Here is a 52127-nt window from a genome sequence, read left to right on the forward strand (position 1 = left end):
GTCGAGCGGTGGTGTACTTCACGTCCCAGACGGTCTTATGGGGGCCTGCGTGAAAAAAGGGATTCGGTTGCACTCAATCTTGGACATGCTAACCGCCCTCCATCAGCGCGTTTCTGTAGGCATCGCCGATCGAGCAATCTGGCGGCGCGATGCCTTCCATGGCCAGATGCTCGGGTGGCCGCATTGCGATGCACTAACTGTCCGCGCCGCTGTGACTGATCACGACGACCCGGTGTTCGCGCGGGAGGGCTGCCAAGTCGTGTTCGCAGGAAGGCTGCCAAGTCGCCATCCGTACCGAGGTCATTAGCAGCTCGGTATCCTTGTGCGAACCGCCTTGCCGCGCGCACCCTGGACAGCCCCAGCGCACGCATCGCCCGGTCTACCGCCCCGGCGCTCGCGTCGAGGTTGCGGGTGCGGCGCAACGGGGCGGTCTTCTTCCGGCGCCGTACCCTATTGGGACGTCAGGCGGGGCCCCCGTCGGGTCCGGTGGCCGAGGCGGCATCGCGGACAGTGATCTGGATTGAGCGTCGGTGGTGGTGGGGGCAGCCAGCGGTCGCGATGGTGACCTCGACTTCCGGTAGGTCCGGGTAGCGACGTGATACCCCTACTTCCGCAGTACGCGGAAGATCGACTCGACCGCACGGCCGTGGGCCGCTTGGGCGAGTGGCAATGCCATGGTCCACGGTTGGGGGAGCCGACTCTCCGGCGAAGGAGACCGTGGCCGCCGTGAGGATCTGGTTGCCCCCGGACCGCCGGCTTCTTCCCACAGCCATTTGAACTCGGCGGACTCCTCCGACGCGGTCCCCGGCCGGGCGCCGTTGTCGATGTCGACCTGGGCCACCCAGCGACGCGTCGACTTCCGGGCTGGTCCAAACTGGCGGCCACCGCCAGCGCGTGATCGAGGGGTGCTGGCCGCGGTACTCATGCGCCAGCGCGCTCCAATATTCTGGGTTAGCGGTCGCAGGTTCGATCCCTGCCGCGCCCACCCCCCAGCGGTGCCGTCTCACCCGGACGGGTGCCCGCTGCTCGACCGAGGTCGCGGTCGGGCCGATGCGATGGCATGCCGCTCCGACCGTCGTCCTCGCGCAGACCGCCACGACGAGGCGTGCCCCTGTGGGCCTACCTCGTGGCCCTGGTGCTGGTCCCGTTGCTGGGCGTCGTCGCACTGACCGGTGCGATCGTGCGCTCCGCGGTGTCTGAGTCGGCCACCGCCGAGCGCGCCGAGGCCGCAGTGCAGGCGGTGGCGCAGCTGGACGCCGCCCGTAGCGGGGTGGAGCACGAGGTCGTCCCGGTGCTGTCCGCGACGGTCCTGCTCGACCCGGCCCTGAGCGCGATGACCGGGCTCCCCCCGGTCATGGTGCAGACCCAGCTGGCGCAGGCCGAGCAGGCCGTCGTCCAGGCGCAGCGGGTCACCGACCGGGCGCTGGCCTCGGTGCCCGCTGGCTCCGTGGGCGCCTGGGCCGCGGAACGGGCCCTCGCCCGGCTCGCCGACGTCCGCGCCGGCTCGCAGACCCGGAGCCTCTCGCTGGTGGAGACCTACCGCGGGTACCTGGCCGTCTCCGGTCTGCTCCTGGAGGCCCAGCAGAAAGCGGCCGCGGAGGCGAGTGCCCAGGAGGTGACCGGCGGGACCTACCGGGCCGCCCGGGACGTCGAGCTGCTCGCCGAGCTGACCCAGACCTCCAGCCGTGTGGTCCCGCTGTTCCTCGGCTCCCAGCTCCGTCTCGACGGTACCGAGGACAGCGACCTGGACTGGCGCCCTGCCTGGATCGCCTACACCGACGCCCAACGGCAGCTGGGCGACCTGTCCCAGCCGGCCCTGGCCGCGGCCTGGGACGGCGTCCGCGCGTCCGCGGCGGTGACCGCGGTGGACGACGTCCTCGCCGCGCGGGCCGAGCAGGACACCGCCGCCCCCCTCTCCATCGAGCGCATCGCCGCCCTGGTCAACGGGAGCGCCGCACGGGACGCCGCCTTCACCGAGCTGCTGGACACCGCGGTCGCCGGCGCCCAGGCGAGCGCGGCCGCCGACCGCGACGCGGCGGACGGTCGCCGGACGGCCACGCTGCTGGCCGGCCTCGGCCTGCTGCTGACCGCGGCGGTCGGCGCCGTCGTCCTGGGTCGCAGCGTGTCCCGCTCGCTCGGCGTGCTGGCCGGGCAGGCCGACCAGGTCAGCCGCGGCGAGCTCGTGGAGGTCGAGGGCGGGGGCCCGCGCGAGGTGCGCACCGTCTCCACGGCGCTGGCCGCGGCGGTGGCCAGTCTCCGGCGCATCCAGGACCAGGCGCAGGCGGTGGCCCGCGGGGACCTCGCCGACAGCGTGCTGGCCGAGCCGCTGCCCGGTCCGCTCGGTGCGGTCGTGCACGCCTCGGTGCGGCAGATCGTGAGCTCGGTGCGCCAGCGCGAGGAACTGCAGTCCGCGCTCGCCCACCAGGCCGCGCACGACCCGCTCACCGAGCTGCCCAACCGGGCGCAGGCGCTGCAGCTGACCGCCGCGGCCCTGTCCCGCGGCCGGCGCGCGGGCACCATGACCGGCCTGCTGTTCGTCGACCTGGACGGCTTCAAGTCGGTCAACGACACCCACGGGCACGCGGCCGGGGACGACGTCCTGCGGGAGGTCGCCGGCCGGCTCGCGGCGGAGGTCCGCGCCGGCGACGTCGTGTGCCGGCTGGGCGGTGACGAGTTCGTCGTCCTGGTCGAGGCGGTGGACGACGAGCGCGCGCTGGTCGAGCTCGCCGAGCGGCTGATCGCGGCGACCAGCGAGCCGATCCGGCTGGCCCACCACACGGTGCGGGTCGGCGCCAGCGTCGGCGTGGCGGTCAGCCGGGACGCCGACACCGACGCCGACGTCCTCTTCGTCGAGGCGGACACCGCCGCCTACCGGGCCAAGCGGCACGGGCGTGGCCGGGCCGAGGTCTTCGACGAGGTGCTCCGCGGGCAGCTCGCCGAGCGGGCTGCGCTGGAGGCGGCGATCCGGTCGGGTCTGGCCGACGGCGAGATGCAGCTGCACTACCAGCCCGTGGTCGACGTGACCTCGGACCGGGTGATCGGGTACGAGGCCCTGGTGCGCTGGCAGCGGCCCGGGCACGGGCTGGTGCCGCCGGACGAGTTCGTCCCCGCGGCCGAGGAGTCCCAGCTGATCTGCGAGCTGGACCGCTGGGTGCTGCACGAGGCCACCCGGCAGCTCGCCGAGTGGCGCAGCACCGCCGGGCTGGCCCAGGACGAGCCGGAGCCGACCATCGCGGTGAACGTCTCCGGCCGGCACCTCGCTGACCGCCGGGTCGTGCAGGACGTCGCCGATGCGCTGGCCGCCTCGGGGCTCCCCGCCCACCTGCTCGTGCTCGAGGTGACCGAGACCGTGCTGGTCGCCGACCCGTCGGCGATGGACAACCTGGCCACCCTGCGGGCACTGGGCGCCGCCGTCGCCATCGACGACTTCGGCACCGGCTACACCTCCATCGGCCAGCTGGGGCACATGCCGGTCGACACCCTCAAGATCGACCGCAGCTTCATCGGCTCCAGCGAGCCGGGGCACGGTGACCTGGTGGCGCTGATGATCCGGGCGGCGCACACCTTCGGGCTGACCGTGGTCGCCGAGGGGGTCGAGGAGCCCGAGCAGCTGGCGCGGCTCCGGGCCGACGCGTGCGACCAGGCGCAGGGGTGGCTGTTCCACCGGGCGCTGCCCGCGGCCGAGGCCGGCGCGCTCCTGCAGCCGGGTGTCCCTGCGCCGTCCTGAGACTGCGCCGTCCTGAGCGGGCCGCTCAGTCGTCGGTGCCGCGGACGCCGGACCGCCGGCCCGGCGTGGTCTCCCGGATCAGCCGCCGGGCGGCGTCCACCTCCCGGGCGACCGGGGCCAGGACGCCTTCGGCGTACAGCTCGGCGTCGTCGGGGGCGCGGTGCTCGCGCAGGTCCTGCTCCAGCTGCCGGAGCGCCCTGCACAGCACGCCGACCTGGGCAACGTCGGGCGCGGGCTCGCCGGCGCGCATCGCGATGACCGCCTCGGTGACCGCGTCCGACGCCCGTTCCAGCTGCACGATCACCGGCCACCAGGCCGCGGCCCGGGTGCTGATCGGCGGGGGCTCGGCCAGCCGGCGCTGCAGCTGCGTCTGCAGCTCGGTCAGCGCCCGGTAGCTGCCCCGCCGGGCCCGCCGGGTGGCCTCGGGACCCTGGGTGAACGCGGCCTCGACGAAGCGGTCCAGCGCCAGGGTCGCGTCGCGCAGCGCGTCGTCCAGCGGGGCCCGCCAGGTCTGCGGCCACAGCAGGTAGCCGAACACCAGCACGATCCCGCAGCCGATCAGCGTATCGACCAGCCGGGCACCGACCAGCCCGGCGCCGCTGGGCGTGGCCAGGTCGAGCAGCAGGATGATCAGCGGGGTCTGGAAGACCGAGAACAGGCCGAAGTTGCCGCTGCGGGCCCAGGGGAGCGCGCCGGCGGCCAGCGCCAGGGGGAGCAGCACCCAGGCGTCCCGGTGCAGGAAGGTCAGCAGCAGCGACCCGATGAGGACGCCGAGCAGCGTGCCGGCCCCGCGCTGCACCGCCCGGGTGAACACCGAGCCGTAGTCGGGCTTGAGCACGATCGCGACGGTCAGCAGCACCCAGTAGGGCCGCTCGATCGGCAGCAGCTGGCGGGCGATCTCGGCGACGGTCATGCACAGCGTGAGCCGGACGACGAAGGCGCGGGAGTCGGCGCTGCCCAGGGTCCGGTCGAACAGGTCGTGCAGCCGCACCCGCCACTCCGGGGCGGGGCGCACGACCGCCGCCGAGGCCCGCTCCTCGGGGTCGCCGACGACGTTCCACACCAGCCGCAGTCCGTGCCGGACCGCCCGGCGCGGTGCCGGGGCGTCCTCGACCGGCGGCGGTCGTTCGCCGAGCACCGGGCGGCGGCTGGTGACCGCGGTGGCCAGGGCGTGCGCGGCCCCGATGTCGCGGGAGTCGGCCGGCACGCCGCCCCGGGCACTGGCCACCGCACCCTCCACCAGCGGCGCGGCCGCGTTCAGCACCCCGGCCAGCTCGGCGAGCTCCCGGCTGCGGCCGGCCGAGCGGCTGCGCGCGTGGATGACCCGGTCGTAGCCGGCGTTCAGCGCCAGGGTGAGCTCCCGGCGGGCCTGCTCGGTGCGGTCGGTGCCGATCGCCTCGAGCAGCTCGCCGACCCGGGTGAACACCGCCCCGACGGCGGACCGGTCGGGGTCCAGCGCCTCGGTGCGCGCCTGCACCAGGACGGCGAGGGCCCCCCATGCCGCCCCGGCCAGGAAGAACCCGAGCTCGACGCCGGCCGACAGCGGGGTCTGCAGCCCGGAGGAGATCGCGGTGTAGATGAGCAGCTGCAGCGCGCCCAGGGAGAAGGCGCCGCTGATCGAGCTCAGCAGGGCGGCGACCGCGGAGACGACGACCATCAGCAGCACCGGCTGCCAGCCGCCCCCGCTGAGGCCGTGCCCGACCAGCAGGCCGACCCCGCCGAGCAGCGAGGCCGCGGCCACCCGGCGCAGCCGGACCCGCAGCGGGCCCGACTGCGGCGCCAGCGTCGCGGCCAGCGAGCCCATGGTCGCGAACACCCCGGCGCCCACCGCCGGGCCCTCCACCCCGCCGACGGCCAGGGCCAGGGCCAGCGGGGCGGGGATGACCAGGGCGAAGCGGGTGACGTCACGCCACGGCACGCTCGCCGGGCTGGTGCGCACCAGCTCCTCGAGCCAGGCCGGCGCCCGCAACCCCCGCTCCGCCACAGGGGCAGCCTCCCACCCGGGCGCGGCGCGCCGGGCCAGGACGTCGCACACTGGACGTCGTGCCGTGCCGGGGAGACCACCGCCGCACCGGCCCGGCCCGGCAGTGACGGCCACCGTCGAGCAGACCGCCGCGCCGTCGGCCGACCGGACCGACCCGGTGCCCGAGGGTGGCTGGTTCCGCCGGCTCGTCGGCTACTGCCTGCGCCACCGGAGCGACCTGATCGGCGCGTTCGGGGCGGCCCTGATCGGCTCGGTGATCGCCGCGGGGGTGCCGCTGCTGACCCGTGAGGTGGTCGACCGGGTGGTGGCCGGCGCGGAGTCGGGGCGCCCCGTCGACGTCACCCCGTTCGTCGTCGCCCTCGTACTGGCCGGCGTGCTCCGCTTCGCCGCCGGGTTCGTCCGCCGCTACCTGGCCGGCCGGCTGTCCCTGGACGTGCAGCTGGACCTGCGCAACGACGTCGCCGCGGCGCTGTCCCGGCTCGACGGGCCGGGGCAGGACCGGCTGCAGACCGGGCAGGCGGTGAGCCGGTCGATCAGCGACATCACCCTGGTGCAGGGGCTGCTCGCGTTCCTGCCCAACCTCACCGGCAACGCGCTGCTGTTCGTCGTCTCCCTCGGCGTGATGGCCTGGCTCTCCCCGCTGCTCACCCTGGTCGCGCTCGCCGTCGGCCCGGCGCTGTGGTGGCTGGCGCTGCGCTCCCGGCGGGACCTCTTCCCGGCCAACTGGGCCGCCCAGCAGCAGGCCGGGGTGGTCGCCGGGGACGTCGAGGCCGCCGTCACCGGGGTGCGGGTGGTGAAGGCCTTCGGGCAGGAGGACCGCGAGCTCGACCGGCTCGACGGCGGCGCCCGCCGGCTGTTCGGCGCGCGGATGCGGGTCGTCCGGTTCACCGCCCACTACAACCCGCTGCTGCAGGCGGTCCCGGCGCTGGGGCAGGTCGGCGTGCTGGCGCTGGGCGGGTGGCTGGCGCTGCGCGGCTCGATCACGCTGGGCACCTTCCTGGCCTTCGCCACCTACCTGGCGGTGCTCGTCTCCCCGGTGCGCCAGCTCGCCGCCCTGCTCACCATCGGCCAGCAGGCCCGGGCCGGAGTGGAGCGGGTGCTGGAGATCGTCGACGCCCGGCCGACGCTGGTGTCCGGCGCCGACCCGCTGCCCGCGGGCCCGCTGCCGGTCGAGCTGGACGAGGTGACCTTCGGGTACGAACCGGGCCGGCCGGTGCTGTCCGAGGTGTCGCTGCGGGTCGAGCCGGGGGAGACGCTGGCCCTGGTGGGCACGTCGGGGTCGGGGAAGTCCAGCGTGGTCAGCCTGCTGCCGCGCTTCTACGACGTCTCCGCCGGGGCGGTGCGGATCGGTGGCCGCGACGTCCGCGACCTGGACCTGGGCGCGCTGCGCGGGGCCCTCGGCGTCGTCTTCGAGGACAGCTTCCTGTTCTCCGACTCGGTGCGCGCCAACATCGCCTTCGGCCGCCCGGACGCCAGCGACGCCGAGGTCCGGGCCGCCGCCGTCGCCGCCCAGGCCGACGGGTTCATCAGCGAGCTGCCCGACGGCTACGACACGGTCGTCGGCGAGCAGGGGCTGACCCTCTCCGGCGGCCAGCGGCAGCGGGTCGCCCTGGCCCGCGCGCTGCTCACCGACCCGCGGGTGCTGGTGCTCGACGACGCGACCTCGGCGGTCGACGCCGCGGTCGAGGCCCGGATCCACGCCGCGCTGCGCACCGCCGTCCGGGGCCGGACGACGCTGCTGGTCGCGCACCGCCGCTCGACCCTCGCGCTGGCCGACCGGGTGGCCGTGCTGGACGCCGGCCGGGTGGTCGACATCGGCACCGCGGCGGAGCTGGAGGCGCGCTCGCCGCTGTACCGCCTGCTGCTGTCCGGCGAGTCCCCCGACCCCGACCCCGACCCTGACCCCGACCACCAAAATGGCCATTTTGGTGGCGGGGGTGGCGGCCTTGCGGTGACGGCGGGAGGCGTCACCCCGGCCGCCTGGCCGGAGCCCGAGCCGGTCGCCGAGGACGACGGCCCGGCGCAGCCCGCGGCCCCCTCCATCGGCGGGCGGGGCTCGGCGATGGCGGCCGCGGCGCCCACCCCGGCGCTGCGGCAGCTGGTCGCCCGGCTGCCCCCGACCGTCGACGGACCCGACGTGCCGGCCGACCGTGCCCGCGCCGGGGACCGGGAGTTCTCCCTGTGGCGGTTGATCCGGCCGTTCCGGTGGCCGCTGGCGGGCGCGCTGGTGCTCGTCGCGCTGGACACCGCGGCCCAGCTGGCGATCCCGGCGCTGGTGCGCACCGGGGTCGACGAGGGGATCACCGCCGGGTCGACGTCCCTGCTGCTGGGGGTCGCCGGCGTCGCGCTGGTCGTCGTCGGGGCCGGCCTCGTGGTCGCCCGGGGCGCCGCGTGGCTCACCGGGCGCACCGGTGAGCGGCTGCTCTACACGCTGCGGGTGAAGACCTTCGCCCAGCTCCAGCGGCTGGGGCTGGACTACTACGAGCGCGAGCTCGGCGGCCGCATCATGACCCGGATGACGACCGACGTCGACGCGCTGTCGACGTTCCTGCAGACCGGGCTGACCACGGCGGTGATCAGCGTGCTCACCCTGGCCGGGGTGCTGGTCGTGGTCTTCCTCTACGACGTCGTGCTGGCGCTGGTGCTCGTCGCCTCGCTGCCGGTCCTCGCGGTCACCACGGTGTGGTTCCGGGCCCGGTCGGTGCCGGCCTACACCGAGGCGCGGGAGCGGGTCAGCGCGGTCAACGCCCGGCTCCAGGAGGACGTCGCCGGGATCCGGGTGACCCAGGCCTTCGACCGGGTCGGGCACTCGACCGACGTCTTCCGCGGGTACGCCCTGGCCTACCGGGACGTGCGGCTGCGGGCCCAGCGGTACATCGCCACCTACTTCCCGTTCGTGGAGTTCCTCTCCGAGGTGGCCGCCGCCGCGGTGCTGGCCGTGGGGGCCGCGCGGCTGGCCGCCGGGGACATCACCGCCGGTGTGCTGCTGGCCTTCGTGCTGTACGTCAACACGTTCTTCTCCCCGGTGCAGCAGCTGTCCCAGGTGTTCGACAGCTACCAGCAGGCCGCGGTGGGCCTGCGGCGGCTGCGCGGCCTGCTGCGGACGCCGACCTCCACCCCGCCCGCCGCCGACCCCGCGCCGGTGGGCTGGCTGCGCGGGGAGGTGCGGCTGGCCGGCGTCACGTTCAGCTACCGCGGCGCCCCCGCCCCCGCGCTGCGTGACGTCTCGCTGACCGTGGCGCCGGGGGAGACCCTCGCCCTGGTCGGCGAGACCGGGGCGGGCAAGTCGACGGTGGTGAAGCTGGTCGCCCGCTTCTACGACCCGACGTCCGGGGCGGTCTGCGTCGACGGCGCCGACCTGCGCTCCCTGGACCTGCTGCAGTACCGGGCGCGGCTGGGCGTCGTCCCGCAGGAGGCGTTCCTGTTCGCCGGCACGGTGCGCGACGCGATCGCCTACGGCCGGCCCGACGCCTCGGACGCGGAGGTGGAGGCCGCGGCCCGCGCCGTCGGCGCGCACGAGATGGTCGCCGGGCTACCGCAGGGCTACCGGACCCGGGTGGGCGAGCGCGGGCGGTCGCTGTCGGCCGGGCAACGGCAGCTGCTGGCGCTGGCCCGCGCGGAGCTGGTCGACCCCGACGTCCTGCTGCTGGACGAGGCGACGGCGTCGCTGGACCTGGCGACCGAGGCCGCGGTCACCCGGGCGGCCGACGTCGTCGCCCGGCGGCGGACGACGCTGGTCGTGGCCCACCGGCTCACCACCGCGGCCCGCGCCGACCGGGTCGCGGTGCTGGACGGCGGCCGGGTCGTCGAGGTCGGGCCGCACGCCGAGCTGCTGGCCGCCGGCGGTGCCTACGCAGCGCTGTGGGCGGCCTACACCGCCGACGAGGACGCCGACCCGCTGATGGACTGAGCCTCAGTCCATCCGCCAGCTGATCAGCGCAGTGCCCAGCGGGGAGAGGAAGAACGCCCACCCGGCGAGGCAGGCCAACGCCACCGAGGCCAGGCCGAGGGCCACCACCGGCGTGGGGCGCCGGCGGAAGAGGCCGTCCAGGGCGGCGACCAGCACGGCCACCAGGCCGATCGGCGTCAGTGCGAGGGACAGCATGCCGGCCAGTTGGGCGAGGCCCCCGGCCGTGCCGTGCGGCCAGAGGTCCTTGGGGTCGTGCGCGCCGCCGGCCACCTCGGCCAACGGGACGGCATCGAGGTCGTTCACGTGGTACGGCACCAGGACGCCGGCCAGGTAAGGCGCCACGACGAGCGCGGTGCACACGGCGAGCAGGGCGACCCGGCGGCCGCCCACCGGCTGGGCGCCGACCTCTTCCCGGGCGGGAGCGCTCATGCCCTCGACGATGGCAGGTGCGGCCCTCCCTCACCAGGAGGGGTGCCCCGTCGCCCGGTGAACAGTTCGTGCTGTCCGCCCCGGCGCGTCGGCCCGTGTCGCCGACCGGTACTGCGCACTCGGCGCGAGCAGTTTCGGTGGAGAAGTCGGTTGATCGACGTGTCAGGGTGCCGACATGTCGACCAGTGCGCAGGTGCGCGACGCCGACGACGCGGACCTGGCCGAGCTGCCCGGCGTCGAGGCCGCGGCGGACGGGCTGTTCGTCCCGCTCGGCATCACCGACCTGCCTCCGCCGGCGACCGCGGCGGAGCGGGCCCGGGCGTGGCGGGTGCTGGTGGCCGGGCGCCCGGTGGCCGGGTTCGCCGTCCTGGAGCTGGTGGACGGCGCTGTGCACCTCGAGCAGCTGTCGGTGCACCCGGCGCACGGCCGGCGCGGGATCGGTGCCGCCCTGCTGGCGGCCACCGTGGAGGCGGCCCGGCAGCACGGAGCCGACCGGGTCACACTGCTCACCTACGCCGACGTCCCGTGGAACGCCCCGTACTACGCCCGCCACGGCTGGGAGGTGACCCCTGAGCTGACCCCCGGCCTGCGGGCGCTCCGCAGCCGCGAGGTCGAGCTCGGGCTGGACCGGCACGGGCCGCGGGTCGCGATGGTCCGGCTGGTCGGCTGACGTTGCAGCCGGCGGTGATCGGGGCACCACCGGTGCATGACCCAGAGCACCGAGGACCTGCAGACCGACCGCCCCACCGGTGAGCTGGAGGTGGTGCACGCCTTCACCGACGGCCCGATGCCCACCGGCGTCTCGGTGTCGCACACCGGCCGGGTGTTCGTGAACTTCCCGAAGTGGGGCGACGACGTGCCGGCCACCGTCGCCGAGATCCGCGACGGCCAGGTCGTCGCCTTCCCCGACGAGGCGTGGAACTCACCCGCCGGCGACGACGACCGCGAGGCCTTCGTCAGCGTGCAGAGCATCGTCGTCGACCCGGCCGACCGGCTCTGGGTGCTGGACACCGGCTCCCCGCTCTTCCAGCCCACCCAGGTCGGCGGGCCGAAGCTGGTCTGCATCGACCTGGGCACCGACACCGTCGTGCAGACCATCGTCTTCCCGCGGGAGAGCGCGCTGGAGACGACCTACCTCAACGACGTCCGCTTCGACCTGCGCCGGGGCGAGGCCGGCGTCGCCTACATCACCGACTCGGCCGACTCGGGGGAGAACGCGATCATCGTGGTCGACCTGGCCAGCGGGGAGTCCTGGCGGCGGCTGCGCGGCCACCCCTCCACGAAGGCGGTCACCCCGCCGGAGCTGCTGCTGATGGTCGAGGGCCGGCCGTTCCTGGAGCAGCCCGAGCCCGACGCCGAGCCGCAGCCGGTCGCCATGGGCGCCGACGGCATCGCGATCTCCGCCGACGGCGCCCGCCTCTGGTACTGCCCGCTGGCCGCGCGGCACTGGTACAGCGTCGCCACCGACGCCCTCCTCGACCGCGGCCTGGACGACGACGCGGTGGCGGCGACCGTCGTCGACGAGGGCGACAAGGGCTGCGCCGGGGACGGCCTGGAGACCGACGACGCCGGCAACCTCTACGCGACGGCGGGGGAGCAGAACGCGATCCTGCGCCGCCGCCCCGACGGCACGATGGAGACCGTCGTGCACGACCCCCGGCTGCTGTGGCCCGACACCATGTCGGTCGCCGCCGACGGTCACCTCTACGTCACCGCCAACCAGTTGCACCGGCAGGCGCGGTACTCCGGCGGCGTGGACCAGCGCCGCTATCCGTACCTGCTGCTGCGCACCCCCATCGAGGCGGGCCCGGTCCGGCTCCGGTGACGGCACCGGCCGGGGCGGGCACTGCCCTACAGTCCCTCCCCGTGGCGGACACGGGGCAGACGACGACCGATCCGGTGGCGGGCTCCGGTCGCCCTCTCGGTGCGGTGATCGCCGCGCTCGAGGCCCGCTACGACCCGGCGCTGGCCGAGCCGTGGGACGCCGTCGGGCTGGTCTGCGGTGACCGCGAGGAGGTCGTCCGCTCGGTGCTCTTCGCCGTCGACCCGACCGCCGCCGTGGTCGACGAGGCGATCGCCCTCGGCGCCGACCTCCTGGTCACCCACCACCCGCTGCTGCTCACCCCGGTGCACGGTGTGCCGGCCGACCACCCCCAGGGGCGGCTGGTGCACCGGCTCATCCGCAGCGGGGTGGCGCTCTTCGCGGCCCACACCAACGCTGACCGGGCCGCCGACCACGGCGTGAACGACGCGCTGGCCGCCGTCCTCGGGCTGGTGGACCCGGTGCCGCTGGAGCCGGCGGCCACCCCCGGGGCCGGGCTGGGGCGGATCGGCGAGCTCCCGGAGACGCGCACGCTGCAGCAGTTCGCGGAGCAGGTGGCCGCGGCGCTGCCGGCCACGCCCGGCGGGGTGCGGGTCGTCGGCGACCCCGGGCGGCTCGTGCGCACCGTCGCGGTCTGCGGGGGCAGCGGCGGCTCCCTGCTGGCCGCGGCCGCGGAGGCCGGCGCCGACGTCTTCCTGACCAGCGACGTCAAGCATCACCCGGCGGTCGACGCGGCCGAGGTCGCCGGTCCGGCGCTCTGCGACGTGGCCCACTACGCCTCCGAGTGGCCGTGGCTGCCGGTCGCCGCCGACCTGCTGCACCGCGACCTCGGTGGGCAGGTCCGGGTCACCGTGTCCAGCCGGCGCACGGATCCCTGGACCTTCCGCGTCGGCGTCGCTCCCGACCGCTGATCGCCCCGCTCCAGCGCTGGCCGGGTGGTCCGGTGGCCCCGGCCCTGCGGCTGGTCGGAGGACCCCCGTGCCCCCGACCACTCGCAGGCTCGCGGTGGGACCCTGCACGGGGGCCGACGATCAGAGACCCGCCGGGTAGGTTGGCCGCGTGCAGGCTGACCACTTCGACCAGCAGAAGCTGCTGGCCCTCGCTGCGGAGGACGTCGCCCTCGCGCAACTCGCCCACCGCAAGCGCACCCTCCCCGAGCTCGCCGCCGTCGAGGCCGCCCAGGAGGCGCAGCGGGCTCTCGCCGACGACGTCGTCCGGGCCGAGACCGAGGTGCGGGACCTCGACCGCGAGCAGAAGCGGCTGGAGGGCGACGTCGACACCGTCCGGCAGCGGGCCGCCCGGGACCAGTCCCGGATCGACTCCGGCGGCGCGACGCCCAAGGAGATCACCGGGCTGCAGCACGAGCTGGAGTCGCTGCACCGCCGGCAGGGCGACCTGGAGGACCAGGTGCTCGAGCTGATGGAGCGCCGCGAGGCCGCCGACGCCGCCCTCGCCACGGCGCAGGGCGGGCTGGCCGGCGCGCAGGCCGAGCAGGAGCAGGCCGAGCAGGCGCGGGACGAGGCGCTGGCGCAGATCGCCGAGGCCACCGGGCAGCACCAGGCGAAGCGCGACGAGGTCGCCGCCACGATCCCGGCCGACCTGCTCAAGGTCTACGACCGGGTCGCCGCGCAGACCGGCAGCACCGGCGCCGCCGAGCTGAAGGCCCGGCGCTGCCAGGGCTGCCGGATCGAGTTCTACGGCACCGAGCTGGCCTCCTACCGCAACGCCGACCCGCACACCGTGCTGCGCTGCGAGAACTGCAACCGGGTCCTCGTGCGCACCGCCGAGTCCGGGCTGTGAGCCGCCGGCTCATCGTCGAGGCCGACGGCGGGTCGCGGGGCAACCCCGGGCCGGCCGGGTACGGCGCGCTGGTGAAGGACGCCGAGACCGGCCGGCTGCTCGCCGAGCGGGCCGAGTCCGTCGGCCGGGCCACCAACAACGTCGCCGAGTACGGCGGTCTCGTCGCCGGGCTGCAGGCCGCCCTCGACCTCGACCCGAGCTCGAGCGTCGAGGTGCGGATGGACTCCAAGCTGGTCGTGGAGCAGATGTCGGGCCGCTGGCAGATCAAGCACCCGGACATGAAGAAGCTCGCCGTCCAGGCCCGGGACATCGCCCGCCAGCTCGGCTCGGTGCGCTACACCTGGATCCCGCGGGCGCAGAACAGCGCCGCCGACGCGCTGGCCAACAGCGCGATGGACGGCAAGCCGGTGCGCCGCGACCTGGCCACCGAACCGGTGGTCGTCGAGGACGAGACCCAGCCGACGACGGAGCCCGCGCCCGTCGTCGTGACGGTGACCCACCTGCTGCGGCACGGGCGCACCGAGCACACCCCGGAGCGTCGGTTCAGTGGCAGCAGCGACCTGCCGCTGTCCGAGCTCGGGCGCGCCGACGCCGAGGCCGCGGCCCGGCACCTGGCCGGGCGGGGGATCGACGTGATCGTCAGCTCCCCGCTGCAGCGCACCCGGCAGACCGCCGAGGCGGCCGCGCAGGTGCTGGGCGTCCCGGTCGAGGTCGACACCGACCTGCGCGAGCTGGACTTCGGGGCCTGGGAGGGCCTGACCGCGGCCGAGGCCCAGGAGAAGAGCCCGCTGGCCTTCCGGCGCTGGTCCGGTGCCACCGACGTCCGCCCCCCGGGTGGGGAGTCGGTGGCCGACGTCGCCACCCGGGTGGCCCGGGCCCGCGACCGCGTCCTGGCCCGGCACGCCGGGAAGACCGTGCTGCTGGTCAGCCACATGATGCCGATCAAGCTGCTGCTGGCCGCCGGGCTCGGCGTGGGCGAGGACGTCGTGCACCGGGTGTTCCTGGAGGCGGCGTCGCTGTCGACGGTCACCTGGTCCTCCGACGGGCGCACCTCGGTGCGGCTGGTCAACGACACCTCCCACCTGGGCTGACCGCCCGGGGAAGCCCTCGGTGTCCCCGACTGTTGAACCACGTGGTACCGAAACCTGGCCCGCTGAGGAGCTCCGTGACCGCCACCGTCGCCGCCGATGACCGCACCATGTCCGCCGCCGAGTACGAGACCTGGGCGGCCGAGATCCGCCGGCTGGCCGACGAGCGCGGCGCCGTCGTCCTGGCGCACAACTACCAGGTGCCCGAGATCCAGGACGTCGCCCACTTCACCGGCGACTCGCTGTACCTGTCCCGGGTCGCGGCCGAGACCGACGCCCGCGAGATCGTCTTCTGCGGCGTCCACTTCATGGCCGAGACGGCGAAGATCCTCTCGCCGGAGAAGACCGTGCTGCTGCCCGACCACGCCGCCGGCTGCTCGCTGGCCGACAGCATCACCGCCGAGCAGCTTCGGGAGTGGAAGGCCGAGCACCCCGGCGCGGTCGTGGTCAGCTACGTCAACACCACCGCGGCGGTGAAGGCCGAGACCGACATCTGCTGCACCAGCTCCAACGCCGCCGACGTCGTCCGGTCGATCCCGGCGGACCAGGAGATCCTCTTCTGCCCCGACCAGTTCCTCGGCGCGCACGTGAAGCGGGTGACCGGGCGGTCGAACATCTCGATCTGGGCCGGTGAGTGCCACGTGCACGCGGGGATCAGCCCGGCCGACGTCCGGTCGCAGATCGCCGCCCACCCCGACGCGGAGATCCTCGTCCACCCCGAGTGCGGGTGCACGACCTCGGTGCTGGACCTGGTGAGCCACGGCGACCTGCCGGCCGAGCGCACCCGGGTGCTGTCGACCGGGGGCATGGCCGACGCCGCGGCCGCGAGCACGGCGGGCCAGGTGCTGGTGGCCACCGAGATCGGCATCCTGCACCAGCTGCGCGCGCTCAACTCGACGACCGAGTTCATCCCGATGAACGCCCGGGCCGCCTGCCGCTACATGAAGATGATCACCCCGGCCAAGCTGCTGCACACGCTGCGCACCGGCGAGGGCGCGATCGACGTCGACCCGGAGACCGCTGCCCGGGCGCGCCGCGCGGTCGAGGCGATGATCGCGATCGGCGAGCCCGGCCGCGGCGGGGAGTAGCCCGGACCGGCGGTCAGGTGCCCGGCACCCCGGTGGCGCGCAGCAGGCCCGTCCCCGGGTGGCAGTCGAGGTACTCGAAGCGCTGCTGATCCGCCGACGCGACTGTGACCTCGTGGTACAGCCGTAGTCTCGCCGCCGGACCGAGGGTGCCCAGGTACTTCATCGCCACCCGGAAGATCGCCACATGGGTGGGGTGCGACTCCGCCCAGGTGTCCAGCTCCTCCAGGCTGTGCCACCAGCTCATCCCGAAGGTCTTGTCCGACGGATGGCCCTGCGCGTCGACGACCGTCATGTACCGGTTGGCGTAGCAGCCGACGCCGAGTCCGTCGTCGCGGAGGAAGTCCATGCCGGCGCGCAGCACCGGCTCCACGTCCTCGGTGTACATCCGGCGTTCCTCGCCGTCGGTCTCCGACCACTCCTGGCCCGAGCGGATCAGGCACAGGTTGTCCGGGCCGGTGACCCGCAGGACGCCGTCGTCCCGCACGTCCGGGGCGCCGGTGGCGTCGAGGGCGTCGGTCTGGGCGAGAGGCAGCCGGTCGCGAGCGCCGCCCCAGTACCCGTGCTCCCGGATCTCCCCGGAGAGCCCGTCGGCGAGCCGGGCGACGCCTTCCAGCCGGTCGTTGGAGAACAGCGTCTCGAACCGGTCGACCGACGGGGTCAGCATCTCCAGGAAGAAGCCGAGCCCGGTCCGGCGGTGCGCCGGGTCGGTCCAGCCGGGCGCCCCCGCCGTCCAGCGGGCGTGGCCGGCGGGATCGGTCCAGTACGCGATGATCACCGTGGTCACGTGGCCGCGCTCGTCGACGTAGCGCGCGTGCTCGACCGAGTCGGCCCCGTCGGTGGCGGCGAGCCGGCCGCTGAGGGCGGCCACCTCGTCCGCGGCCGCCGCGGCCACCTCCGCCGGGGCGTCGCCGGCGTGCTGCACCCCGAAGTAGGCCATCACGACGGAGACGACGCCGGTGGGGAACCGGGCGGAGAAGGACGGGTAGGGCGGGGTGAAGGCCGCCGACTTCCGTGTCTGCCGTGTCCGCGGCTCGACCAGGTGCGGCGCGATCGCTGACTCCAGGCCGCTCACGGTCGCACCTGCTGGAGCGCCGACGCGTCCACGGGAACCAGGTCGCTGGGCTCGGGGACGTCGACCGGCGGTCGCGCGCCGGCCTGCTCGGAGGAGACCACGACGCGGTTGGGCGCGGCGTTGAACAACAGCCGGAAGACGTCCGGCCGGGAGTAGTGCCCGACGGGATCGGCGGCGGACTTGGCGATCGCGATCAGCGAGAAGTCGAGGTCGGCGTAGAGGATGCCCTCGACGTCCTCGGCCAGCGGTTCGGCCAGCTCGGTCCCCTCCGGGCCGTAGATGCGGGCGAAGCCGCCGCCCTGCCGGAGCAGCTGCCGCTTGGTGTCGGTGTCGGCGAACAGGTCCTGGCCGGCCTGACCCACGGTCGAGCACGGGGCGACGACGAAGGCCTGCCCCTCGACCGCGTAGATGCGGCTGGCCGCGGTGTTGACCTCCGGCCCCAGCGCCATCGCCGCGCCCCGGTAGAGCGAGAAGCTCGGCCAGGCCCCGACGTGGATCTGCTCGCCCATGCTGTACATCGCGTACTTGGTGAGCGGCTGGAAGTGCTCCCAGCAGTTGAGCGCGCCCACCCGGCCCAGCCGGGTGTGGTGCACCTGGACGTCGCTGCCGTCGCCCTCGCCGAAGACGCTGCGCTCGACGTGGGTGGGCTTGAGCTTGCGGCGCACGGAGATCACCGAGCCGGTGTCGTCGAGGAAGGCCTGTGCCATGTAGAGGCTGCCGCCGGCCCGCTCGGCGAAGCCGAGGACGACGTGCACCCCGTGCCGGCCCGCCGCGGCAGCGATCCGCTGCATGTGTTCGCCGTCCCGCGTCATCGAGTTGGCCGCGTAGCCCGGCACGAACTGCATGCCGGCGGCGGGGGCGTCGAGCCAGATCCACCACGGGTAGCCCGGGATGAACGTCTCGCCGAACGCGACCAGCTGCGCGCCGTTCCCGGCCGCCTCGGCGATCAGGGTCTCGACCTGGGCCACCCCCGCGTCGAGGTCGAGCCAGCGCGGCTCGGCCTGGACGGCGGCGACGCGCACCGGGCCGGCGGGACGGGGGGTGTCGGCAGAGCTCATCTCGGGTCCTCCTGCGGTCTTGCCCGACCGTCGGCGGGGCGTGCGACCACCGTGGCGGTACCGCCGATCGCGGGAGTCGTCTTCCGTGCCGCCTTCCCGGTGCTGGGTGCCAGATGCGCTCAGGACCGACCAGCGGCTGCCTGTCGGTAGGCGGCGGGCGTCATCCCGGTGACCGTCCGGAACGCGCGGTGGAACTGGGCGTCCCCGGAGAACCCGCACCGGCCGGCGACGGCGGCCAGGGGCAGCCGTGGTGCCTCGCGCAGCAGCCGCTGGGCGGCCGCCACCCGCAGCCGGCGGAGTGCGTCGCCCAGGCTCTCGGGTTCGCTCTCGAACAGTCGGAACAGCGTCCGCCGGGAGAGATGGCAAGCAGCGGCCACCGCGTCGGCGTCGAGCCCGGGGTCGGTGCACGAGGCGGTCAGGTACGCCCGCACCCGTTCCCGGTCCAGGGCCGCCGACGGCGCGGCCGGGAGGGGCCCGGTGGCCAGGGCGAGCGCCGAGCCGAGCAGTCCGATCGCGTGCGGCACCAGCGTGGCGGTGCCGGCTGGATCGGTGCCCTGCCGGCGGGCGAGGCCCCGGAAGAAGTCCGCGACCAGCCGCGCGCTGCTGTCGGCCCTGAGCGTCACGCCCGTCGCCCGGGCCACCGTGCCCGCCGGCAGCACGCGCTGCGGGACCTGGACGACGAGCTGCTCGAAGGCGTCGGCGAAGTGCAGCGTGTACGGCCGCGTGGTGTCGTAGAAGGACATCGACCCGGGGACGAGGCGTGCCTCGCGGCCGTCCTGCGCGACCACGCCTCGGCCGGCCAGCTGGATGCTGGCCAGCACGTAGGCCTCCTTGCTCCGGGCGATGAGCCTCGGCGTCCGTCGGACCTGCTGCCCGCTCGCCCGCACGGTGGTCAGCTCGAGCTCCCCGGCCACGCTGTGCGTGATCCGCCCCCGGAACTGGCCGTCGGTGGTCGGGGTCGCCGACAGCTGGACGAAGGTGTCGCAGATGAGGTCCTGCCAGAAGGCGAACGCCTCGGCGGGAGGCACCGACCCCGTCGAGACCGTCACCGGGCCGGGGGCAGCACCGGTGGGCTCCGACGGGTGCCACGTCCGCACGCCGCGAGCATGGGCCACCGGGACGGCGATGTCCACGGCCCCGCGGACGGGCCGCTCAGGCGCGGGCGAACAGGTAGATCGACACGGCGACGCCGAACAGGACGATGAAGACCCGCAGCGGCGTCGTCGGGATGCGGGTGGCGACCTTCGCCCCGAGGAACCCGCCGAGCAGCGCGGCCGGCGCGCAGACGGCGACGTAGGCCCACTCCACCGGGCCCCAGATGCCGAAGACGACGACGGTCACCGAGGCGGTGACCAGGGAGATCGCGCTCTTCATCGCGTTGGCCAGCTTGAGCCGGCCCAGCCCCAGCCCCAGGACGCCGACCAGGATGACGCCCAGCGCACCACCGAAGTAGCCGCCGTAGACCGTGGCCAGGAACAGCGCCACGTACAGCCAGGCGGGGTCGCCGGTGGCGACGCCGTCCTCCTGCTTCTTGAGCCGCTTGGTGATCAGCGGCTGGAAGGCCAGCAGGACGCTGGCGAGGAGCACCAGCACCGGGACCACGGTCTCGAACGCCTCGGTCGGCGTGGTCAGCAGCAGGACCGACCCGGCCGTGCCGCCCAGCACCGCGACCACCGAGAACCGGATCATCCGGGCACGCTGGCCGGCGTACTCCGGGCGGAAGCCGAGCACCCCGCCGACGTAGCCGGGCCACTGGGCGACCGAGTTGGTCACGTTGGCCGCGACCGTCCCCAGCCCGAGGCCGACGAGCACCGGGAAGAGGATCAGCGATCCGCCGCCGGCGATCGAGTTGATGCCGCCGGCCAGGAGGGCCACCCCTGCGGCTATGAGGAGATCGACAGGGGACACGGCCGCGGAGCCTACTGTCCGGCCCATGAGGGACGACGTGCGCGCGCAGGTGCTGGCGGCGGGGATGGCCGGGTCGGGGGCGCTGCACCTGGTGCGCCCGCGGACCTACGAGTGGATGATCCCGCCGGAGCTGGGGCCGGCCCGGCCGTGGGTCACCGGCAGCGGCGTGGCCGAGCTGGCCACGGCCGCGCTGCTCGCCGTCCCGCGGACCCGCCGGCTCGGCGGGTGGGCCGCGGTGGGGGTGCTGGTCGGCGTGCTGCCGGCGCACGCTCAGACGCTGCGGGTGTTCCGGCGCCGGCCGGGGAAGCTGGCGGTCGCGGTGGCGCGGATCCCGTTCCAGCTGCCGATGCTCACCGCCGCGCTCCGGGTCGCCCGCGGCCGCTGAGCTCTCAGCAGTGATCAGGTCACCTGATCACTGACTGGCCTACTGCACCAACGTTGGTGCAGTAGGTCAGTGTTCGATCAGGTGACCTGATCGAAGCTGGAGGTCAGCGGCCGCGGACCGGTGGCGGCTCGGGGTCGGTCAGCCGCGGGCCGTCCATCAGGCTGCCGGCCTGCTTGACCCGGCGCAGCACGGTGGAGGTCTCCAGCGTGCGCACCGGCAGGGCCCCGACCCGGTCGGTGAGGAAGCGGTAGAGGTGGGCGGTGTCCCGGCAGGTCACCGCCACCATCAGGTTCGCCGGCCCGGTGACGACGGCGGTGAAGCCGGTCTCCGGCGCCCGGGCCAGGGACTCGCCGACGTGCGCGAGGTCCTTCGGGGCGACCCCCAGCCACAGCAGCGCGCTGACCGGGTGCCCGAGCAGCTCGGCGGCGATCTCCAGGTCGAAGTAGAGGGCACCGGCCGACCGCAGGGCCTCCACCCGCCGGGCCACCCGGCTCTCCGACCAGCCGGTGACCCCGGCCAGCTCGGCGTAGCTCAGCCGGCCGTCGGTGGCCAGCGCGGCCAGCAACAGCTCGTCCTCCGGGTCCAGGGCGACGGGGGTCGGGGTGGTGCGGGCCGCGTCGGAGCCGAGCGCGGCGATCTGCTCCTCGCTGAGCGGGTCGTCGAAGTCGGTCCACTCGTAGGCGCCGCCGACGTAGGAGTGCAGCACCGAGAACGCGGCCAGGTCGATGACCTGCACGGTGCGCGGCAGTCGGTCCAGCAGCAGCGCGTCGCGCTGGCGGGGAGTGCGCGGCCGGGTGGAGCAGGTGATCTCGGCGCCGCCGGCGGTCAGGCTCACCCACGAGACGTCCGGACGGCGGGCGAGGGCATCGGCGACGGCGCCCGCGGCGGCCGGCTGCACCCGCATCCGGATGTGCCAGCTCGGCTCGCTGGCCTCGGGGGTGGTCAGCCCCAGGACCCGGACGACGCCGTCGGCCCGCAGCCGCCGCCACCGGCGGGCGACCGTCTGCTCCGAGACGCCCAGCACGGTGGCGATCCGGCTGAACGGAGCCCGGCCGTCGACCTGCATGGCGTGCACGATCTGGCGGTCGACGGCATCCAGCACGGGCACCATCCTGCACGACGACGTCGACGATGGAGGATCCCGTCAGACCGACCGGTTGGGCACGCTCCTGTTGCCCGGTCGTTGCACAGTGGCACCATGCGCAAGTGGCTGCCGCTGGTCGCGATCTGCACCGGCACGTTCATGCTCCTCATCGACGTCACGATCGTGAACGTCGCCCTGCCCGACATGGCCACCGACCTGGACACCAGCTTCGGCCAGCTGCAGTGGGTCGTCGACGTCTACGCCCTGTCGCTGGCCGCCCTGGTGCTGGGGGCGGGCTCGCTGGCCGACCTGTACGGCCGGCGCCGGCTCTACCTGATCGGCCTGGGCCTGTTCGCGCTGGCGTCGCTGGCCTGCGGCCTGGCCCCCGGCGCGGAGCTGCTGATCGTGGCGCGGGCGGTGCAGGGCATCGGGGCCGCCGCCATGCTCGCCACCACCATCGCGCTGATCAACACCAGCTACGAGGGGCGCGACCGCGGGACCGCCTTCGGCATCTGGGGTGCCGTGGTCGGGGCCGCCGCGGCCCTGGGGCCCATCCTCGGCGGGGCGCTGACCGAGCTGGACTGGCGCTGGATCTTCTTCGTCAACCTGCCGATCAGCGTGTTCGGCATCGCGCTGACCCTCATGGCCGTGCAGGAGGCCCGCCAGCCGGACGCCCCGCGCCCCGACGTGCCCGGGATCGTGCTGTTCACCGTCGGCGCCGCCGGCATCGTCTTCGGCCTCGTGCGGGCCGCCGCGGACGGGTGGGGGGCGCCGGTCGCCTGGGGCCCGCTGGCCGCCGGCGTCCTCGTGCTGGCCGTCTGGGTCCGCGTCGAGCTCGGCCGCCGGGCGCCGATGCTCGACGTCCGGCTGTTCGGCAACCGCTCCTTCACCGGGATCATGCTCGGCGCACTGCTGCTGAACGGGGCGGCCTTCGCGCACAACCTCTACATCTCGCTGTGGCTGCAGTCGGTGCTGGGGCTCTCGCCGCTGCAGGGCGGGCTGGTGTTCATCCCGCTCTCCGCGTTCAGCTTCGTGGTGGCCGCCTTCGCCGGGCGGTACCTGCAGACCCTGCCGCCGCGGTTCGTCGTCGGCGGTGGGCTGGTCGTCATCGGCGTCGCGGCCCTCCTGCTGGCCTTCGTGCAGGCCGACTCCTCGTGGCGGGTCCTCGTCCCGGGGCTGGCCGTGCTCGGCATCGGGGTCGGGGTGGCCAACCCGACCCTGGCGTCGGCCGCGCTGGCCGCGGTGCCCCGGGAGCGCAGCGGGATGGCCTCGGGCGCGGTGAACACCGCCCGGCAGCTCGGGTTCGCCCTCGGCGTGGCGGTGCTGGGCAGCGTCTTCACCGCGCGGGCAGCCGGCGTGCTCCGGGACGCCGGCGCGGCCGACCCCGACGCGACCGCCTCCGCGCTGACCGCCGGGCAGACCCAGCAGCTCGTCGGCTCCGCGCCCCCGGCGGACCGGGCCGGGCTCGCCGACCTGCTGGGCAGCGCGTACGCCGACGGACTTCACCAGGTCTTCCTGGTCAGTGGCAGCGCCGGGATCCTCGGTGGGCTGCTGGTGCTGTGGCTGGTCCGCGCCGCGGCCCCCAGCCAGGCCTCCCAGCGGACGGCGGAACATGAGTCCTCGCCGGCGCGCTGAGCGGGCAGACTCCGGGCATGGCCACCGCTCCCGCCCCGTTCCCCGACGACTGGCAGCGCGCGCTCGTCGTCGCCGCGCACCCCGACGACATCGAGTACGGCCCCGCGGCCGCCGTCGCGGTGTGGACGGCGGCGGGCAAGGAGGTGCACTACCTGCTGGCCACCCGCGGCGAGGCGGGCATCGCCGGGTTGTCCCCGGCCGAGGCCGGCCCGCTGCGCGAGGAGGAGGAGCGCCGCTCGGCCGCCGTCGTCGGCGTCTCGGAGGTGGAGTTCCTCGACCACTCCGACGGCGTGCTCGTCGCCGACCTGCAGCTGCGCCGCGACCTGGCCGGGGCGCTGCGCCGGCACCGGCCCGACCTGGTCGTGGTCATGCACGGCGGGGACACCTGGACCCCGCCGGAGGTCACTCCCGGCGCGCTGAACTCCGCGGACCACCGGGCGCTGACCCGGTCGCTGCTGGACGCGGTGGCCGATGCGGGCAACGAGTGGATCTTCCCCGACCTGACCGAGACGCCGTGGTCGGGCGTGCAGTACGTCGCCGTCCACGCGGTCGGATACCCGCCGCCGCACGTGGTCGACGTCAGCGCCGGCGTGGAGACCGCCGTCGCCTCGCTGGTCGAGCACCGCCGCTACCTCGAGGCCCTGTCCGACGACCCTGTCGAGGAGCAGGCTCGTCGACAGGTCGACATGGCGACCCTGACCGAGGACGGCGGGCGCCAGGTCGGCTTCCGGCTCTACTGGGGCTGAGCGGCCGGGTCCGGCGTCCGGGGTAGGCTGCCGGCACGACGGACGAGTCGGCTGGGCGGTCGCGTCGGTGGGGGAGACCCCGCCGCCGAGGAACGTCCGGGCTCCACAGGGCAGGGTGGTCGTCAACAGCGACCCGGGGTGACCCGCGGGACAGTGCCACAGAGAACAGACCGCCAGTGCTCGCACTGGTAAGGGTGAAACGGCGGTGTAAGAGACCACCGCACACCGGGTGACCGGTGTGGCTCGGTAAACCCCACCCGGAGCAAGGTCGAAAAGGGACGGCGGTCCGCCGCCGTCCTGCGCAGGCGTTCGAGGGCTGCCCGCCCGAGCCTGCGGGTGGACCGCTCGAGCCTGTCGGCAACGGCAGGCCTAGATGGATGGCCGCCCATCGGGACGCCGCGAGGCGCCCGGGGACAGAACCCGGCGTACAGGTCGACTCGTCCGTCGCCCTCCGCCGGCAGGTCAGCGCTGGGCGGTGCCGCCGACCTCGGCCACGATCGCGCGGAAAGTGGTGGTGTCGACCTCGTCGTCCACGGTGACCCGCACGATGTCGGTGATCTGCTGGCTGGACGTCGTCCGGCAGGCGCTCACCCGGGCGGCGGCGATCAGCGTCAGCTGCTGGCGACGGGCGGTGGGCTGGGGGACCGGGGGGAGACGGTTCTCGCGCATGGACGGACGGTAGGCAGACCGTCCACGGGTTCCCGGCGCGTTCCCGGGTCGTGTCGCCGGACGGACGTCGCAAGGGCGCGCACGGACCCCATGCGCACCACCCGGCCCGCCCGGTGGCGACGGGCGGTGCCTCAGCCGAGCAGCTCCAGGACGGCCCGCGGGGTCTGGTTGGCCTGGGCGAGCATCGCCGTCCCGGCCTGGCTCAGCACCTGGTTGCGCGCGAACACCGTCATCTCCGCGGCCATGTCGGTGTCCCGGATCCGGGACTCCGCCGCCGTGGTGTTCTCGATCGACACCCCCAGCCGGGCGATCGTGTGCTCCATCCGGTTCTGCACCGCACCGAGGTCCGCGCGCAGCGAGGAGACCCGGCTGAGGGCCGCGTCGATCACCGGGAGGGCGCCACCGGGCCCGGTCCGTGCGGTGTAGGCCGGGGTCAGCGCGACGGCGTCCGCGGCGGTCGAGGCGGGAGCCGGGACGTCCCCGGTGAAGTACAGGGCGGACCCCGTCCCGACGAACGGGTACGTGGCGGTGCCCAGCGCCGGGCGGGCGGCCAGGTTCAGTGCGGTGATGTGGTCGGTCGCCGTCACGGCGCCGGTGTAGTCCACGGAGGCGAGGTCGAAGGTGCGGCCGGCGTAGGAGATGGTCCCGCTCAGGCCGCGGAAGCCGGCGGCGTAGCTGCCCGTGGTGGTGAAGTCGCCGGCCAGGGCGAGCCGGCCCGCGGACGGGGTGCCCTCGGCGTCGGACACCGCGGGCGTCACCGTGGCGGTCGGCGCGGCACCGCTGGGGTCGCTGACGTCGACGCCGGACAGCCCGAGACCGGCGACGTCCACGCCGTCCGCCGCCGACCCGATGACGACGGTGAGGGTCTCCCCGACGTCGGCGCCGACCTGGAAGGTGCCCCGGTAGGTGCCGTCGAGGAGGCGGCGGCCGTTGAACGTGGTGGTGCCGGCGATCCGGTCCAGCTCCGCCTTCAGCTGGTCGACCTCGCCCTGGATGGCCCGCGTGGCGTGGGCGTCGAGGCCACCGTCGTTGGCGGCCTGCACGGCGAGGTCGCGCATCCGCTGCAGGAGCGCCGTGGTCTCGGCCAGCGCGCCCTCGGCGGTCTGGACCAGGCTGATGCCGTCCTGCGTGTTCCGGACCGCGCGCGCCATCCCGCCGATCTGGGCGCGGAGCCCCTCGGAGATGCCCAGCCCGGCGGCGTCGTCGGCCGCCCGGTTCACCCGGTGCCCGGAGGAGAGCCGTTCCAGCGACCGGTGCAGCGCCCCGTCGGTGCGGGCGAGGTGCCGGTGGGCGGCCATCGCGCTGGTGTTCGTGGCCACGCGCATCCCGCACCCCCCGGTCGTCGCCGCCGGGCTCCCGTGGCTCGACGCTGCTCCTACCTCAACGGCGGACCGGGGTCGATGTTGAGCCGAAGAGAGCCTCAGTGCCGGGCGCCGGTGCGCTGCCGCTCGTGGACGGTCCGCCACTCCTCCAGCTCGGTGGCCGGCAGCGGCGGCGCGTGCAGGTACCCCTGGGTCTCGTCGCAGTCCAGTGCGCGCAGGTGCAGCAGGGTGGCCGGGTCCTCGACGCCCTCGGCGACGACCCGCAGCCCGAGCTGGTGGGCCAGCCGGATGGTGCTGGCCACGATCGCGCCGGCCCGGCCGTCGGTGAGCAGGTCGGCGGTGAACGAGCGGTCGAGCTTCAGCTCGCCCACCGGCAGCTGGTGCAGGTAGGTGAGCGAGGCGTACCCCGTGCCGAAGTCGTCGATGCTGACCGTGGTGCCGAGGGCGGCCAGGGCGGCGACCACGGCGAGGCTGCGGTCGGGGTCGCTGAGCAGCACCGTCTCGGTCACCTCGAGCACCAGCGCGGACGGCGGCAGGTCGTGGGCCGCCAGCAGGCCGGCCACCCGCTGCGGCAGGCCGGTGTCGAGCAGGTTGCTGGCCGACAGGTTCACCGAGACGCGCAGGCCCTGGCCGGACCGGTGCCAGGCCGCCGCCTGGGCGACGGCCTGGGTGAGCACCTCGTCGGTCAGCGGGCCCATGAGCCCGTGCACCTCGGCCAGCGGCAGGAAGTCCGCCGGCTGCAGCAGCCCGCGGGTGGGGTGAGCCCAGCGCACCAGCGCCTCCACGCCGACCGTCCGCCCGGTGACCACGTCGACCTGCGGCTGGTGGTGCAGCACCAGCTCGCCGCGCTGCACGCCGGCCCGCAGCTCCTCCACCAGGGCCAGCCGGCCGCTGCTGTCGCCGTGCCGGTCGACGTCGTAGTGCTCGACCCGGCGGCCGGACCGCTTGGCGTCGTACATGGCGGCGTCGGCCTGGCGCAGCAGCCCGGCGGGGGCAGCCGGCGCACCGGCGTGCCAGGTGAGGCCCAGGCTGCCGGTGACGTGCACGGTGAGGCCGCTGACCTCGAAGGGGGCGGCCAGCCGGTCCTGCAGGGCGAGGCCGAGGTGGGCGGCGTGGTCCGCCGGCCGGGTGCCGGCCCGCACCCGGGCCACCAGGGCGAACTCGTCCCCGCCCAGCCGGCCCAGCACGTCACCGGCGCCGAGCAGCGGCTGCAGCCGCTGGGCCAGCAGGCGCAGCAGCTCGTCGCCGGCGGCGTGGCCGAGGCCGTCGTTGACCTCCTTGAACGCGTCGAGGTCCAGGACGCCGAGGACGAGGGGCTCGGCACCCAGCTCCTCGATCCGGCGCAGCACCGCCCGGCGGTTGGCCAGCCCGGTCAGCTCGTCGGTCAGCGCCTGCCGCCGGCTCTCGGTGAGCTGGGCGAGGTCGCGCACGTTGAGCAGCAGCCGGACGCTGGCGGCGGCCGCGGCGACGCCGGCGAACCAGGCGGCGACGGGGCTCGGGGTGCCCACCGACACGGTGACCAGCACCGTGATCGAGGCGAGCAGGACGACGAAGGCGCCGATCGTGGTCGCCGCCGGGTCCGTCTTCGTCCGCGGGACGCCGACCGGGCGCACCACGGCGGCTGCGCAGACGAACAGGGCGCCGACGGCGGTGACCGCCCATCCCCACGAGGCGCCGGTCGCGATGGCCGTGCCGGCGACCAGGTGCGCGGTGACCCCGGTCAGCAGCAGCCAGGCCCGGGGGTCCCGGTGCATGCCGGAGATGAACGGGACCGTCGCGGCGGTGCCGACCAGGACCAGCCCGGCCGCCGTCTGCATGATCACCGGCTGCAGCTGCCACCACGGCGAGCTGGCGAACGGGGAGCTCAGGTGGACCAGCGCGGTGTCGGTCACCGCGACGACGGCCAGGGCTGCCGCCACGCCCAGCACCGTGTCACTGGGGTCGGCCACGTTCGCGCTGTCCCGGTTCCACAGCACCATGCCGCCGTAGAGCAGCGGGAACGCGGCCAGGTGTGCCACGGAGACCGGGACGACGGTGAGCGGTGCTCCTGCCTGGGCGGCGACCAGCAACGCCGCCGCCACGGCCCCGCCGCCCAGCAGGCCCATGGCGGTGGCCAGCCGGTGCCAGAGCGAGCGCTCGCCGGGCGCCCGGCGGGCGCGCCAGCGCAGCAGCGACACGACGGCGAGCTGCACGGCGACGGCCAGGGCCAGGGCCAGGAGGTCGCGGGTCGGGCCGCTGCCCGGAGCGAGGGCCAGCGCGACCTGCGCACCGGCCAGGACGGCGACCACGCACACCGGCCCGCGGGGCGCCCCGGGCAGGAGGCGGGAGGGAACCGGCATGCAAGGACATCGGGCGCGGGCCGGCCGCGGTGAAGGCGAGCGGGCGCCTCTCACCCGTTCGGGCGGCGCGGTTGGGAGACTGCCCCGGTGACGACCTGGCTGACCTGGCTCGGCATCGCGGTGGGCGTCGTCCTGCTCAGCTGGGCGGTGCTGGTGGTGCTGGCCCGCACGCTCCCGCCAGGCACGGCCCGCGAACTCGCCCGGTTCCTCCCCGCCTGCGCCACCGCCGTCCGGCGGCTGCGTCAGCACCCGGCGGTGCCCGGGCGGGCGAAGGTGGCGCTGCTGCTGGCCGGGCTGTGGGTGCTCTCGCCGATCGACCTGATCCCGGAGTTCCTGCCGGTCATCGGGCCGCTGGACGACGTCGTGGTGGTCGCGCTGGCTCTGCGCTACGCCGCGCGCCGGGTGCCCCGTGAGGTGCTGCTGGCGGCCTGGCCGGGTGACCGCCGGATCATCGAGCGGCTGCTGGGCCCCGCCGCCGCCGACGCCAGCTGATCCGAGCGCCCGTCGTGCGCCTCCCGGCGGAGGTCGCCGGGGCGCTCCGGGGGCCGGGTCGGGCCGGCCCCCGGAGCGAGGGGGCTCAGCGGGGCTGGGCCGGGTTCGTCGGGTCGCCCTGGGACGGCGGGTTGACCGGCGGCCCGGTGGTCGCCTCGGACACCGGCGACCCCGCGGACGGCGCCGGCGCCTGCTCCGGCTGGGCCCCGGCCGGGTCGCCGCCGGAGGGCTGGCTGCCGGAGCGCAGCTCCTGGAGCCGATGCTCCATCGCGGAGACGACCTGGACCCGGTCGGCGTGCGACTTCTCGTAGGCCAGCACGGTCTGCAGGCCGTCGGCGTCCAGGGTCCGGATGCGGGAGGTCAGGCTCCCCACGGGCAGGTGGTCGTAGTCGGGCAACGGGAGGCTGTCGCGCTCGGACATCCCGGCTCCTTCCGGTCGTGGGATCGGGTCGGCAGATCGCCTACCCGGGCGGCACGGGCTGACACACCGGGTGTGAGACGGCGGGAGCGGTGGGTAGGCCGCCACGACGAGCGTTCCGGGGCCGAGAGCAGGCCCCGTGCGCACACGTCGACGACATCGAAGGAGCCCCCGTCCCATGGACGTGACCTTCCTGGAGCAGGTGTTCAGCGCGCCCGGCCCGTACGCCACGGTCTGCGCTGACGTCACCCACACCACCGAGAACGCCGACGCCGAGGTCGAACTGCGGGTCCGCGCGATCTGCGAGCAGCTGGCCGCCGACGGCGCACCCGAGGGGGTGGTCGAGTCGGTGCGCAGCCAGCTGCTGCAGGCCAACGACGGCGGTGAGATCGCCACCCTGCGCGGCCGCGCCCTGGTCGTGGCCGCCGACGGTTCGGTGGTGCTGGACGAGGCGCTGGCCGACGTCCCCCGCGACCCGGTCGCCCGCTGGTCGCCCTACCCGGACCTGCTGCCCGTGCTGCGCCAGCTCGCCGGCCGGGTGCCGCACGTGGTGGTCGTCGCCGACCGGGTCGGTGCCGACGTCTCCGTGGCCACCGTGCCCGGCCGCCCCACCGACGAGGAGACCGTCGAGGGCGACACCTTCCACATGCGGAAGGTGAAGGTCGGTGGCTGGGCGCACAACACGTACATGCACACCGCGGAGAACCAGTGGGAGGAGAACGCCGGCCAGGTGGCCGACCACCTCCACCAGCTCGTCACCGGGAGCGGCGCGCAGTTCGTGCTCGTCGCCGGTGACGTCCGTGCCCGCCAGCTGATCGCCGACAAGGCCAGCAAGGAGCTCGGCGACGTCCTCGTCTCGATGGAGGAGGGCGGCCGCGCCGCCGGTGCCGACCGTGCGCCGGTCGACCTCCGGGCGCAGGAGCTCGTCGCCGAGCACGAGGCGCACGGGCAGGCCCGCGCGGTCGAGCAGGTGCAGGCGGCGTCCGCCCACGGGCTGGCCGTCACCGGCACCGCGCTGGTCGTCGAGGCCCTGCGCAAGGCCCAGGTGGAGACCCTGGTCCTCGCCGACCAGCCGGACGACGAGGAGCTGCTGGTCGGCACCGACCCGCTGCAGCTCGGTACGGGCGAGGACGACATGTCGGCCCTCGGCGTCTCCGACGCCCAGCGCATCCCGGCCGGACCGGCGCTGCTGCGCGCCGCCGTCGGCAGTGACGCCGCGGTCGTCGTCGTCCCGCGGACGGCGATGCCCGGGGACATCCCGGTGGCCGCCGTCCTGCGGTACACCGACGCCTCCACCCCCAGCTGACCTCGCGGCTGCACCAGCGCCGCGCCACGGCCGTACCCCGGCCGACCGAACAGGAGGAGCACCCCATGACCGACCCCCGCCAGCCCGGCACCCCGCCCGGCACCGACCCGGCCGACGTCGACCACCGGGCCGCGATCGCCGAGGCGCTCGGCAAGGAGGTCTGGCCGGCCGACAAGGAGGCCCTGGTCGCCAAGGCCCAGGAGTCGAACGCCACCGACCGCGTGCTCGCCGACCTGCGCCGGCTGCCGGCCGGCACCGAGTTCACCAACGTGCAGGAGGTCGCCGAGGCGCTCGGCATCCACACCGAGCAGCAGCGCTTCTGAGCGGGAGGCATCGGCTCGGGGGACGTGGGTAGGGCAGCGTCATGCCCTCCATGAAGGACCCGTCCCCCGAGGCGATCGCCAACGTCACCGAGCGCAACGTCGAGACCCGGGCCCAGCTGCTGCCCGAGGAGCAGTCCGTCGAGGGCGACTCCGACCCCACGAACGAGGGCCTGGACCCGAAGGTGCAGGCCGCGGTCATCCTCGCCGAGTCCGAGGAGCGCACCGTGCACGCCGACCCCGACGACGCCCAGGGCGGCCACCGGCAGTCCGCCGAGACCGCAGACCTGCCCTGAGGCCCGGCCTGACCTGAACCCCGACCTGCCCTGGCGCGGGCGCCGCTCAGCCCCCGGCGCGGGGCGGGGCGGTGCTCTCCCGGACCACGAGCCGGGTCGACAGCTCCAGCCGGGGCGTCTCCAGGTGCTCGCCCCGCACCAACCGCAGGACGGTGCGGGCGGCGAGCGACCCCATCTCCGACAGCGGCTGGTGCACGGTGGTCAGCGGCGGTGACGACCACTGGGCCACGGGCAGGTCGTCGAAGCCGACCACGCTGACGTCCTCCGGGACGCGCAGCCCCGCGCGACGGACCGCCTCGAAGGCCCCGAGGGCCATCTGGTCGTTCGCGGCGACGACGGCGGTGGGGGGCTCGGGCAGCTGCAGCAGCTCCGTGGCCGCACGGAAACCGGCCTCGTGGCTGAAGTCGCCGACGCGCATGAGCGCGGGGTCGACGGTGAGACCGGCCGCCTCCAGCGCGGCGCGGTGACCGTCCTGCCGGGCCCGGCTGCAGAGCAGGGTCGGCGTGCCGGCCACCAGGCCGATCCGGCGGTGGCCCAGGCCGATGAGGTGCTCGGTGGCGGTGAGGCCACCGGCCCAGTTGGTGGCACCGATCGTCGGCACGTCGAGTTCCGGGACCCCGGCCGGGTCGATCACCACGGCCGGGACGTGCAGCCGGCGGAGCTCCGCGTGCAGCGACGGGTCGACGTCGCTGGTCACCAGGATCGCGCCGTCGCTGTTGCGCCCGGCGAGGTTGTCCAGCCACGAGCGGGTGTCGCTGGCCCGCCGGTGGATCGCGGTGACGACCGTGCCCACGCCCTCGGCGTGGGCAGCGTCCTCGACGCCGCGGATGATCTCCACCGCCCACGGGCTGTCGAGGTCGTTGAAGACCAGGTCGATCAGCCGGGCGGTGGTGGTGGGCCGGCTGCCGCGCCGCCGGTACCCGTGGTCGCGCAGCAGTCGCTCGACCCGTTCCCGGGTGTGCGGGGCGACGTCCGAGCGGCCGTTGAGGACGCGCGAGACGGTGGGGACGGAGACCCCCGCCTCGGCCGCGATGGCCGCGATGGTGACCGTGCGCGTCTCGGTCTCGGACACGGACCCTCCTCCTCGTCGGAGGGCTCACCCTACGGCCCGGGGGTGTCGCCACCTGCCCGGACCGGGTGCGGGAGAGACACGCCGGGGACCGGTTGTCACCGCACGGGACTCTTCGTAGTGTGCCGCGCAGCACTTCCGGAAACTCCCGACACATGGCAATGACGCCGACGAGAGGTTGCGCCATGCGCTCCCAGCGGTCCCTGTCCCGAACGTTCGTCCGAGGCGCGGTGGGGGTGGGCATGCTGCCCGTCCTCCTCGGCGCCACCCTCGCCCCGGCAGCCGCCGGGGAGCGTGGTCGGGTCCCCGACCACGTCGTGGAACAGCGCGTCCACAAGGCCCTCGACCGCTACGGCCTGCGTGACGTGGCGCCGCGTGACCTGGAGATCGGCACCGCCGTCGCCGGGGGCGGGCACCACCTCGAGCAGGACTACCCCGACCCGTTCACCTACGACCAGCCCTACCGCGAGGCCCTGGCGCGTGAGTTCAGCTCGCTCTCGCCGGAGAACCAGGCGAAGTGGGAGTTCATCCACCCGGAGCAGGACCGGTACGACTTCGCCGCCATGGACGCGATCGTCGAGTTCGCCCAGCGCCACGGCCAGGTCGTGCGCGGGCACACCCTGCTGTGGCACAGCCAGAACCCGGAGTGGCTGACGGAGGGCGACTTCACCCCCGAGGAGCTGCGCGCGATCCTCAAGGACCACATCCAGACCGTGGTCGGCCGCTACGCCGGCAAGATCCAGCAGTGGGACGTCGCCAACGAGGTCTTCACCGACGGGCCGAACCCCACCCTCCGCCCGGAGAACATCTGGATCAGCGCGCTCGGCCCGGGCATCATCGCCGACGCCTTCCGCTGGGCGCACGAGGCCGACCCGGAGGCGAAGCTCTTCCTCAACGACTACGCGGTCGACGACATCGGGGCCAAGAGCGACGCCTACTACGCCCTCTCCCAGGAGCTCCTGGCCCAGGGCGTGCCGCTGCACGGCTTCGCCACCCAGGCGCACCTGAGCTTCGAGTACCCCTTCCCCTCGACCCTCGAGGAGAACCTGCAGCGCTTCGACGACCTCGGCCTGGAGACGGCGATCACCGAGCTCGACGTCCGCATGCCGCTCGGGGAGAACGGCCGGCCGACCGCTGAGCAGCTGGCCCAGCAGGCCGACTGGTACCAGTGGGCGCTGGAGGCCTGCCTCGGCGTCGAGGACTGCAACTCCTTCACCATCTGGGGGTTCAACGACAAGTACTCCTGGGTGCCGGTCTTCTTCGAGGGCACCGGCGCGGCCAACGTGATGTTCGAGGACTACACGCGCAAGCCCGCCTACTGGGCGCTGGCCGTGACGCTCGCCAAGGCGCGCTGGCTGGGCGTGCGGTGACCCGGGGGCGGGGCCGCGTGCGGTCCGCCCGCTAGACCGTGCCCGGTGGGGGACCCGGTGTTGACCGGGCCCCCCACCGGGTACCCCGGTGTCGTCCACCGTCCCGACGACCGAGGAGAACGGCCGTGCCGAAGACCACGAAGAGCGGCGACGCTGAGCAGGACGAGATCCCCAGCACCCTGCAGCGCTCGGACGAGAAGGCGCAGCGGACCTTCGCCAAGGCCCACGACTCCGCCGCCGAGTCCTACGACGACGAGCAGCGGGCCAACCGGGTGGCCTGGAGCGCGGTGAAGCACACGCACGAGAAGGTGGGCGACCACTGGGAGCCCAAGGACCACAAGGGGCCGAGCGACCCCCAGGCCGAGGGTGGCCGGGACACCGACCGGGAGACCAAGGGCGGCGTGGATGCCAACGCGTCCAAGTCGCACCTGTACGACGTCGCCAAGGAGCTGGACGTCGAGGGCCGGTCGACGATGGACAAGGACGAGCTGGTCGACGCGATCCAGAAGGCCAACGACCGGAAGACCGCCGAGGCGCGGGAGAAGTGACCCAGCGAGACTGACCGGGTGCACCGGGAGGAGATCAGGGTCCGCTACGAGCGGGCCAGCCAGTGGCCGTTGGTCGTCGTGGCCGTGCTGTTCGTCGTGGCCTACGCCTGGCGGGTGCTGCAACCGGGCTTCCCCGGGTGGGTGCAGACCGTGCTGGTGGTGGTGACCGTCGGGGTCTGGCCGGTGTTCCTGGCCGACTACGTCGTCCGGCTGGTGCTGGCCGAGCACCGGTGGCGGTTCGTCCGGCGGAACTGGCTCGACGGGCTGGCCGTGCTCCTGCCGCTGCTGCGGCCGCTGCGGATCATCAGCCTGGTCCGGGTCGCCCGGGTGCTCGACCGCCGGCTCACCGTCTCGCTGCACGGACGGGTCGCCTACTACGTCACCTCGATCTCCGCCCTCGTCGTCTTCATGGCGTCCCTGGCCGTCTACGACGCCGAGCGGGACGCCCCCGACGCCGTCATCACCGACTACGGCGACGCCGTGTGGTGGGGGCTGACCACGATCACGACCGTCGGCTACGGCGACGAGTACCCGGTCACCGCCGAGGGGCGGCTGGTGGCGGCGCTGCTGATGGTCGGCGGCATCGCCCTGCTCGGTGTGGTCACCGCGGCGGTCGCCTCCTGGTTCGTCGGCCGGGTCGCCGACGCCGCCCAGGCCCAGGACGAGGCGGACGACGCCGCGCTGCGCGCCCAGCTGGCCGACCTGACCGACGAGGTGCGCCGGCTGCGCGACGAGCTGGCCGGGCAGCCCGTCGGTGACCTCAGGCCGACGGGATCAGGATCAACTCCGTCTGCCGCCGGTCCAGGTACCCCACTCCGGCGCTCGTGAGCGCGATGCCCTGCTCCAGGGCCATCCGCACCAGCTGACCGCCCCACTCCGCGACCGGCACCCGCACGCACAGCTCCAGGGCGTAGACGGTGTCCGGGTGCACCGGCGCCGAGCCCGCGCCGGGGACGCCGTCCTGCTGGTCCCACATGCCGATGGCCGGGCCCGCCCCGTGACCGTGCACCCCGACCGGGTGGGAGTACACGTCGCCGTCGATGCCCGCGTCGGCTGCGGCGGCACGGGCGGCGGCGAGCACCTCGTCGCCGGTGCGGCCCGGCTGCAACGCGGCGGTCGTCAGGTCCTGCATCCGGTTGCCGACCGCCAGCGCGGCGACCAGCCCGGCCGGGGCGGCGCTCTCCCCGGGACGCAGCACGTAGGCGTTGCGCTGGGTGTCGGTCATCAGGCCCAGGCTGGAGAGCCCGACGTCGCAGTGCACCAGGTCCCCGGGCTCGATCACCGCGTCGTGGGGGACGCCGGGCAGCACGGTGCCGCGTTCGTCGGCGAGCGGGCTGCCGGCGCGCTGCAGCCCCACCGTGGGCTGGAACCAGGGGTCGACGCCGAGGTCGGCGAAGCGCTGGCGGATCCACCAGGCCACGTCCAGCGCGGTGGTCTCGCCGACGGTGATGACGGCGGGGGAGAAGGCCTCGTCGATGACCTCGTGCACCAGGCGGTTCATCGCGTGCAGGGCGGCGATCTCCTCCGGCAGCCGGGTCTCCAGCCAGCCGACGGCGAGCTCCTCGGCCGAGACCAGCTTCTCCGCGTGCGGGCCCAGCGCACGCACCAGCAGCTCGTGCTCGGTGTGCGCGAGGCCGTCGGCGTGGGCGAAGGTGGCCGAGACGTCCACGCCGATCGTGCGCGGCGCCGCCTGGTCCACGAACCGGCGGACGGCGGCCCACTGCGACTCCTCGGCGGTCAGCCCGGGCTGCTCGTCGGCGTCCCAGGAGCTGAGGAACTGGCCGACCGGGTAGCGGGAGACGGCCGCGGCCGTGACGCCGTCGTCGCTGCGGTGGAACAGCAGGATCGTCCGCCGGCGAGCCGACAGCCAGGTCGCCGGCAGCATCGTGGGGAGCACCGGGTCCTCGTTGTACTCCCGGCCGATGACCACCCACAGGTCGATCCGCGCCCGGTCCATCAGCCCGGGCAGCACGTCGAGCAGGCGCTGGGTCAGCCAGCGGTCCCGCACGTCGGCCTGTTCGCGCAGCGGCAGGGGCACCATGCGGGTGGGGTCCGGGACGCGGCGGTCGGCGGTCGTGATCATGCAGGCAGGAAAGCAGACCGCCGTCCGGACCGCCTGGGGGGTGGCCGGGCCGGGGGTCAGGCGATCCCACCGCCGCGCTGACCGCGCCGCGCGCCGCCGGCCACCCGGGAGCGGGGGACGATGAGGCTGCCGGCGACGACCACCCGGTCGCGGCCGCCCTCCTTCGCCTCGTACATGGCGGCGTCGGCCCGGTCGACGAGCTGCCACAGCGCGTCGGTGGGGTCCTCGCCGTCGACCGGACCGGCCAGCGCGACCCCGATCGAAGCGGTCACCGCGTGCTGCTGCCCGCAGGAGCTGTCCACGACGGCGAGCCGGAGACGCTGCGCGAGCCGCCAGGCCTCGTCGGGGTCGGAGACCAGCCCCAGGACGACGAGCTCCTCCCCGCCGGTGCGGGCCAGCACGTCGGCCGGGCGCACGCTGGCGGCCAGCGCGCGGGACACCTCGCGCAGCACGGCGTCCCCGACCGCGTGCCCGTAGGTGTCGTTGAGCCGCTTGAAGTGGTCCAGGTCCAGCACCAGCGCCGCCACCCGCTGCCCGTCGCGGCGGGCCTGCCGCCAGATCCGCGGCGCCTGGTCGACCAGGGACCGGCGGTTCGCCAGGCCGGTCAGCGGGTCGGTGGAGGACAGCGCCTGGGTGGCCGTCAGCAGCCGCTGCACCCGCCGGCGCAGCACGAACACCCCGACGGTCGCGACGTCGAGCATCCCGGCGCTCGCCACGACGGCGACCAGCAGCGCCGCGGTGCCCGGGTAGCTGTCGGCCAGGGCGAGCCAGCAGGCGACGACCACCGCGACCATGTGCACCGCGAGCGCCCGGACGCCCAGGAACCAGGCGGCGACGAAGCAGGTGAACAGCAGCATCAAGGGGGGCGCGTAGCGCAACGGGTCGCCGGACGCCCAGGCGAACACCACGTAGACCAGGTCCCCGAACAGCACCAGGGCCACGGTCGCCGCCTCACCGGCGCGCCGGCGCACCACGAGCCAGCCGGCGATCGCCAGGCAGGCGGCCAGCGTGACGGCGTGGAGGGGGCGGCTGGCGCCCTGCCGCACCGCACCGTCGACGAAGAGGTTGATCGAGCCGAGCACCGCGCCCACCCCGAGCAGGGCCGCCAGGGCCCAGGCGGCAAGGGCGTTCTCCGGAGCCCGTCCGGGCCGCAGCGGGTCTCGCGCCGGGCGGGTGGACTCCCGGCCGCGGCGCGCATCGGGCATGTGGGCCCCCGCCATGGGCAGGAGCATGCCGCAGGAGAGCGCTCAGCAGAACCGGGTGGACCCCGCCATTTCCGGAACCGGTCCTGTTGTCTCCTGCAACGGTCGCCCCGGGGCGCGGACGCCGCACGGATGCGAGGCTGGGCATCCGAGCCGGACAGGACGAGAGGAGCTCACGATGGCGCAGGGACCGTGGTTCTACTGCCTGAAGCACCACGCCGTCGAGACGCGGGACGGCTGTGCCGAGCGGCACCGCCTGGGCCCGTACGAGACCCGGGCCGAGGCCGAGGACGCGCTGGAGAAGGTCGCCGAGCGCAACGAGGCGGCCGACGCCGCCGACCGCGCCTGGGACGAGGGCCGCAACTGAGCCGACCCGCGCGGCCGGCCCCGGCCGCGCGGGGCATGATCGTCGGCAGGGGGCGGCTGCGAGGGCGCCCGGAGGACCAGGAGGACTCGTGACGGACGGACGCGCGATGGAGGACCTCGTCGTCGGCGTGCTCGGTGGCACCGGGCCGCAGGGGCGGGGTCTGGCGGTGCGGTTGGCCGCGGCCGGGCAGCGGGTGCTGCTGGGTTCCCGCGACGCCGAGCGCGCCGAGGAGGTCGCCGGCGAGGTGGCCACCCGGGCCGATGCGGCCGCCGGCGGGGTCGGGGTGTCGGTCCGGGGTGGCTCCAACGCCGACGTCGCGGGGGCCGCGGACCTGGTCATCGTCGCCGTGCCGTACGCCGGGCACGCCGACACCCTCGCCGAGCTGGCGACCCCGCTGGCCGGGAAGGTCGTCGTCGACTGCGTCGTCCCGATGGGCTGGGACGAGCTCGGCGCCTACGTGCTGGACGTGGCCGAGGGCAGCGTGTGCCAGCAGGCCGCCGCCCTGCTGCCGGACAGCTCCGTCGTCGGCGCGTTCCACCACCTCTCGGCCGTGACGCTGGAGGACCTCTCCCAGCCGACGCTCGAGGGCGACGTGATGGTGGTCGGCGACGTCCGGGAGGCCACCGACCTGGTGCAGGCCCTCGCCGGGCGGCTGCCCGGGATGCGCGGGGTCTACGCCGGCCGGCTGCGCAACGCCCGGCAGGTCGAGGCGCTGACGATCAACCTGGTGTCGGTCAACCGCCGGTACAAGGCCCACGCCGGCGTCCGCATCACCGACGTCTGAGCCCGGACCCCGCCCTGCGCGGGGCCCGATGTGCAGCGAGGGCGTGTTCCCGGCCGGGAACACGCCCTCGCTGCACATCACCGCTACTCGAAGCTGTGGTCGGTCGTGGGGAAGGCGCCCTCGCGGACCTCGGTGGCGTACTCCTGGGCGGCGCGGAGCAGCTCGCCGCGCAGGTCGGCGTACTTCTTCACGAACTTCGGCACCCGCCCCGACGTCATCCCGGCCATGTCCGGCCAGACCAGCACCTGGGCGTCGCAGTCGGGCCCGGCGCCGATCCCGATCGTCGGGATGGTGAGCTCCTTGGTGACCTGCCCGGCGATCTCGGCCGGCACCATCTCCATGACGACGGCGAACGCCCCGGCGTCCTGCACGGCGTGCGCGTCGGCGAGCAGCTGCTCGGCCCCCGCGCCCCGGCCCTGCACCCGGTAGCCGCCCAGCGCGTGCTCGCTCTGCGGGGTGAACCCGATGTGCGCCATCACCGGGATGCCGGCCTCGGTGAGCAGCCGGATCTGCGGTGCGACCCGGACACCGCCCTCGAGCTTGACCGCCTGGGCGCCGCCCTCCTTCATCATCCGCACCGCGGTGTCGAAGGCCTGCTGCGGGCCGGACTCGTAGCTGCCGAACGGCAGGTCGGCGACGATGAGCGAGCGCTTGGTGGACCGGGTGACCGCCTTCGTCATCAGCAGCAGGTCCTCGACCGTCACCGGCACCGTCGAGGTGTGCCCGAGGACGACGTTGCCGGCGGAGTCACCGACCAGCAGCACCGGGATGCCGGCCTCCTCGAAGACCGCGGCCGCGTAGGTGTCGTAGGCGGTGAGCATCGCCCACCTCTCGCCGCGCTCCTTGGCCTGCTGGAGGTGGTGCACCCGCACCCGGGCGGTGGACGTGCCGCCGTAGAGGACCGACTCGGTCATGCGCCTGCTCCTTCGCGGACGCTGGGCAGGGTCTCCCGCCAGCGGTTGGTGATCGGCAGCCGGCGGTCCCGGCCGAACGCCTTCAACGAGATCTTGGTGCCGGGCGCGGACTGGCGGCGCTTGAACTCCGCCATGTCCACCAGCCGCAGCACCCGGGCCACCACCTCCGGGTCGTGGCCGCGCTCGAGCAGCTCGGCCAGCCCCAGGTCACGGTCGACGTAGTCGGCGATGACGGCGTCCAGCTCCTCGTAGGAGGGCAGCGAGTCAGTGTCCTGCTGGCCCGGGGCGAGCTCGGCCGACGGCGGCTTGTCGATCGAGTTCTGCGGGATCGGCTCGGTCTCGCCACGGTCCCGGGCGTACGCGTTGCGCCACCGGGCGAGGTCCCAGACGAGGGTCTTGGGCACGTCCTTGATCGGGGCGAACCCACCGGCGGCGTCGCCGTAGAGCGTGGAGTAGCCGACGGCGACCTCGCTCTTGTTGCTGGTGGCCAGCAGCAGGTGGCCGTGCTGGTTGGACAGCCCCATCAGCAGCGTGCCGCGCACCCGCGCCTGCAGGTTCTCCGCGGCCACCCCGGACAGCTCCACCGCCGCCTCGAACGCGGTCACCACCGGGGCGATCGGGACGACGGAGTAGTGCATCCCGAGCCGCTGCGCGGAGTCCGCGGCGTCGGCCAGCGAGTGCTCGCTGGACCACCGCGAGGGCAGCCCGACGCCGACCACCCGGTCGGCGCCGAGCGCGTCGACGGCGAGGGCGGCCACGAGCGCGGAGTCGATGCCCCCGGACATGCCGAGCACCACCGAGGGCATGCCGTTCTTGTCGATGAAGTCGCGCAGCCCCAGCACCAGGGCGCGCCAGACCTCCTCGCAGTCGCTCAGCGGCTCGGCGACCGTCCCCGGCCGGGCCGGCCAGCCGGGCACCGGCTCCTCCGACACCAGGTGCCGGGTGACGGTCATCGGGCCGATCCGCCCGTCCCGTCGCGCCGGCACGGCCGCCGGGTCGACCGCGAGGTCGACGGTGAGCAGGTGCTCGACGAACTGCGGGGCGCGGGCGAGCAGCTCGCCGGCGGCGGAGACGGCGAGCGAGTCGCCGTCGAAGACCAGCTCGTCCTGCCCGCCCACCTGGTTGCAGTAGACGATCGGGGCGCCCGCCTCCGCGGCGCGCCGCTGCACCAGCGGCAGCCGCAGGTCGTCCTTTGCGCGCTCGTAGGGCGAGGCGTTGGGGGAGACGACGAGGTCGACCCCGGCCTGCCCGGCCACCCCGCACGGGCCCCCCTCGACCCAGAGGTCCTCGCAGACGGTGAGCGCCACGTCGACCCCGTGCAGCCGGACGACCGGCAGCTCGGTACCGGGCACGAAGTACCGGGCCTCGTCGAACACCCCGTAGTTGGGCAGGTGGCGCTTGTAGTAGCGCGCGACCACGGCACCGCCGTGCAGCAGGGCCGCAGCGTTGCGCGGTGCCCCGCGGCGGGGGTTGGCGTCGCCGGGGACGTCGTCGGCGTCGGTGGGGAGCTGGTCGACCGGCGCCGGGCCGGCCCCCTCGGTGTGCGCCAGGTAGCCGACGACGACGGCGGTGCCGCCCAGCCCCTGCTCGGCCAGCGTGCCCGCCAGCTCGACCAGGGCCTGCTCGCTCGCCCGGGCGAAGGACTCCCGGAGCACCAGGTCCTCGGCCGGGTACCCGGTCAGCGTCATCTCCGGGAAGACGACGAGGTGGGCGTCGCGTCCGGCGGCCCGCCGGGTCCAGTCCAGGACCAGCTCCGCGTTGCCCGCGAGGTCGCCGACCCGGGTGTCCACCTGGGCGAGGGCCACCCGCAGTTGCCGCACCGACTCCGCCGTCCGCTGCTGATCACTCACACCGCTGAGTGTGGTCGCCGCCCCGCGCACGCGACCAGGTGGGGACGCCGCGGACGACTGTGGGTCACGCCACACCGCCGGTCGCGGGCGGGTGGTCCGGGGCGCCTGTTCCGCCCGGCCCCTCCGAGGGGGCAGGCTGGGGCCCACGTAACACCGCCGTCACGACTGGAGTGGAGCATGGCGAGCATGGACCGCCAGCAGGAGTTCGTCCTGCGCACCCTGGAGGAGCGCGACATCCGCTTCGTGCGGCTGTGGTTCACCGACGTCTCCGGCTACCTCAAGGCCGTCGCGGTGGCCCCGGCCGAGATCGAGGCCGCGTTCGCGGAGGGCATCGGCTTCGACGGCTCGGCGATCGAGGGCTTCGCCCGGGTCTACGAGTCCGACATGCTCGCCAAGCCCGACCCGGCCACCTTCCAGGTCATGCCGGGCTCGCGCGGGCAGGCCAGCGAGACCGCGCGGATGTTCTGCGACATCACGCTGCCCGACGGCTCACCGGCCTGGGCCGACCCGCGGCACGTGCTGCGGCGGGCGCTGAGCAAGGCCGCCGACATGGGCTTCACCTTCTACACCCACCCCGAGATCGAGTTCTTCCTGCTCAAGGACCTGCCCAGCGACGGCACGCCCCCGGAGCCGGCCGACGTCGGCGGCTACTTCGACCTCTCCACGCACAACGTGGCGCACGACTTCCGCCGGGAGGCGGTCTTCGCGCTGGAGGCGATGGGCATCTCGGTGGAGTTCAGCCACCACGAGGTCGCCCCCGGCCAGCAGGAGATCGACCTGCGGTACGCCGACGCGCTGTCCATGGCCGACAACATCATGACGCTGCGCCACGTCGTCCGTGAGGTGGCGCTGGCCCAGGGCGTGCACGCCACGTTCATGCCCAAGCCCTTCACCGAGCTGGCCGGCTCGGCGATGCACACCCACCTGTCGCTGTTCGAGGGCGACCGCAACGCCTTCTCCGACCCGGCCGACCCGATGCGGCTGTCGACGACCGGCAAGCAGTTCATCGCCGGGCTGCTCACCCACGCCCGGGAGATGACCGCGGTCACCAACCAGACGGTCAACTCCTACCGCCGGCTGCTGGCCGGCACCGAGGCGCCCACCGCGGCCACCTGGGGCCGGGCCAACCGGTCGGCGCTGGTGCGGCTGCCCTCCTACAAGCCCAACAAGGGCAACTCCGCCCGGGTCGAGGTCCGCTCGCCGGACTCGGCGTGCAACCCGTACCTGACCTTCGCGGTGCTGCTGGCCGCCGGCCTGCGCGGCATCGAGAAGGGCTACGAGCTGCCGCCGGAGGCCGAGGACGACGTGTGGTCGCTGACCGACACCGAGCGGCGGGCGGCCGGGTACGAGGACCTGCCGGTCTCCCTCGGCGAGGCGCTCACCGCCATGCAGGGCAGCGAGCTGGTCGCCGAGACCCTCGGTGAGCACGTCTTCGACTTCTTCCTGCGCAACAAGTGGGAGGAGTTCAACTCCTACCGGCAGAACGTGACCCCCTTCGAGCTGAAGCGCTACCTCCCCGGCCTGTAGGCGTCCCTCCTGGGACAGAAATGGCCATTTCTGTCCCAGGAGGGCGGGGAACTAGCCTCTCGGCATGGCCCGCCTGCTCGTCGTCGTCCCCTCCGACACCGACCCGCCGACCCGGCTGGGGGAGTGGCTGACCGACGCCGGGCTGGAGCTCGACGAGCGGCGGCTGTCCCGCGGGGAGGCGCTGCCGGCCGACCTGACCGGCGTCGACGGGCTGCTCGTGCTCGGCGGGCCGCAGTCCTCGCTGGACGCCGAGGAGGTCTCCCCGGAGCTGGTCGAGGTCCGGCACCTGCTGGGCCAGGCGGTGGCGGCCGACGTGCCGACCCTGGCCATCTGCCTGGGCGCCCAGCTGCTGGCCCAGGTCGGCGGCGGCAGCACCCGGGTGGGCGCCGACGGCCCGGAGGTGGGGGCGACGCTGGTCGCCAAGCGGGACGCCGCCGACGCCGACCCGCTGTTCGGGCCGCTGCCGCTGTCGCCGGACGTGCTCGAGTGGCACCACGACGAGGTCGACCGGCTGCCGGCCGGCGCGACCCTGCTGGCCAGCAACCCGCGGTACCCGAACCAGGCCTTCCGAGTCGGCGAGCACGTCTACGGCCTGCAGTTCCACATCGAGACCGACCCGGCGCTGGTGCGGCAGTGGGCCGAGGGCGACGCGGTCGGGGTGGCCGGCAGCGGCCTGGACGTCGAGACGATCTGCGCCCGCGCGACCGCCGTGCACCCCGACCTCGCCGAGGTCTGGGCGCCCTTCGCGGCCCGGTTCGCCGACCTGGTGCGCGCTCGCGCCACCCACCGGAGCTGACGGTGGCGGCTCCGCAGCTCGACGACGAGGTGCCCCGCCGGGCCGTCGTCCGGCTGGTGCGCTTCGGGTTCGACGACGGCGCCCGGGTGGCCCGGCTGCTGGCCTCCCCGGCGCTGGGCCTGTGGGACCTGGAGCGCAACGAGCCGGCCGACCCCGAGGCCGCCCCGGTGGTCTCCGCGCTGGCCCGCGCCGGCGACCCGGACCTCGCCGTCCGCTCACTGGCCCGGTTGGTCGAGGCCCTGGACGCCGCCGACCCCGGCGGCGAGCTCGCCGCCGCACTGCTGGCCCGGCTGCGCGGCTCGGCGACGGTGCGGTCCCGGCTGCTGGCCGTGCTGGGGGCCTCGGCGGGCCTGGCCGACCACCTGGCCGCGCACCCCACCGACTGGGTGGTGCTCGACACCGAGGACCGCACCGCCCGCCCCGCCCCGCACGAGCTCGAGCAGCAGCTGCTGTTCGCCGTCGGGGCCGACCCGCACGACCCGCCGTGGGGCGTGCGGCTGGGCACCGCGGCACCCGACGCCGACCCCGCCCGGGTCCGCGACCTCCGGCACGCCTACCTGCGCGCCGTCCTCTCGCTGGCCGGCCGCGACCTGGGCGACGGGCTGCCCGCCGACGAGGTGGCCGCCGAGCTGTCCGACATCGCCGGTGCCGTGCTCACCGCCGGCCTCGCCCTGGCCCTCGCCGAGCAGCCGGCCGACGCCACGCCCTGCCGGCTGGCCGTCATCGCGCTGGGCAAGTGCGGGGGCAGGGAGCTGAACTACGTCAGCGACGTCGACGTGGTCTTCGTCGCCGAGCCCGTCGAGGGGGAGGACGACGCCGCGGCCGCAGCCAGCGCCGCCCGGGTCGCCGGTGCGCTGATGCGGGTCTGCGGGCAGGCCGCCTGGGAGGTGGACGCGGCGCTGCGCCCGGAGGGCAAGGCCGGTGCGCTGGTGCGCACCGTGGCCGGGCACCGCGCGTACTACGACCAGTGGGCCAGCACGTGGGAGTTCCAGGCGCTGCTGAAGATGCGGCCGGTCGCCGGTGACCCCGGGCTGGGCCGGGAGTACGTGGACGAGATCTGGCCGCTGGTCTGGAAGGCCGGTGACCGGCCCGGGTTCGTCGCCGAGATCCAGGCGATGCGCCGCCGGGTGGAGCAGAACATCCCGGCCGCCCAGGCCGAGCGGCAGCTCAAGCTCGGCCGCGGTGGCCTCCGGGACGTCGAGTTCAGCGTCCAGCTGCTGCAGCTGGTGCACGGCAGGGCCGACGTGTCGCTGCGCGCCGGCGGCACGATCCCGGCGCTGACCGTCCTGGGCGCCGGCGGGTACATCGGCCGCGAGGACGCCGCCACGCTCATCGCCTCCTACCGCTTCCTGCGCACCGTGGAGCACCGGCTGCAGCTGCTGCGGCTGCGGCGCACCCACCTGCTGCCGGTGGCCGGTGACCAGCTGCGCTGGCTGGCCCGCTCGCTGGGCTACAAGCCCGACGACCGCGGTGACTCGGTCGCCGTCCTGCAGGCGGAGCTGGCACTGCACAACCGGGTGGTGCGCCGGCTGCACGAGAAGCTCTTCTACCGGCCGCTGCTGTCCTCGGTCGCCCGGGTGCCCGGCGAGCAGCTGCAGCTGGGCCCGAAGGCGGCGGGGGAGTGGCTGCGGGCGCTGGGCTTCGCCGACCCCGACGGCGCGCTGCGGCACCTCACCGCGCTCACCGGTGGGCTGAGCCGGTCGGCGTCGATGCAGCGCTACCTGCTGCCGGTGCTGCTGCAGACCTTCGCGTCCTGCGCCGACCCCGACGCCGGCCTGCTGGCCTACCGCAAGGTCAGCGAGGCGCTGGGCAACGACCAGTGGTTCCTGCGGCTGCTGCGGGACGAGGGCCAGGCCGCCGAGCGGCTGGCCGTGCTGCTCGGGTCGAGCCAGTACGTCGCCGGCCTGCTGACCCGCACGCCGGAGGCGATGCGGATCCTGGCCGACGACGCGCAGCTGGAGCCGCGCAGCGCCGAGGCGCTCACCTCGGCGTGGCGGCAGGCGGTGGCCCGGGCCGACAACCCGAGCGCCGGTGTCCAGGTGCTGCGGTCGCTGCGCCGCCAGGAGCTGCTGCGGATCGCCTGCGCCGACCTGCTCGGCCGGCTCGACGTGTTCCGGGTCGGCCAGGCCCTCTACGACGTCGCGGTGGCCACGCTGCGCGCCGGTCTGGACGCCGCCGTGCGCAGCTGGGCCGCCGAGACCGGGCTGGCGGTGGACGACGTCCCGGTCGACGTGGCGGTCATCGGGATGGGCCGGCTGGGCGGCGCGGAGATGGGCTACGGCTCGGACGCCGACGTCCTGTTCGTGCACCGCGTCCGCCCGGGCGGGGACGAGGGGCGGGCCACCTCGGCCGCCACCGCCATCGCGCACGCGCTGCGCCGGCTGCTGAGCGAACCCGCGCCCGACCCGGCCTTCGAGGTGGACGCCAACCTGCGCCCCGAGGGCCGGCAGGGCGCGATGTCGCGGAGCCTGAGCGCCTTCGCCGAGTACTACGAGCGCTGGGTGTCCACCTGGGAGGTGCAGGCCCTGCTGCGTGCCGAGCCGGTGGCCGGCGACGAGGCGCTGGGCCGGGAGTTCGTCGCCCTCGTCGACCCGCTCCGGTACCCGGCCGAGGGGCTGTCGGCCGAGCAGGTGGCCGAGATCCGCCGGGTCAAGGCCCGGGTGGACAGCGAGCGGCTGCCCCGGGGCGCCGACCCGGCCACGCACACCAAGCTGGGCCGGGGCGGGCTGGCCGACGTGGAGTGGACCGCGCAGCTGCTGCAGCTCCAGCACGCCGCGGCGCACCCGGGGCTGCGGGTCACCGGCACGGTGCCGGCCCTGGCCGCGCTGGCGGAGGCGGGCCTGCTGGAACCCGAGCAGCGGGACGCGCTGCGGGCGGCGTGGGAGCTGGCCAGCCGGGCGCGCAACGCCGTCTTCCTGGTCCGGGGCCGGCCGGGTGACCAGCTGCCCCGGCAGGGGCTGGAGCTGAGCGGGGTGGCCCGGGCCTGCGGGTACGGGCCGGAGACCGACGCCGGGCAGTTCCTGGACGAGTACCGGCGGGTCACCCGGCACGCGCGCACGGTCGTGGAGCACGTCTTCTACGGCCGGACCGACGAGGGCTGAGCACTCCGGCCGCGAGGGCCCGGGCGGGGAGCCGCCCGTCGGCCGGGCCGAGCGGCTGGACGCCCGGCGGGCGGGGCGGTCGGTTGAGCACGACCGGTCCCGGGCACCATCGACCGGTGCCCACCGATGAGAGCCCGGTCCCCGTGTCCGACGACCCCGCCGACGTGACCGACGCCCGGGTGCGCGAGGAGCCCCCGGCCGACGAGCCGACGGCGACCATCACGCCCTATCGGGACGGCCCGCTGATCGTCCGCGGCGACTTCCGGCTGGTCGACACCGACGGCCAGGAGATCGACCCGGGCCGCCGGACGGTCGCGCTGTGCCGGTGCGGGAAGTCGGGGATCAAGCCCTTCTGCGACGGCACCCACAAGCGCGCCGGCTTCCACTCCGGCAGTGCGCCGTCCCGCCCCCGGCCGGCTGCCCGGCTGTTCCAGGAGGCCGGCCGCGAGTCCGACGACGGGCACCGGCCCCCGGCCTGAGCGGACGCCACCCCGGGGTCACGGTGCGTTCGCCGGCGGGCCACCTGCCGGCCGTCCGGGCGCACCAAGGTCATCGGAGACCCTGACCCGAACACCCGAGGTGGCCCGTGCTCCGTCGTCCGCTCCGTCCCGTCACCGCCGTGCTCTCCCTGGGCGCCCTGGCCCTGCTCGCCGCCGCGGGCCCCGCCGCCGCCGCCCCGCCGCGCACCTTCGCGCCGCTGGCCACCTTCGCGGTGACCGGCGAGGTGGCCGAGATCATCTCCGCCACGCCGGACGGGCGGACGGTCGTCTACACCGACTCCGAGCTCGGCCGGGTCGGGCTGGTCGACCTGAGCGACCCCAGCGCACCCCGCCAGCGCGGCGTGGTCGACGTGGGCGGCTCGCCGACCTCGGTGACCATCACGCCCAGCGCGCGGTACGCCCTGGTCGCGGTCGACACCACCACCGACCTGACCCGCCCCTCGGGTCACCTGGCGGTCGTCGACCTGCCGCGGCGCGCCGTCGTGCGCACCATCGACCTGAGCGGGCAGCCCGACTCGATCGACATCGGCCCCAGCGGCGTCTTCGCGGCCATCGCCATCGAGAACCAGCGCGACGAGGACATCGAGGTCGGCGACGTGGAGGGGGGCCTGCCGCAGCTGCCGGCCGGCTTCCTCTCCGTGGTCGACCTCCGTGGCCCGGTCGGCGCGTGGACCGTCGGCCGGGTCGAGCTGACCGGCCTGCCCGGCGCGCTGTTCGCCGCGGACCCGGAGCCGGAGTACGTCGACGTCGACGGCCGGGACATCGCCGCCGTCACCCTCCAGGAGAACAACGCCGTCGCGCTGGTCGACCTGGCCCGCCGCCGGGTGGTGAGCTCCTTCTCCGCCGGCACGGTCACCCGCGCCGACGCCGACACCGCCGACGACGACGTCGTCGCCTTCGACGACCCGCTGGTCGCACCCCGCGAGCCGGACACGGTGCAGTGGACGCTGCGCGGCAACCTGGTCACCGCCGACGAGGGTGACCTGGCCGAGGAGCCCAGCGGCGGCCGCGGCTGGACGGTGTTCGCCCAGGACGGCGCCGTGCTCTACAGCAGCGGCGGCTCCGCCGAGCGGGCGCTCGCCGCTGCCGGCGCGTACCCCGACGGGCGCAGCGACGACAAGGGCGCGGAGTTCGAGGGCGCCGAGGTGGCCCGCATCCGGGGCGTCGACTACACCTTCATCGGCGCCGAGCGCGGTGACGCCGTCCTGGTCTACGACACCGACCGGGACGCGGCCCCGGAGCTGCGCCAGGTGCTGCCCGTCGGAGACGCACCCGAGGGGCTGCTCGCCATCCCCTCGCGTGGCCTGTTCGTGACCAGCAACGAGGACGACGGCACCCTGTCGGTCTTCGGACTGCGCTGAGCGCAGGACCCCCTCGCCGCGGCGAGGGGGTCCTGCCTCAGGCGGCGACCGGCTCGTCCCGGCGGAGGCCCGAGCGGCCGGCCTCCCACGCGCCGAGCAGGTGCTCGGCGGTCAGACCGTCCAGGGCCAGCGAGCACTGGGCGCCGAACAGGACGTCGGCGGCCAGCGACGGGTCCTCGGCGACCAGCGAGCCGCACATGTCGACCGACGCGATCTGCTCGTGCACCGCGTCGGCCTCCACGTGCTCGTCGTAGAAGACGCTGGTCCCCTCGCCGAACCCGAGGCGCCGCAGCCCGGAGGAGTACCGGCGGCTGGGCTCCGAGGAGGTCATCTCCACTGCGGTCAGGTGGCCCAGGCACGCCCCGCGGAACCGGCGGTGCAGCCCGAACAGCGACATGGTGTTGACCGAGGTGAACGCCACCGCGGGCGCGTCGTCCCAGAGCGCGCCGTAGCCGGTGTCCAGGCCGAGGTCGGCCATCATCCCGGCGAACAGCTGGCTGTGCATGCGCTCGGCCGACCCGCCGCCGTACTCGTCGGCCTGGATCTCCACCATCGCCGCCTTGGCCCGACCGCTGATCCGCGGGATGGCCCAGGTGTGCGGGTCGCCCTCCTTGAGGTGGTAGACCGACCGCAGCGTGAGGTACTCCCGCCACTGCTCGCGGGTGCCGTGCTTGGCCAGGTACCTCGACAGCGACGGCCCGTCGTCGGCGGCGATCACCGCGGTGAGCTGCTGGTCGACCGGCTCGTCGGTGACCTCGACCGGGGTGACCAGCTCCCGCAGCGCCGCGAGGTGCCGCTGCTCGAGCAGGGCACGCAGCCGCAGCAGCTCCGGGTCCCACTCCCAGGCGTCGTCCACCCCGTCGAAGCCGCGGTAGTGCAGCTCGTAGCAGATGGCGAGGGTCAGCTGGAGGTCGTCGTCGGTCAGCGGCTCGGTCGCCGACGCCGCCAGCCCCTCGGCGGCGGCGAGCGTGCGGGTGCTCAGGGTCGACCCGGCGAGGAGGTCCGCGCTCAGCGCGGCGCTGACGGGGCCCCGGGGCTTGGGTAGGCGCATGGGGTGGACCGTGCCCAGCCGGACGCCGTCCGGAACCTCCGAGAGCCGATGGGTCGTGTGCCATCTGCTGACGGACCCCGCACCTCCGGGGAGGTGCGGGGTCCGGGGCGCTGCGAGGTCAGACGTGCTCGTCGAAGGCGGAGGCCATCCGGGCCTGCTCCTCCAGCACCTCACCGATCCGGGCCTGGACGGCGTCCAGCTGGCCGATGATCTCCCCGGTGGTGTGGATGCCGTCGGCCACCGCCCGGCTGCTCGCCTGGATCCCGGCGATCTGGTCGGACACCCGCTGCGTGGCGTTGGCGGTCTCCCGGGCGAGGTCCTTGACCTCGCTGGCCACGACCGCGAAGCCCTTGCCCAGCTCGCCGGCGCGGGCCGCCTCGATCGTGGCGTTCAGCGCGAGCAGGTTGGTCTGGTCGGCGATGCCGGAGATGATCCGGATGACCTCGCCGACCGCTGCCGAGGCCTCGTCCAGCGCCTCGACCTCGCTGGTCATCGTGGACGCCTGGCTGACCGCGCTCTCGGCGACCCGGCCGGCGTCACCGGCGGCCTCGCGGAGCCGGGACACCGTGTCCAGCAGCTCGCGGGCGTTCTCGGCCGACTCCTCCGTGCGGCGCAGCACGTCCAGCCGCTGGGAGACCAGCTGCTGGACGTTGCGCAGCGCCGAGCGGCGGGACTCCGACAGCTCGATCGTCCTGGTGACGAAGAAGTCCATCGTGCCGATGACCCGGCCGCCGACCATCAGCGGGAAGCACACCCCGGACCTGACCCCGGCGCGCTGGGCCGCGGGGGCGCGGACGCAGTCGGTCATCTCGCCGATGTCGCGGACGAAGAAGAGGTCCCGGGACCGCCAGGTGCGCCCGGACAGGCCGACCCCCTCGGCGAAGCTCGCGGCCAGGGTGACCTTGCGGAACTCCTCACCGGCCGAACCGGACTCCTGCTGGAAGCGCAGCACCTTCGCGTTCTCGTCGAGTGCCCAGTAGGAGCCGTACGCCCAGCCGAAGGCCTCCCGCACGGTGTCCAGCGCGATCCGCAGGGCGGCCTGCTGGTCGCGGGCCGCGCTCAGCTCGGTGACGACCGTGGTGACCGCGACCCGGTCGTCGAGGGTCTCCTGCAGCTCGGCCCTGCCCAGCGCGGACCGGCGGGCGTGGGTGAGCAGGCGGCTCAGGGAGTCCCACTTGCCCTGGCGGGCACCGAAGAAGGGCAGCTCGCCGTCGTTGTAGTACTCGTAGAGCGCGACGACCCGGCCGCTCTCCACCAACGGCACGATGCACCCGGCGGTGGCGCCGGCGCTGGACGCTGCGGCCCAGCGCAGGCACTTCCGCGGGTCGCTGCCGGCGTCGGTCACCAGCGTCCTCTTGTTCCGGATCGCCTCGCCGCCGTAGCCGTCGGCGGCGGTCATCTGCAGCGCCTGGGCCCCGAACTGCGCGGCGATGGCGGGGGCCAGGGCACCGGACTCGTGGGTCAGCTGGAAGGTGCCGCCGTCGCCGGCCAGCCACACCCCGCCGTAGCCGATGCCGAGCTCCTGGACGAGCGTCTCGAGGATGAGCCGGTGCGCGTGGGCCTCGTCGGTGACGCCCTGCTCCAGCCGGGCGATCACGGCCTCCACCGCCTCGACGTCCCGGGGCATCTGCCCGGTGTCCATCGTGCTCGCGACCGGGGTGCTGGTGCGCCGCCTCATCCGTGTCCTCCATCGCCGGCCGTCGCCGGTCGGCGGGGACGCGACCGGCGTGCTGTGCTGCCCGGCCCCAGCAGCGGTCGGCGCAGTCCACCGAGGACATCGGCACGGCGGTGCGGCAGTTGAGCCGAGCGGGCAACCCGATCGTGCACCCCCGGTCGGCCGGCTCACTGCGGCGGCGGACGACTCGGCCACGGACGTTTGACGGCCCTGACAGTGGCAAGGGTCACAGGGCCAGGAGAACACGCGCGACCGGAACGGGGTCTGCCTCGTGAACACCTTCCTCGCACTCTCGTCCTCGCTGTTGCTGGGGGCCACCGGCCTGGTCGGCGGGTGCCACCGCCGCCCCGCCGGCCGGACCACCCGCCCCGGTGCCACTCGCTGCCTCGCCGGCACCCCAGACCGCCCTCACCCCCGTGGGGACACCCAGCACCGGCCCGGTGCAGGCGGGGGACTTCCCGGCCGTGACCGGGCCGACGGCCCACCTGACCGACGTCCGGACGGCCCGGCACGACGGGTTCGACCGGGTGGTCCTGGAGTTCGCGGGCGACCGGGTCCCCAGCTACCGGGTGTCCTACGTCGAGCCGCCGATCACCGAGGACGGCTCCGGCGCCGAGGTCCCGGTGCCGGGTGCCGCGTTCCTGGAGGTCCGGGCCGCACCGGCCAGCGGCGTGGACCTGTCCGGCGACGAGCCCCGGGAGACCTACACCGGGCCCGACCGGGTCGCCCCGTCCGGGGACGGTGTCGTCACGGAGGTCGTCCGGACCGGCGACTTCGAGGGGCAGCTGGCCTGGACGATCGGGCTGCAGCAGCGCGTGCCCTTCGGCGTGGCGGTGCTCGAGGAGCCGACCCGGCTGGTCGTGGCCGTGCTCCACGAGCCGGCGCAGGGGGGTCGAGCCGATCGGGGCCGGGGACACCGCCGACTCCGTGGGTCGCCGGCGCGGGCGCCCCGGTTGGTAGGTCACCGACGTCCGGCTGGGTGCCCACCCCGGGTTCGACCGGATCGTCTTCGAGGTCGCCGGTGAGGGGGA

44 protein-coding genes, 1 other RNA gene and 1 pseudogene are annotated in these 52127 nt (G+C 74.9%); 28 read left to right on the plus strand and 18 right to left on the minus strand.

The genetic code is table 11. The features are described 5' to 3' along the window. Window positions 1–1105 precede the first annotated feature (1105 nt). A complete protein-coding gene (locus FB380_RS23160; RefSeq protein ID WP_208383964.1) occupies window positions 1106–3727 on the plus strand; it encodes a putative bifunctional diguanylate cyclase/phosphodiesterase in 2622 nt (873 codons plus the stop codon). Window positions 3728–3752: 25 nt separating this feature from the next. Here FB380_RS23160 and FB380_RS23165 read toward each other — a convergent pair whose 3' ends face one another. Then, window positions 3753–5711: an FUSC family protein gene (locus FB380_RS23165; RefSeq protein WP_166757677.1), complete on the minus strand. Its 1959-nt coding sequence runs from the start codon at window positions 5709–5711 to the stop codon at window positions 3753–3755. Window positions 5712–5814: 103 nt separating this feature from the next. Here FB380_RS23165 and FB380_RS23170 point away from each other — a divergent pair, with 103 nt between their 5' ends. Next, window positions 5815–9621: an ABC transporter ATP-binding protein gene (locus FB380_RS23170; protein ID WP_166757678.1), complete on the plus strand. Its 3807-nt coding sequence runs from the start codon at window positions 5815–5817 to the stop codon at window positions 9619–9621. A gap of 3 nt (window positions 9622–9624) precedes the next feature. Here FB380_RS23170 and FB380_RS23175 read toward each other — a convergent pair whose 3' ends face one another. Further along, complete coding sequence (locus tag FB380_RS23175; protein WP_166757679.1) at window positions 9625–10050, minus strand: hypothetical protein; 426 nt, start codon at window positions 10048–10050, stop codon at window positions 9625–9627. 175 nt (window positions 10051–10225) lie between these two features. Here FB380_RS23175 and FB380_RS23180 point away from each other — a divergent pair, with 175 nt between their 5' ends. The 6 genes from FB380_RS23180 to nadA all read left to right on the plus strand — a co-directional run bounded on the left by FB380_RS23180 (window position 10226) and on the right by nadA (window position 15848). Further along, a complete protein-coding gene (locus tag FB380_RS23180; RefSeq protein ID WP_166757680.1) occupies window positions 10226–10720 on the plus strand; it encodes a GNAT family N-acetyltransferase in 495 nt (164 codons plus the stop codon). Window positions 10721–10756: 36 nt separating this feature from the next. Then, the gene (locus FB380_RS23185; protein ID WP_166757681.1) at window positions 10757–11875 is read left to right on the plus strand and encodes an L-dopachrome tautomerase-related protein; all 1119 of its coding nucleotides are present in this window, start codon (window positions 10757–10759) and stop codon (window positions 11873–11875) included. Between the two features lie 41 nt (window positions 11876–11916). Then, window positions 11917–12783, plus strand: coding sequence for a Nif3-like dinuclear metal center hexameric protein (locus tag FB380_RS23190; RefSeq protein WP_229682206.1), 867 nt, complete (start codon window positions 11917–11919; stop codon window positions 12781–12783). 148 nt (window positions 12784–12931) lie between these two features. Continuing rightward, entirely contained in the window at window positions 12932–13672 is a 741-nt protein-coding gene (locus FB380_RS23195) for a zinc ribbon domain-containing protein (RefSeq protein WP_166757682.1), read from the plus strand. Next, the gene (locus tag FB380_RS23200; protein ID WP_166757683.1) at window positions 13669–14763 is read left to right on the plus strand and encodes a bifunctional RNase H/acid phosphatase; all 1095 of its coding nucleotides are present in this window, start codon (window positions 13669–13671) and stop codon (window positions 14761–14763) included. The genes FB380_RS23195 and FB380_RS23200 overlap by 4 nt, the downstream gene beginning before the upstream one ends. Window positions 14764–14837: 74 nt before the next feature. After that, window positions 14838–15848: a quinolinate synthase NadA gene (nadA, locus tag FB380_RS23205; RefSeq protein WP_166757684.1), complete on the plus strand. Its 1011-nt coding sequence runs from the start codon at window positions 14838–14840 to the stop codon at window positions 15846–15848. Window positions 15849–15861: 13 nt separating this feature from the next. Here the strand turns inward: nadA and FB380_RS23210 are convergent, their stop codons facing one another. The 4 genes from FB380_RS23210 to FB380_RS23225 form a co-directional block, all read right to left on the minus strand. Continuing rightward, window positions 15862–16920, minus strand: a complete 1059-nt coding sequence (locus FB380_RS23210) for a phenylacetaldoxime dehydratase family protein (RefSeq protein WP_208383966.1) — start codon at window positions 16918–16920, stop codon at window positions 15862–15864. Beyond that, window positions 16917–17978, minus strand: a complete 1062-nt coding sequence (locus tag FB380_RS23215; protein WP_166757685.1) for a carbon-nitrogen hydrolase family protein — start codon at window positions 17976–17978, stop codon at window positions 16917–16919. The genes FB380_RS23210 and FB380_RS23215 overlap by 4 nt, the downstream gene beginning before the upstream one ends. Window positions 17979–18097: 119 nt before the next feature. Next, window positions 18098–19027: an AraC-like ligand-binding domain-containing protein gene (locus tag FB380_RS26155; RefSeq protein WP_208383967.1), complete on the minus strand. Its 930-nt coding sequence runs from the start codon at window positions 19025–19027 to the stop codon at window positions 18098–18100. Between the two features lie 103 nt (window positions 19028–19130). Beyond that, window positions 19131–19853, minus strand: coding sequence for a sulfite exporter TauE/SafE family protein (locus FB380_RS23225; protein ID WP_341800259.1), 723 nt, complete (start codon window positions 19851–19853; stop codon window positions 19131–19133). Between the two features lie 58 nt (window positions 19854–19911). Between FB380_RS23225 and FB380_RS23230 the strand changes: the two genes are divergently transcribed. Then, window positions 19912–20271: a DoxX family protein gene (locus FB380_RS23230; RefSeq protein WP_188959637.1), complete on the plus strand. Its 360-nt coding sequence runs from the start codon at window positions 19912–19914 to the stop codon at window positions 20269–20271. A 103-nt stretch (window positions 20272–20374) separates the two neighbouring features. On the opposite strand, the gene FB380_RS23235 is transcribed toward FB380_RS23230, so the two are convergent. Then, window positions 20375–21373 (minus strand): Lrp/AsnC family transcriptional regulator, encoded by a 999-nt coding sequence (locus tag FB380_RS23235; protein ID WP_208383969.1) that lies wholly within the window; start codon window positions 21371–21373, stop codon window positions 20375–20377. 96 nt (window positions 21374–21469) lie between these two features. Between FB380_RS23235 and FB380_RS23240 the strand changes: the two genes are divergently transcribed. The 3 genes from FB380_RS23240 (at window position 21470) to rnpB (ending at window position 24180) form a co-directional block, all read left to right on the plus strand. Beyond that, window positions 21470–22990, plus strand: coding sequence for an MFS transporter (locus tag FB380_RS23240; RefSeq protein ID WP_166757689.1), 1521 nt, complete (start codon window positions 21470–21472; stop codon window positions 22988–22990). Window positions 22991–23007: 17 nt separating this feature from the next. Continuing rightward, window positions 23008–23736 carry a PIG-L deacetylase family protein gene (locus tag FB380_RS23245; protein ID WP_166757690.1) on the plus strand — a complete coding sequence of 243 codons (729 nt, stop codon included), beginning with the start codon at window positions 23008–23010 and terminating at the stop codon, window positions 23734–23736. Window positions 23737–23779: 43 nt separating this feature from the next. After that, window positions 23780–24180, plus strand: an RNA gene (gene rnpB / locus FB380_RS23250) — RNase P RNA component class A. Window positions 24181–24198: 18 nt separating this feature from the next. Here the strand turns inward: rnpB and FB380_RS23255 are convergent. From FB380_RS23255 to FB380_RS23265, 3 genes are all read right to left on the minus strand, one after another. Further along, the gene (locus FB380_RS23255; RefSeq protein WP_166757691.1) at window positions 24199–24405 is read right to left on the minus strand and encodes a hypothetical protein; all 207 of its coding nucleotides are present in this window, start codon (window positions 24403–24405) and stop codon (window positions 24199–24201) included. A 131-nt stretch (window positions 24406–24536) separates the two neighbouring features. Beyond that, window positions 24537–25724, minus strand: coding sequence for a flagellin N-terminal helical domain-containing protein (locus FB380_RS25705; RefSeq protein ID WP_308423047.1), 1188 nt, complete (start codon window positions 25722–25724; stop codon window positions 24537–24539). A gap of 101 nt (window positions 25725–25825) precedes the next feature. Beyond that, window positions 25826–28066, minus strand: coding sequence for a putative bifunctional diguanylate cyclase/phosphodiesterase (locus tag FB380_RS23265; RefSeq protein ID WP_166757693.1), 2241 nt, complete (start codon window positions 28064–28066; stop codon window positions 25826–25828). An 87-nt stretch (window positions 28067–28153) separates the two neighbouring features. On the opposite strand from FB380_RS23265, the gene FB380_RS23270 reads away from it, so the two are divergent. After that, window positions 28154–28558 carry a YkvA family protein gene (locus FB380_RS23270; RefSeq protein WP_166757694.1) on the plus strand — a complete coding sequence of 135 codons (405 nt, stop codon included), beginning with the start codon at window positions 28154–28156 and terminating at the stop codon, window positions 28556–28558. 85 nt (window positions 28559–28643) lie between these two features. Here the strand turns inward: FB380_RS23270 and FB380_RS23275 are convergent, their stop codons facing one another. Next, on the minus strand, window positions 28644–28979 hold the full coding sequence (locus FB380_RS23275; protein ID WP_166757695.1) for a DUF8129 domain-containing protein: 336 nt from the start codon (window positions 28977–28979) through the stop codon (window positions 28644–28646). Window positions 28980–29154: 175 nt separating this feature from the next. Between FB380_RS23275 and FB380_RS23280 the strand changes: the two genes are divergently transcribed. The 3 genes from FB380_RS23280 (at window position 29155) to FB380_RS23290 (ending at window position 30898) form a co-directional block, all read left to right on the plus strand. Then, the gene (locus tag FB380_RS23280) at window positions 29155–30282 is read left to right on the plus strand and encodes a baeRF2 domain-containing protein (protein WP_166757696.1); all 1128 of its coding nucleotides are present in this window, start codon (window positions 29155–29157) and stop codon (window positions 30280–30282) included. A gap of 65 nt (window positions 30283–30347) precedes the next feature. Continuing rightward, complete coding sequence (locus tag FB380_RS23285) at window positions 30348–30605, plus strand: DUF2795 domain-containing protein (RefSeq protein WP_166757697.1); 258 nt, start codon at window positions 30348–30350, stop codon at window positions 30603–30605. A 41-nt stretch (window positions 30606–30646) separates the two neighbouring features. Then, entirely contained in the window at window positions 30647–30898 is a 252-nt protein-coding gene (locus FB380_RS23290) for a hypothetical protein (RefSeq protein WP_166757698.1), read from the plus strand. A gap of 46 nt (window positions 30899–30944) precedes the next feature. Here the strand turns inward: FB380_RS23290 and FB380_RS23295 are convergent, their stop codons facing one another. Next, a complete protein-coding gene (locus FB380_RS23295; RefSeq protein ID WP_166757699.1) occupies window positions 30945–31970 on the minus strand; it encodes a LacI family DNA-binding transcriptional regulator in 1026 nt (341 codons plus the stop codon). A 239-nt stretch (window positions 31971–32209) separates the two neighbouring features. Here FB380_RS23295 and FB380_RS23300 point away from each other — a divergent pair, with 239 nt between their 5' ends. The 3 genes from FB380_RS23300 to FB380_RS23310 all read left to right on the plus strand — a co-directional run bounded on the left by FB380_RS23300 (window position 32210) and on the right by FB380_RS23310 (window position 34713). Then, window positions 32210–33337, plus strand: a complete 1128-nt coding sequence (locus FB380_RS23300; protein WP_166757700.1) for an endo-1,4-beta-xylanase — start codon at window positions 32210–32212, stop codon at window positions 33335–33337. Between the two features lie 125 nt (window positions 33338–33462). Further along, window positions 33463–33885, plus strand: coding sequence for a ChaB family protein (locus tag FB380_RS23305; RefSeq protein WP_166757701.1), 423 nt, complete (start codon window positions 33463–33465; stop codon window positions 33883–33885). Between the two features lie 18 nt (window positions 33886–33903). After that, window positions 33904–34713, plus strand: coding sequence for a potassium channel family protein (locus FB380_RS23310; protein WP_166757702.1), 810 nt, complete (start codon window positions 33904–33906; stop codon window positions 34711–34713). Here FB380_RS23310 and FB380_RS23315 read toward each other — a convergent pair. Then, window positions 34646–35968, minus strand: coding sequence for a M24 family metallopeptidase (locus tag FB380_RS23315; RefSeq protein ID WP_188959636.1), 1323 nt, complete (start codon window positions 35966–35968; stop codon window positions 34646–34648). The two genes, FB380_RS23310 and FB380_RS23315, sit on opposite strands and share 68 nt — an antisense overlap. A gap of 56 nt (window positions 35969–36024) precedes the next feature. Beyond that, entirely contained in the window at window positions 36025–37188 is a 1164-nt protein-coding gene (locus FB380_RS23320; protein WP_229682205.1) for a GGDEF domain-containing protein, read from the minus strand. 160 nt (window positions 37189–37348) lie between these two features. On the opposite strand from FB380_RS23320, the gene FB380_RS23325 reads away from it, so the two are divergent. Together FB380_RS23325 and npdG are read left to right on the plus strand one after the other, a co-directional pair. Beyond that, window positions 37349–37537: a hypothetical protein gene (locus FB380_RS23325; protein ID WP_166757703.1), complete on the plus strand. Its 189-nt coding sequence runs from the start codon at window positions 37349–37351 to the stop codon at window positions 37535–37537. A gap of 88 nt (window positions 37538–37625) precedes the next feature. Continuing rightward, window positions 37626–38321 carry an NADPH-dependent F420 reductase gene (npdG, locus tag FB380_RS23330; protein WP_166757704.1) on the plus strand — a complete coding sequence of 232 codons (696 nt, stop codon included), beginning with the start codon at window positions 37626–37628 and terminating at the stop codon, window positions 38319–38321. Window positions 38322–38404: 83 nt separating this feature from the next. On the opposite strand, the gene panB is transcribed toward npdG, so the two are convergent. Next, window positions 38405–39235 (minus strand): 3-methyl-2-oxobutanoate hydroxymethyltransferase, encoded by an 831-nt coding sequence (panB, locus tag FB380_RS23335; protein WP_166757705.1) that lies wholly within the window; start codon window positions 39233–39235, stop codon window positions 38405–38407. Further along, the gene (locus FB380_RS23340; protein ID WP_229682204.1) at window positions 39232–41085 is read right to left on the minus strand and encodes an NAD+ synthase; all 1854 of its coding nucleotides are present in this window, start codon (window positions 41083–41085) and stop codon (window positions 39232–39234) included. The genes panB and FB380_RS23340 overlap by 4 nt, the downstream gene beginning before the upstream one ends. 177 nt (window positions 41086–41262) lie before the next feature. Between FB380_RS23340 and FB380_RS23345 the strand changes: the two genes are divergently transcribed. The 5 genes from FB380_RS23345 (at window position 41263) to FB380_RS23365 (ending at window position 48370) form a co-directional block, all read left to right on the plus strand. Further along, window positions 41263–42612, plus strand: coding sequence for a glutamine synthetase family protein (locus tag FB380_RS23345; protein WP_229682203.1), 1350 nt, complete (start codon window positions 41263–41265; stop codon window positions 42610–42612). Between the two features lie 64 nt (window positions 42613–42676). Next, the gene (locus FB380_RS23350) at window positions 42677–43408 is read left to right on the plus strand and encodes a type 1 glutamine amidotransferase (RefSeq protein WP_166757706.1); all 732 of its coding nucleotides are present in this window, start codon (window positions 42677–42679) and stop codon (window positions 43406–43408) included. Between the two features lie 2 nt (window positions 43409–43410). Continuing rightward, window positions 43411–46509, plus strand: coding sequence for a bifunctional [glutamine synthetase] adenylyltransferase/[glutamine synthetase]-adenylyl-L-tyrosine phosphorylase (locus tag FB380_RS23355; protein ID WP_166757707.1), 3099 nt, complete (start codon window positions 43411–43413; stop codon window positions 46507–46509). 116 nt (window positions 46510–46625) lie between these two features. Next, on the plus strand, window positions 46626–46988 hold the full coding sequence (locus FB380_RS23360) for a CDGSH iron-sulfur domain-containing protein (RefSeq protein WP_229682202.1): 363 nt from the start codon (window positions 46626–46628) through the stop codon (window positions 46986–46988). Window positions 46989–47095: 107 nt separating this feature from the next. Then, the gene (locus tag FB380_RS23365) at window positions 47096–48370 is read left to right on the plus strand and encodes a hypothetical protein (RefSeq protein WP_166757158.1); all 1275 of its coding nucleotides are present in this window, start codon (window positions 47096–47098) and stop codon (window positions 48368–48370) included. A 37-nt stretch (window positions 48371–48407) separates the two neighbouring features. Here the strand turns inward: FB380_RS23365 and FB380_RS23370 are convergent, their stop codons facing one another. Together FB380_RS23370 and FB380_RS23375 are read right to left on the minus strand one after the other, a co-directional pair. Then, a complete protein-coding gene (locus tag FB380_RS23370) occupies window positions 48408–49421 on the minus strand; it encodes an iron-containing redox enzyme family protein (protein ID WP_166757157.1) in 1014 nt (337 codons plus the stop codon). Between the two features lie 118 nt (window positions 49422–49539). Beyond that, the gene (locus FB380_RS23375) at window positions 49540–51099 is read right to left on the minus strand and encodes a methyl-accepting chemotaxis protein (protein ID WP_166757156.1); all 1560 of its coding nucleotides are present in this window, start codon (window positions 51097–51099) and stop codon (window positions 49540–49542) included. A 461-nt stretch (window positions 51100–51560) separates the two neighbouring features. Between FB380_RS23375 and FB380_RS23380 the strand changes: the two are divergent. After that, a pseudogene (locus FB380_RS23380) lies at window positions 51561–51959 on the plus strand (AMIN-like domain-containing (lipo)protein); the annotation flags it as partial. A gap of 112 nt (window positions 51960–52071) precedes the next feature. Beyond that, a partial coding sequence (locus FB380_RS26265; protein WP_424991938.1) for a hypothetical protein occupies window positions 52072–52127 on the plus strand: 56 nt, incomplete at its 3' end.

Origin of the sequence: Modestobacter marinus (genome assembly GCF_011758655.1) — a bacterium.
In the GTDB taxonomy this organism is placed as follows: Bacteria; Actinomycetota; Actinomycetes; order Mycobacteriales; family Geodermatophilaceae; genus Modestobacter; species Modestobacter marinus.

Excerpts from the sequence above, each read along its gene's own strand:
- FB380_RS23175 (WP_166757679.1), bottom strand. The coding sequence starts at position 10,050 with ATGAGCGCTCCCGCCCGGGAAGAGGTCGGCGCCCAGCCGGTGGGCGGC.
- FB380_RS23180 (WP_166757680.1), top strand. The coding sequence starts at position 10,226 with ATGTCGACCAGTGCGCAGGTGCGCGACGCCGACGACGCGGACCTGGCC.
- FB380_RS23185 (WP_166757681.1), top strand. The coding sequence starts at position 10,757 with ATGACCCAGAGCACCGAGGACCTGCAGACCGACCGCCCCACCGGTGAG.
- FB380_RS23215 (WP_166757685.1), bottom strand. The coding sequence starts at position 17,978 with ATGAGCTCTGCCGACACCCCCCGTCCCGCCGGCCCGGTGCGCGTCGCC.
- FB380_RS23230 (WP_188959637.1), top strand. The coding sequence starts at position 19,912 with ATGAGGGACGACGTGCGCGCGCAGGTGCTGGCGGCGGGGATGGCCGGG.
- FB380_RS23240 (WP_166757689.1), top strand. The coding sequence starts at position 21,470 with ATGCGCAAGTGGCTGCCGCTGGTCGCGATCTGCACCGGCACGTTCATG.
- FB380_RS23245 (WP_166757690.1), top strand. The coding sequence starts at position 23,008 with ATGGCCACCGCTCCCGCCCCGTTCCCCGACGACTGGCAGCGCGCGCTC.
- FB380_RS23255 (WP_166757691.1), bottom strand. The coding sequence starts at position 24,405 with ATGCGCGAGAACCGTCTCCCCCCGGTCCCCCAGCCCACCGCCCGTCGC.
- FB380_RS23265 (WP_166757693.1), bottom strand. The coding sequence starts at position 28,066 with ATGCCGGTTCCCTCCCGCCTCCTGCCCGGGGCGCCCCGCGGGCCGGTG.
- FB380_RS23275 (WP_166757695.1), bottom strand. The coding sequence starts at position 28,979 with ATGTCCGAGCGCGACAGCCTCCCGTTGCCCGACTACGACCACCTGCCC.
- FB380_RS23280 (WP_166757696.1), top strand. The coding sequence starts at position 29,155 with ATGGACGTGACCTTCCTGGAGCAGGTGTTCAGCGCGCCCGGCCCGTAC.
- FB380_RS23285 (WP_166757697.1), top strand. The coding sequence starts at position 30,348 with ATGACCGACCCCCGCCAGCCCGGCACCCCGCCCGGCACCGACCCGGCC.
- FB380_RS23290 (WP_166757698.1), top strand. The coding sequence starts at position 30,647 with ATGCCCTCCATGAAGGACCCGTCCCCCGAGGCGATCGCCAACGTCACC.
- FB380_RS23300 (WP_166757700.1), top strand. The coding sequence starts at position 32,210 with ATGCTGCCCGTCCTCCTCGGCGCCACCCTCGCCCCGGCAGCCGCCGGG.
- FB380_RS23315 (WP_188959636.1), bottom strand. The coding sequence starts at position 35,968 with ATGATCACGACCGCCGACCGCCGCGTCCCGGACCCCACCCGCATGGTG.
- FB380_RS23320 (WP_229682205.1), bottom strand. The coding sequence starts at position 37,188 with ATGGCGGGGGCCCACATGCCCGATGCGCGCCGCGGCCGGGAGTCCACC.
- FB380_RS23325 (WP_166757703.1), top strand. The coding sequence starts at position 37,349 with ATGGCGCAGGGACCGTGGTTCTACTGCCTGAAGCACCACGCCGTCGAG.
- panB (WP_166757705.1), bottom strand. The coding sequence starts at position 39,235 with ATGACCGAGTCGGTCCTCTACGGCGGCACGTCCACCGCCCGGGTGCGG.
- FB380_RS23345 (WP_229682203.1), top strand. The coding sequence starts at position 41,263 with ATGGCGAGCATGGACCGCCAGCAGGAGTTCGTCCTGCGCACCCTGGAG.
- FB380_RS23350 (WP_166757706.1), top strand. The coding sequence starts at position 42,677 with ATGGCCCGCCTGCTCGTCGTCGTCCCCTCCGACACCGACCCGCCGACC.
- FB380_RS23370 (WP_166757157.1), bottom strand. The coding sequence starts at position 49,421 with ATGCGCCTACCCAAGCCCCGGGGCCCCGTCAGCGCCGCGCTGAGCGCG.
- FB380_RS23375 (WP_166757156.1), bottom strand. The coding sequence starts at position 51,099 with ATGAGGCGGCGCACCAGCACCCCGGTCGCGAGCACGATGGACACCGGG.